This window comes from Kitasatospora sp. NPDC058965 (genome assembly GCF_042741245.1).
GTDB lineage: Bacteria > Actinomycetota > Actinomycetes > Streptomycetales > Streptomycetaceae > Kitasatospora.
In genome coordinates, this window is record NZ_JBHYKG010000018.1 from 1 (window position 1) to 51,225 (window position 51,225).

Genomic DNA, 51,225 nt, shown 5'->3' on the forward strand with positions numbered 1-51,225 from the left:
CGGCGGGGCCCCCCGGGGACGGCGCCCCCGGGGCGCCCCGCCGCCCACTACCGGCCCCGCGCTCAGCGGCGCCCGGCCGGCTCCGCCTCCACCGCGGCGGCGGAACCCGCGACCACGTGGCTCGCGTCGTGGTCGGCCAGCCCCTGGTGCCCCGGCCACCAGGCCTTGCGGCCCAGCAGCGCGGTCAGCGCCGGGGTGAAGAACATCGCCATCACGAAGGCCGAGACGGCGATGCCGAAGGCCACCGAGAAGCCGATCTCGCTGAACAGCGTGTTCCCGGCGAAGCACATGGTGGCGAAGGTCGCCGCCAGGATGCCGCCGGCCGCCGCGACGGTCGGACCGCCGTGCCGCAGCGCCATGCTGGCCGCCGCGCGCGGGCTGCGGCCCTCCTGGGCCTCCTCCCGCAGTCGGGCGATCATCAGGATGTTGTAGTCGGTGCCGATCGCGACCACGAACAGGTAGATGAACATCGGCAGCATGAACATCAGGCCGGGCTCACCCTTCATGTTCTGGAACACGAGGGTGGTGGCGCCGACGGTGGCGCCGAAGCCGAGGCCGACCGCCGCCATCAGGTACCACGGGGCCACCACGCTGCGCAGCAGCAGGCCGAGGATCAGCATGATCAGCAGCGCGGCGATCGGGAAGACCAGCGAGTAGTCGTGCGCCATCGCGGTGTCGATGTCCTTGTAGATGGCGCTCTGGCCACCCACGTAGACCTGGCTGCCCTGCGGCGCCTGGGCGTGCGCGACGGTGCGCAGCTTGCCCACGGTGTCGATCGCCCGGTTCGAGGCCGGGTCGTCCTTGAGCATCACCGTGAAGTTGGCGGTGGTGCCGTCACTGCTGAGCTTGGGCTGCGGCACCACCTGGCCGACGCCGGGGACCTGGCCCAGCGCCGCGACGTAGGCCGGGAAGCCCGCCTTGTCCAGCGCGGCACCGTCGGCGGAGCTGACGTACACGCTGGTCGGCGAGGCGGCGCCGGCCGAGAAGGCGCTCGTCATGGTGGTCTGGACGACCATCGACTCCTTGGTCTTCGGCATGGAGCTCGAGGCCAGGTCGAAGGTGCCCTTGTAACCGGTGGCACCCAGCGCCAGGGCCACCAGGATCAGGCCGGAGACCGCGGCCACCAGGCCCGGCCGGCGCTGCACGGTGGCGCCGAACCTCGCGAAGGTCGCGCCGGTCGGCTCCAGCCGCCACTTGGTGCGCGGCGTCGGCTGCTTGCGCAGGACCACCTTGCGGAACGCGTAGACGAGGCCCTTCTCCCAGAACAGCACCCGCTCCGGGATCTTCGAGAGCACGGCCGGGACCAGGGTGACCGAGGCCAGCGCCGTGACGGCGACCGCGATGGCCAGCGAGGGGCCCATCGCCTTGAACATGCCGAGGCTGGACAGGACCAGGACGCTGAAGGCCACGATGACGGCGCCGGCGGCCGAGGAGATCGCCTCGCCGACCCGGCCGACCGCGTTGACCATGGCCGTCTGGCGGTCCTCACCGGCTCGCAGCCGCTCGCGGTAGCGGAAGATCAGGAAGAGGAAGTAGTCGGTGCCGACACCGAAGAGCACCACGATCAGGATCGCCTGGACCGAGGAGTCCGCCTGCAGGCCGAAGAGCTTGCTGGCGTCCGCGATCAGCCCGTTCGCCACCATGGAGAAGACGCCGATCAGGGCCACCGGCAGGAACGCGATCAGCGGGCTGCGGAAGATCAGGAAGAGCGTCAGCAGGATGATGACGACGGTGCCGACGCCGATCAGCGCGTTGGCCAGCTTCGAGGAGTCCTGCTGGTCGAGGTTCTGCGCGGCCTGCCCGCCGACCTGCACCTTGAGGTTGGTGCCCTGGGTCAGCGTCTTGCCGTCGTCGCGCAGCTTCTTGGCGGTGTCGGCGGTCTCGGGGCCCTGCTTCGGCGCGCTCTTGTCGAAGCCGATCAGGGACAGCCCGTACTTGCCGTCCTTGGAGATGTGCTGCGCGTCGACCGGCTGGATCTGGTCGACGTACTTGATGTGCTCGGCGGTGAGCCCGTCGGTGACCTTCTGGATCGCCGCCTTGTCGGCGTCGGTGAACTGGCCGCCGTCGGTGCGCTCGAAGAGCAGCATCGCGCTGGGGGTGAAGTTCTCCGGGAAGGCCTTCTGCTGCACGTCCATCGCACGGATGGACTCGTAGCTCTTCGGCAGGAAGGCGCTCTCGTCCGTCTGTGCCGTCAGGGTCGGCGCCGTGGCGACGATGGCGATCGCGGCGATCACCCAGCCGGCGATCACCCACCACGCCCTCTTGACAACGAATTGTCCGATTCGGTGGAACATGCTCGTTTTGCCTCCTGGCATGGTTCACCGCAGCCCTAGGGGGACGGGACGCTGGGCGACGGCTGACGGCTTCGGCCGAGGGCCTTAGCCGGTCGGCAGGTAAGTAAAAGTGTCGGAGGGAGCATCATACGAGAACTTACTGGCCGACCGGCAAGTGACCTCCACGGCCGCTCCGCCGGGGTCGCGAAGACCCGCGCGACGATCCCCTAAGGGGCCTTCCTACTGCCCTGAACCATCCTGACCTGCCGAGGGGCGCAGGAGCCTCGTCCCCCGGGTGGAGATCTCTCCGCCTCAGGGTGGATCCGACCCGGTACCCAAGGTGGAGCCCACGGTAGGGATAACCCCACCCCGCACCTGGGGGCAGACCCAGGGTGCACTCACCCGCTGGCCGGATTACTCGTCAACTGCGCTTTTCCTAGGCTCTTTTACGAGCCCGGGGCGCAGCACCGGGCCGCCGCCGACCACCGCGACCCGCACCGTCGCGTCCTCAGGGGGAGACTTCCCGTGCCATCCACTCCAGGGTCACCGAAGCTTGGCCTGGCCGCCACGATGGGCGCCTGGAGCGCCCGCCACCGCAAGACCGCCGTCTTCGGCTGGCTCCTCTTCGTCGTCCTCGCCGTCTTCCTAGGCGGCGCCGCCGGCAGCCACCAGATCACCGACTCCGAGCAGCAACCCGGCGAGGTCTCCCGGGCCGCGACCATCCTCGACCAGGCCGGGATCAAGACCCCGGCCGGCGAGACCGTCCTGGTCCAGAGCGGCACCCTCACCGCCGACGACCCCGCCTTCCAGCAGGCGGTGACCCAGGTGGTGGCCGCGATCAACGGCACCGGCCAGGCCGCCGACGTCCGCTCGCCCTACGACACCAAGGCGATCTCCGCCGACCGGCACTCCGCCCTGGTCCAGTTCAACCTGCCCGGCGCCAAGGACGACGCCACCACCAAGGTCACCAAGACCCTGGACGCGGTCGCCGGGGTGCAGAAGGCCAACCCCTCCCTGACCGTCGAGGAGTTCGGCGAGGCCACCGCCGGCAAGTGGATCCAGGACCAGTTCAAGAACGACTTCGCCAGCGCCGAGTGGACCGCCGTCCCGCTCGCCCTGGGCATCCTGCTGATCGCCTTCGGCGCCGTGGTCGCCGCCGTGCTGCCGGTAGGTCTGGCGCTCACCGCGTTCATGGCGGCCGGTGGCCTGGTCGCACTGAGCAGCTCCTTCCTGCACACCAGCAACGACGCCAGCTCGGTGATGCTGCTGGTGGGCCTGGCGGTCGGCGTCGACTACTGCCTCTTCTACCTGCGCCGCGAGCGCGAGGAGCGGGCTGCCGGACGGGACGCCGCCACCGCGCTCCAGCTGGCCGCCGCCACCTCCGGCCGGGCGGTGCTGGTCTCCGGGGTCACCGTGGTGGTCGCCATGGCCGGCATGTTCCTCACCGGGATCGCCGACTTCCAGGCGATGAGCTACGCCACCATCGTCGTGGTGGTCACCGCGGTGCTCGGCTCGCTCACCGTGCTGCCCGCGCTGCTGTCGATGCTCGGCGACCGGGTGGACAAGGGCCGGGTGCCGTTCCTGCACAAGCTCAAGGCCAAGGACCCCGCCGCCGGCAGCCGGGTCTGGAACGCCGTGCTCACCCCGGTGCTGCGCCGCCCGCTGGCGGCCACCGTGCTGGCCGGCGGCCTGCTGCTGGCGCTGTCCGCCCCGCTGCTCACCATGCACACCGCCAACCTGACCTTCAACCAGACCCTGCCCAAGGGCAACGCGCTGGTGCAGACCTCGGAGCGGATCGAGGCCGCGTTCCCCGGCAGCCCCGCCCCCGCGGTCGTGGTGGTCAGGACCGGCGACCTCGGCTCCCCCGCGATGAAGCAGGCGATCACCGACTTCCAGACCCGGGCACTGGCCACCGGCCGGATGCACGGCCCGATCGAGGTCACCCCCTACCCGCAGGCCAACGTCGCCACCATCGCCGTCCCGCTCAACGGCAGCGGCAACGACGCCACCAGCGTGGCCGCACTCGACGCGCTGCGCCACGACGTGATCCCGAACACCCTGCTCAAGGTCCCCGGCACCGAGGCGCCGGTGACCGGCAACACGGCCGGCTCGCACGACTTCAACGCGAAGATGACCTCCAGCATGCTGCCGGTCTTCGCCTTCGTGGTGGTCTTCGCCTTCGTCCTGATGCTCGCCTCGTTCCGCTCGCTGGGCATCGCGGCCACCGCGGTGGTGCTCAACCTGCTCTCGGTGGGCGCGGCCTACGGCGTGCTGACCCTGGTCTTCCAGCACGGGGTGGGCGCCTCGCTGCTGGGCACCGCCGGGGTGGGCGCGGTGGAGTCCTGGGTGCCGCTCTTCCTCTTCGTGATCCTCTTCGGCCTGAGCATGGACTACCACGTGTTCGTGGTCTCCCGGATCAAGGAGGCGCACGACCGGGGCCTGCCCACCCGGGCCGCGGTGGCCCACGGGATCCGCTCCACCGCCGGGGTGGTGACCAGCGCGGCGATCATCATGGTGGCGGTCTTCGCGGTCTTCGGCACCCTGTCGATGCAGTCCATGAAGCAGATGGGCGTGGGCCTGGCGGTCGCGGTGCTGATCGACGCCACGATCATCCGCGGCGTGCTGCTGCCCTCGGCGATGAGCCTGCTGGGCGAGCGCAACTGGTACCTGCCGCGCTGGCTGAACTGGCTGCCGAGGCTGGAGCACGAGGTGCCGGTGCCGCCGATCACCCCGGCGGCCACCGAGCCGACCGCGACCGACCTCCCGCTGGCCGGCCCGCGCCACCGCCGGGTCGAGGCCTGACCCCGGCCCCGGTCGCCGGGGCCCGCTGACACGGCGTCACGTCCGTACCGGCCGTCCCCCGGATTCCCGGGGGGCGGCCGGTACGTTCGTCGGCATGCAGATCTTCGACGAGGCGAGGGCGCGGCAGCTGCTCGCCCTGGCCTGTGCCCGCGCCGCGCTGCCCGAGCCCGCCCGTGCCCGGCTGCTGGCGCTGGGCGAGAACGCGGTCTTCGACCTCGCCGACCCGGCCCTGGTGGTCAAGGTCGGCCGCGACCCGGCGCTGGCCGACCGCGCGTCCCGCGAACTGCGGGTGGCCCGCTGGCTGGACGCCTCCGGCATCCCGGTGGTCCGCCCGGCCGACGGGGTGACCGACCAGCCCGACTCCGCCCTGGTGCTGGCCCAGGGGCACCCGGTCAGCTTCTGGCACCGCCTCGCGCCGCCCGTGCGCCCGGCCACCGCCCGCGACCTCGGCCCGCTGCTGCGCGCCCTGCACCTGCTGCCCGCCCCGCCGACCGCGCTGCCCGCCCGCGACCTGCTGGCCCCGGTGCCGCGCTGGCTGCGGGCCGCCGAGGGCCACCTGGACCCGGCCGACGCCGACTACCTGCGGCGGCTGGCGGCCGAGCAGTCCGCGGCCGTCGCCGCCCTGGTGCCGGTGCTGCCTCCCGGGGTGATCCACGGCGACGCACTGCCGCGCAACGTCCACCTCGGCCCGCACGGCCCGATCCTGCTGGACCTGGAGACGGTGGCGGACGACCTGCGCGAGCACGACCTGGTGGTGCTGGCGCTCTCCCACCACCGCTACGGGGTGCCGGAGGAGGAGTACCGGGCCTTCGTCCGCGGCTACGGCTGGGACGTGCGCGAGTGGGCCGGCTGGGCGGTGCTGCGCGCGGCCCGGGAGACCGCGGCCACCGCCTGGGTCGCCCAGCAGGTGCCGGGCAGCGCGGCGGCGCTGGCCGAGTTCCGGCGCCGGGTGGCCGACCTGCGCGAACCGGGCCGGCCGGGCCGGTGGCACGCACTCTGACCCGGGCTCCTGAGAGCCGGGTGAGAAAGGTCTCAAGATACTTTCATCGTTTCGGAACTGTCGGCCGAACGGCCATCGTCGTAGGGAGCAGCCGCGACCACTCCGGGCGGCTGGTACCACGTGAGGAGCTGCCGCATGTCGACTGCCGGCAACCGCCGCACCCTGCGCCGCGCCGTCGCCGGCTGCGCGGCCGTGCTCTCGCTGGCCCTCGCCTGCGCCTGCGGCGCCGCCCAGGGCGCCCAGCCCACGGCACAGGCCGGCGCCGGCACGACGGCCGGCAGCAGCGCGAGCACCGGTTCGAGCACCGACCCGGGACACGGCCCGAGCAGCAGTCCCAGCAGCGGTCCGAGCAGTAGTCCGAGCAGTAGTCCGAGCAGCAGCGGCACCCACCCCGGTCCGCCCGCACCGAGCCGCGGTCCGACGACCGCCGGCACCCCCGCGCCGGGCCCGAGCCGCACCCCGTCCTCCCCCGCCACCACGGCGGCGGCCCCGATCCCGGCCCCCGACCAGCCCGGCACCTCGATCGTCTACTCCACCGCGGCCGGACCGGCCGACGGCAGGACCGTGGCGCTCACCTTCGACGACGGCCCGGGCCCGGCGACCGGTCAGATCCTCGACCTGCTGGCGCAGTACGGCGCCAAGGCCACCTTCTGCGAGATCGGCCCGCAGGCCGCCGCCAACCCGGCGCTGGTGCAGCGGATCCTGGCCGACGGCCACCGCCTGTGCGACCACACCGTGCACCACCCGCAGCCGATGCACACGCTGCCGCACGACCGGCAGGTCTACGAGGTCACCGCGGCCAAGGACATGATCGTGCAGGCCGGCGGCCCGGGCACCCAGGTCAGCTGGTTCCGCGCGCCCGGCGGTGACTTCAGTGCCGACAACCGGCAGATCGCCGTGCAGGACGGGATGCGCCCGCTGGGCTGGACCGTGGACACCCGCGACTGGTCCCGGCCCGGCGCGGACCGGATCCTGGCCACCGCCAAGCAGGAGCTGCACCCCGGCGGCATCATCCTGATGCACGACGGCGGCGGCGACCGCAGCCAGACCGTGGCCGCGCTCGCGCAGCTGCTGCCCTGGCTGGTGCAGCAGGGCTACACCTTCGCCTTCCCCGCGGTCTGAGCCCGGGCCGGACCCGGTCCGCCCCGGCGGGGCGTCCGTCTGACGGCGGGTCAGGCCGCGGCGAACGGGATCACCGGCCAGGCCGGCGTCACCTCGGCCCCCGGGTCGTAGGTGCGGCGCAGGTACCGCTCGAAGGAGGCCGCCTGCTCGGCCGCGGCCCGCACCTGCAGCTCGTGCAGCTCGGCCGGCGAGACCGCGCCGGCCAGCGGGAAGAGCTCGCCCAGCCGGCGCGCCACCCCGGCGGCGGCCACCGCGTCCGCCGCGGCCTCGTGCGCGTGGTCCAGCGGCACCCCGTAGTGCTCGCAGAGCGCCCGCAGGTTGCGCTTGCCCTTGCGGTAGCGGTCCAGGTTCTTGTCCAGCACCAGCGGGTCGATCACCGGCGAGGGCACCCCGCCCAGCCGCGCCGACAGCGGACTGACGCCGTGTCGGCGGCACTCGCGGTCCAGCAGCGACAGGTCGTACCGGGCGTTCATGATCACCAGTGGGACGCCGGCGGCCAGCGTGCCGGCCACCGCCGCGGTGATCTCGGCCACCCCCGCGGCGGCCGGGGCGCCCTGGGCCCGGGCCTGCTCGGTGGAGATGCCGTGGATCGCGGCGGCCGCCTCGGGTATCGCCACCCCCGGGTCCAGCAGCCAGCCGCGGCTGCGCGGCGCGGCGCCCGGGTGGTCGATCACGACCAGGGCGGCCGTGACGATCCGGTCCCGCTCGACGTCCGTCCCGGTGGTCTCCAGGTCGAACGCCGCCAGCGGTCCGCTGGCCCAGCTCGCCTCACTCATCACCGGCGCCTTCCGTTCGCAGCTCGCTCGGTCGGGACCCATCATCGCGGCTGCCTGTGACAACGCCGCCCCCGGGCCCCCGACCAGGGCCCCGGAGCGGCGTGCTACCGGCCGGCCGCACCGGCCCGACGCGGCCTCAGGCGGCGGCGAACAGCGAGCGGCCGAGCCAGTCGTTCGCGTCCCGCACGCCCGGCAGCACGAAGAAGTAGCCGCCGCCGGTCGGCGAGATGTAGTCCACCAGCGGCTCGTCGATGAGCCGGGTCTGGGTGGCCTCGAACTGCCGGGTGACGTCCTGCTGGTAGCAGCAGAAGGCCAGGCCCATGTCCAGGTTGCCGACCTTGTCGACGCCCCGGTCGTAGTTGTAGCCGCGGCGCAGGATCCGCGAGTCGTCGGTCTTGGCGTCGCGCGGGTTGGCCAGCCGGATGTGCGCGTCCAGCGGGATCGCCTTGCCGTCCGGGTCCTTGGCGTAGTCCGGCGCGTCGTTCTCGTTGGCGCCGTCCAGCGGGGCCCCGGTGTCCTTGCGGCGGCCGAACATCTTCTCCTGCTCGGCCAGCGAGACCCGGTCCCAGAACTCCACCAGCATCCGGATGATCCGGATCACCTGGTAGCTGCCGCCGGTGGCCCAGGCCGGCTCGCCCGCCCCGTCCTTGACCCAGACCAGCCGGTCCATCTCCCGGCCGGACTTGACGTCGGGGTTGACGATGCCGTCCTTGAAGCCGAGCAGGTTGCGCTGCGCGCCGGCCGGGCGCGGGGCGCTCTGGAAGCCGTCGATGCGCCACTTGACCTGCATCGCGCCGCGGGTGTGCCGGGCGATGTCGCGCAGCGCGTGCAGCACGGTGTCCTGGCTGTTGGCGCAGATCTGCAGCGACAGGTCGCCGTGCAGCTCGTCGGCCTGCAGGTTGTCGTTGGGGAAGGTCTTCATCGGGCCGAGCTTGACCGGCTTGGCCTTGGCCAGCCCGTAGCGCTCGTCGAAGAGCGAGGCCCCGACGCCGACCGTCACGGTCAGGTTGTCGCTGGGCACGGTCGGGCCGAGGATCCCGTTGTCGGCCGGCGGGGCGCCCACGCCCAGGTCCGGCGGGGTGCCGCCGGCGGTGAGGAACCGGATCCGCTCGGTCAGCGTGTGGAAGAGCTGCTCCAGCGCCGGGCGGTCGGGGGCGATCACGTCGAAGGAGACGAACATCGCGGACATCTGCTGCGGGGTCAGGATCCCGGCCTGGTGCTCGCCGTGGAACGGGACCACCGCGTCGGCGCCCTTCGCGTCCGCCGCGGCGGCCGGCTGCGGGCCGCCGCCGAGGGCGAAGGCACCGCCGGCCAGCGCGGCGCCGGCCGCACCGACCCCGAGGGCGGTGCCGAGGAAGCTGCGCCGGGCGGGCGCGGCCGGGCAGCCGGCCGCCTCGGCCGCGGCGGCCGCCGCCCGGTGCGGGAAGGGGCAGGAGCCGGCGGCGGCGTCGCGCGTCACGGGAGTGGTGTTCTCGGTCATCAGGCGGACTTCCGGATCTCAAGCAGGTCGGGGATCGGGGCGAGGTCTTCCAGCAGCTGCCCGGTGGTGCCGTTGAGCTGCATCCGGGTCCTGGCGTCCAGCTGCTGCACCGGGGTCCAGCTGCCGTCCGCCCGGTGGGCGGCCGCGAGCAGGTCGCCCAGGCGCTTCATCCCGGCGTTCACGGTGGCCAGCAGCTCGGGGCTGCGCTGCTCGATCAGCGGCTGGAGCACCGTCAGCAGCTCGCGGGTGCCGGCCGTGTTGGCCTGCGCGGTGGCCAGGTTGGTGCCGCTGCCCTCGTCGGTGTCGCCGGTGAGCTCGAACTGGAGGGTGTTCTCCAGGATCTCGTGGGTGCGCAGCGGCAGGTCGGTCGGGTCGAAGTCCTGGCCGGGGAACTTCTGCACCAGGTCGGCCACGTCGGCGGTCAGCTGGTCGGCGGCCGGGGTCAGGTCGGCGGCGCCCTGACCGTGCCACAGGCCGTACTCGACCCGGTGGAACCCGGTGAAGTCCTTGTCGGCGACGCCGTCCGGCAGGCCGTCGGCCCGGCCGTTGATCTTCTTGTCCAGGTCGGCGAAGGTGCCGTAGGCGGCGCCCAGCGAGGAGTACTTGAGGTGGGCGGTGAGCCAGTCGGCCCGGGCCGCGGCCAGGTCGCCGCCGTGCACGTCGGCCTGCAGCTTCTGGGTCAGCGTCAGCAGCTCGGCCAGGCCGCCGTTCACGTACGCCTTGTACTGGTCGAGCGGGCCCTTCAGGTCGTCCTCGGAGACCGGGAGCACCGCCTTGACCGCCTGCCCGCCGCTGACGTGCACGCTGGCCGAGGTGACCGCGTCGCCGCCGGTGGGCACGCAGCGCCAGGCCAGGTCGCCGCTGCCGATGGTGGCGGTGAGCGGGCGGGTGGTGCCGGGGGCCAGGCCCTCGATCTCGCCGTAGACCGCGTTGGTGGCCGGGTTGACCAGGTACACCTCGGAGGTCTTGCTGCCGGCGTTGTGCATCTGGAAGGTCTGCCGGCCCGGCTGCGGGGTGTTGAAGCCCTTGCCGCAGTCGGCCTGGGCGTCCGAGACCGTGACGGTGCCGGCGGCGGCCCGCTTGCCGTCGCTCACCGCGATCACCGCGGTGGCCAGCACCGCCGGGACGGCGACCAGGGCGGCGGGCAGCAGCCAGCGGTTGCGGCGCGGCGCGGCGCCGACGGCCTCCTCGGCCGCGGTGCCCTCCTCGGCGCCCTCGGCCGCCGCGACCTCGGCGGCCGGGGCCGGCTTCGGCGCCGCGACCCGCAGGCCCCGCACGAACAGGGTCATCACCACGGCCAGGTAGCCGACGTAGCCCACCACCTGCAGCCAGGTCATGGTGACGGTCAGGTTGAACACGCCCTGCACCAGCGTCGCGTACCAGGAGCCGGCGTCCAGCGACCCGCTCAGGTCGAAGGCGTAGGTGTGCGCCCCGGGCAGCACGCCGCCCTCCTGCAGGTCGCGCAGCCCGTAGCTGAGCACCCCGGCGGCGATCACGACCAGCACGATGCCGGTGGCGGTGAAGAACTTCGTCAGGTTGATCCTCAGCACCCGGCGGTACAGGCCCCAGCAGAGCCCGGAGGCCAGCACCAGGCCGACCGCGGCGCCGATCGCCGGACCGGTGGCCTCACCCGCCGAGCGGGCGGTGGTCCACAGGAAGAGCGAGGTCTCCAGGCCCTCCCGACCCACCGCCAGGAAGCTGGTGACGACCAGCATCCCGCTGCCCATGGCCAGCGCCGCGGTGACCTTCTCCCGGATCTCCGAGGAGAGGTGGCGGGCCGAGCGGCGCATCCAGAAGACCATGCCGGTGACGAAGGCCACCGCGATCACGCTGAGCGTGCCGCCGAAGGCCTCCTGCGCGGTGCCGGACAGGTTCGCGGCGGTGAAGGTGAGCACGGCGCCGAAGCTGAGCGCCAGCGCGATCGCGGCCAGCACCCCCGTCCAGACCTGCGGGAGCCGGCCCTTCTGGTCCGAGCGGACCAGGGTGGCGACCAGGATCGAGACGATGAGTCCGGCCTCCAGGCCCTCCCTGAGCCCGATCAGAAAGCTTGGAAAAGCGTCGTCCCACATGGGTGCTGAACTCCCCTAGGCGTGCGTGATCGCTAGCGCGATCGCGCTTAGCTTAGGCATACCTTACCTAGGGCCGGAAAACGCCGTCCACGGGGGGTCGGTCACAAGTTAGCCAAGCCTTAGCTAACCCCAGAGGATGTGTCAGCTGACGGACCGCGAATCGGCCCAGACCCCCTCGAACTCCTCGCGGTAGACCTCCAGCAGACCCGGCTCGCCGTCCTCCGGACCGATCGGCGCGGCCCGCAGCACCAGCGCCGGGGACTCGATCCCGCGTGCCCGGCGCAGGTAGGGCTGCACCACCCCGAGGTCGCCGGTGCGCCGGCGGGAGCCCGGCAGCCGGGCCCCCTCGACCAGGTAGGCGGTGAACCGCGGGGTCTCGTCGAAGACCCGGATCTCGAAGCCGCCCTGGTCGCGCAGCCGGGCCCGGACCCGGCGCACGTGCATGATGTTCATCTCGATCGAGCGGGACAGCTCGCCGCGCCCCAGCCCCAGCTCGCGCTCGCGCCGACGGACCGCGCTGCTGGCCGGGTTGAGGAAGAGCAGCCGGACCCGGCAGCCCTCGGTCGCCAGCCGCACCAGCCGCTTGCCGGTGAAGTTCTGGCAGAGCATGCCCAGCCCGATGCCGAGCGCGTCCAGCCGGCGGGCCCCCTCCAGCAGGTCCTCGACCGGCAGGTCGCGCTGCAGCCGGACCCGGTCGGCGTGCACCGCGGCCACGTCCGCGTACCGGCCGGCCACCAGCTCCTCGATGACGTCGGCGGGCAGGCCGACGGCCTGGGCCGGACGGCCGTCCAGCAGGCCGAGCACCCGGGCGGCGGCCCGCTCGGTCTGCGCCAGCACGGTGGCCGACAGGCTCCGGTTGCGGGAGACCACGTGCCGGGCGACCTCCAGCTCGTCGAGCGCCAGCTCGATCTCCCGGCGGTCGTCCAGGTACGGCTCGAAGCAGGGCCAGTGCTGCACCATCAGTTCGCGCAGCTGGGGCAGGGTCAGGAAGACCAGCGGGTCGTCGTCGTCCGGGTCCAGCAGGTACCCCTTGCGCCGGCTCACCTCGCGCACCGCGGCGGCCCGGCGCACCCACTCCTCGCCGACCGGGCCGGCCGCCGCCGTCACCCAGTCCGCGCCGTGCGCGGGGGCGTAGACCGGTCGCAGCAGTTCGTCCAGCAGGGAGCGCAGGCGCTGCTCGACCAGGTTGAGCCAGACGTAGGCCCGCCCGGTGAGCCGGACCCGCTGGTAGGCCTGCTGCCACTGCTCGGGGCTCCAGCCGGGGGTGCCCGGGTCGCCGCCGGACTGGGCCGGGATCAGCCGGCCGCCGCCGGGCGGGCCGAGCACCACGGTGGGCGCTTCGGTGCGGGCCGCCGGGCCGGACCCCTGGGGCCACTCGTCGGCGGGGCCGCCACCGACAAAGATGCCCATCCGCTACCTCACCTCTCGGCCGCCCCTCCCCGAACGGAGGCGACGTGACGATCAAGGGTACTGCCTGACCACAACGGAAGTCAGAAGTGTTCCACTGGACACCCGTTCGGGCGAATGCGGCCCGATTGGGCATCAGATCGGCGGGGAAGCGGCAACGATGCCACTTGACAGAGTGTCGACCGGCAGTGCGCCGCGCGTCACCACGAGGCCCGGATCAGACATGCTCCGCGTCTCTCCGGGCATACCGCAGCCAGCGGTGCGCCAACGTTTCCCCGAAGGAGCATCAGCTCCTCGCGACACCAGGGAAGTTGAGGCTATATGCAGGTCTGGCCAGGGCAGCCGTACCCGTTGGGTGCCACCTACGACGGGGTGGGCACCAACTTCGCGGTGTTCTCCGAGAGCGCCGACCGGATCGAGCTGTGCCTGCTCGGACCGGACGGCGTCGAACGCGCGGTCGAGCTGCGCGAGACCGACGCGTTCGTCCGCCACGCCTACCTGCCGGGCATCCAGCCAGGTCAGCGGTACGGCTTCCGGGTGCACGGCCCGTACGATCCGGCGCGCGGCCAGCGCCACAACAGCGCCAAGCTGCTGCTGGACCCCTACGCCAAGGCGATGAGCGGCACCATCGACTGGGACGAGTCGGTGTACGGCTACCACTTCGGCGCGCCCGAGCGCCGGAACGACCTCGACTCCGGCCCGCACACCATGCACTCGGTGGTCATCAACCCGTACTTCGACTGGGGCAACGACCGGCCGCCGCGCACCGACTACCACCGGTCGGTGATCTACGAGGCGCACGTCAAGGGCCTCACCCGGCGCCACCCGGGCATCCCGGAGGAGATCCGCGGCACCTACGCGGCGCTCGCCCACCCGGCGCTGATCGAGCACCTGGCCAAGCTCGGCATCACCGCGATCGAGCTGATGCCGGTGCACCAGTTCGTCCGCGACCACCGGCTGCGCGACCTGGGGCTGTCGAACTACTGGGGCTACAACACCGTCGGCTTCTTCGCCCCGCACGGCTCCTTCTCCTCGGTCGGCGACCGCGGGCAGCAGGTGCAGGAGTTCAAGTCCATGGTGAAGGCGCTGCACGCGGCCGGGATCGAGGTGATCCTGGACGTGGTCTACAACCACACCGCCGAGGGCAACCACCTGGGCCCCACGCTCTCCATGCGCGGGCTGGACAACGCCTCGTACTACCGGCTGGCGGCCGACCGGCGATACTACATGGACACCACCGGCACCGGCAACAGCCTGCTGATGCGCTCCCCGCACGTGCTGCAGCTGATCATGGACTCGCTGCGCTACTGGGTCACCGAGATGCACGTGGACGGCTTCCGGTTCGACCTGGCGGCCACCCTGGCCCGCCAGTTCCACGAGGTGGACCGGCTGTCCTCGTTCTTCGACCTGGTCCAGCAGGACCCGGTGGTCTCCCAGGCCAAGCTGATCGCCGAGCCGTGGGACGTCGGCGAGGGCGGCTACCAGGTGGGCAACTTCCCGCCGCTGTGGACGGAGTGGAACGGCAAGTACCGCGACACCGTGCGCGACCTGTGGCGCGGCGAGAACGCCACGCTGGCCGAGTTCGGCTCCCGGCTGACCGGCTCCTCCGACCTCTACCAGCACGACGGCCGGCGCCCGATCGCCTCGATCAACTTCGTCACCTGCCACGACGGCTTCACCCTGCGCGACCTGGTCTCCTACAACGACAAGCACAACGAGGCCAACGGCGAGCAGAGCCGCGACGGCGAGTCCTTCAACCGCTCCTGGAACTGCGGCACCGAGGGCCCCACCCGGGACCCGGAGGTGCTCGCCCTGCGCCGCCGCCAGCAGCGCAACTTCATCGCCACCCTGCTGCTCTCCCAGGGCGTGCCGATGCTCTCCCACGGGGACGAGCTGGGCCGCACCCAGCTGGGCAACAACAACGCCTACTGCCAGGACAACGAGCTCTCCTGGCTGGACTGGGCCGGCGGCGACGCCGACCTGCTGGAGTTCACCCAGGGCATGGTCTGGCTGCGGCGCAACCACCCGGTCTTCCGCCGCCGCCGCTTCTTCCGCGGCCGCCCGGTGGCCACCGCCCAGGACGAGCTGACCGACATCGCCTGGTTCACCCCGGCCGGCGGGGAGATGACCGAGCAGGACTGGAGCACCAGTTACGCGAAGTCGCTGACGGTCTTCCTGAACGGCGCGGCCATCTCCGAGCCGGACCGGCGCGGCGGGCGGATCACCGACGACTCCTTCCTGCTGATGTTCAACGCGCACTACGAGACGTTGCAGTTCACCGTCCCCAAGGACCACGGCGAGCAGTGGCAGGTGGTGGTCGACACCACGCTTGCGACACTCCCGACCCCGGGGACCGGACAGCGGGTCAAGGAGGGGGACGGGATCTGGCTCGCCGACCGCGCTCTGCTGGTGCTCCAGCGGCCCGCGTGAGCCGGCGGGCGAAGGTGCAGAAGCCACAGTCCTGCGCCGTCCGATCGAATCGGGTCGTAGTGGCCCGGCCGACCGGGTAGGCATGGCATGTGATCTCTCCACCTACGGCGAGCTACCGGCTGCAACTCCAGCCCTCGTTCACGCTCGCAGACGCCGAAGCCGCCGTCCCGTACCTGGCCGGACTCGGGGTGTCCCACCTGCACCTGTCCCCGCTGCTGGAGGCGACGCCGGGCTCGACCCACGGGTACGACACCGTCGACCACACCAGGATCAGCGAACAGCTGGGCGGCGAGCGGGCCTTGCGCTCGCTCGCCGCCACCGCCCAGCGGCACGGGCTGCGCCTGCTCGCCGACGTGGTGCCCAACCACATGGCGGTGCCGGTCCCCGAACGGCTCAACACCCCGCTCTGGGACGTGCTCCGGCACGGCCGCCACTCGCGCTACGCGCACTGGTTCGACATCGACTGGGCCGCCCAGGGCGGGCGGATCCTGCTCCCGGTGCTGGGCGACCGACTCGGCGCCGTGCTGGACCAGTTGAAGGTCGACCAGGACACCCTGCGGTACTACGACCACGTCTTCCCGCTCCGCCCGGGCACCGAGCACCTGCCGCTGCCGGAGCTGTTGACCCGTCAGCACTACCGGCTGGCCTGGTGGCGGCTGGCCGACACCGAGCTCAACTACCGCCGCTTCTTCACCATCAACGACCTGATCGCGCTGCGGGTGGAGGACCCGGAGGTGTTCCGGGCCACCCACGGGGTGCTGCTGCGGCTGCACGCCGAGGGGGTGCTCGACGGGTTCCGGGTGGACCACCCGGACGGCCTGGCCGACCCGCGCGGCTACCTGCGCTGCCTGGCCGAGGCGAGCGGTGACGCCTACGTGGTGGTGGAGAAGATCCTGGCCGGCCTGGAACGGCTGCCCGCCGACTGGCCGTGCGCCGGCACCACCGGGTACGACGCCCTGCGCCACATCGGCGCGGTGCTCACCGACGGCGCCGGGGTGCACCGGCTCACCGAGCTCTACGGCGAGTACACCGGGACGGACACCACCGCCACCGAGGCGGCCCGGCAGGGCCGGGCCGAGATGACCGCCCCGCACGGCGAGCTGGCCGCCGAGCTGAACCGGCTGGTCCGGATCGCCGAGCGGATCGGCGCCGAGGAGCCGGAGCTGGCCGACCACGAGCCGCAGGCGGTGCGCGCCGCGCTCTGCGACCTCTTCACCCACTACACGGTCTACCGGCCCTACCCCTTCCCGGCCGAGCGGACCATAGTGACCCCGGAGTCGACCCGGCAGTTCGTCGAACTGCTCACCCAGGGCCACCTGGGCGCCAGCCGCGCCAAGGACGAGTTCCGCACCCGGTTCGCCCAGACCGCCTCGGCGGTGGCCGCCAAGGGCGTGGAGGACACCGCCTTCTACCGCTGGCACCCGCTGCTGAGCGTCAACGAGGTGGGTGGCGACCCGGCCCACCCGGGCATCTCGGTGGTGGACTTCCACTGCTGGTGCGAGTCGATGCAGCGGGACTGGCCGCTGACCATGACCGCGCTCTCCACCCACGACACCAAGCGCAGCGCGGACGCCCGGGCCCGGCTGGCGGTGCTGGCCGAGCTGCCGGAGCTGTGGGCGGCCGAGTGCACCGCCTGGTCCGAGCGGGCCGGCGGCCTGCCGGACCGCAACGCCGAGTGGCTGCTCTGGCAGACCCTGGTGGCGGCCTGGCCGATCGAGCCGGAGCGGCTGGTCGGGGTGCTGCTGAAGTCGGTGCGCGAGGCGAAGCTGGCCACCAACTGGACCTCCCCCGACCAGGTCTACGAGGCGCAGCTGGCCGACTACGCCCGTGCGGTCCTGGCCGATGCCGAGCTGCACCGGCGGATCGAACGGTTCGTCGCCTTCCTGGAGCCGTTCGCGCAGTCCAACAGCCTGGCCGCCACCCTGCTGCACCTGACCATGCCCGGGGTGCCGGACCTCTACCAGGGCGGCGAGAAGCCGCTGTACACGCTGGTCGACCCGGACAACCGGGCGCCGGTGGACTTCGCCGTGCCGGAGTCCGGGCTCGCGCCGTTCGCCCGCCGCAAGCTCGACCTGACCCGCACCGCGCTGCGCCTGCCGCGCCCGCTCGGCGAGTACCAGCAGCTGCCCGCCGAGGAGCACCTGGTGGCGTTCCGGCGCGGCCCCGACCTGGCCGTCGCGGTGACCAGACTGCCCTACGCCCTCGCCCGGCGCGGCACCCCGGCCACCCTCGACCTGCCGGGCCGCTGGCGCGACCTGCTGACCGGCCGTCAGTTCACCGGTGTGGTGGACACGGTCGCCCTACTGCTCCGGGAGGACGGATGACGTACGAGGTCTGGGCACCGCACGCGCGCGAGCTCGTCGAGGTCGAGGTGGACGGGGTGCGCCACCCGCTGACCGCCGGGGCCGGCGGCTGGTGGCGCGGCGAGGCCCCCGCCGGGCAGGACTACGCCTTCCGGCTGGACAGCGGGCCGCCGCTGCCCGATCCGCGCTCGGCCCGGCAGCCGCACGGTCCCGACGGCGCGAGCCGGCTGGTCGACCATGCCGCCTTCCGCTGGTCCGAGACCGGCTGGAGCGGCCGCGCGCTGCCGGGCTCGGTGGTCTACGAGCTGCACGTGGGCACCTTCACCCCGGCCGGCACCTTCGAGGGGGCGATCGAGCGCCTGGACCACCTGGTCGAGCTCGGCGTCGACTTCGTCGAGCTGCTGCCGGTCTGCCCGTTCCCCGGCCGGCACGGCTGGGGCTACGACGGCGTCTCGCTGTGGGCGGTGCACGAGCCCTACGGCGGCCCCGACGGGCTCAAGCGCTTCGTGGACGCGGCGCACCGCAAGGGCCTGGGCGTGATCCTGGACGTGGTGCACAACCACCTGGGCCCCGCCGGCAACTACCTGCCGCAGTTCGGCCCCTACTTCACCGACCGGCACCACACCCCGTGGGGCTCGGCGGTGAACCTGGACGCGCCCGGCTCGGACGAGGTGCGCGCCTACCTGATCGGCAGCGCGCTGGCCTGGCTGCGCGACTACCGGATCGACGGCCTGCGGCTGGACGCGGTGCACGCGCTGGCGGACGACCGGGCCGTGCACGTCCTGGAGGAGCTCAGCCGGTCGGTGGCCTCCCTGGCCGCCGCCACCGGCCGCCCGCTCTTCCTGATCGGCGAGTCGGACCTGAACAACCCCCGCCACACCGATCCGGTGCAGGCCGGCGGCTACGGACTGACCGCGCAGTGGAGCGACGACTTCCACCACGCGCTGCACGCCGCCGTCACCGGCGAGGCACAGGGGTACTACGCGGACTTCGGGGCCGACCCGACCGCCGCGCTGGCCCGCACGCTGACCCGGGGCTGGTTCCACGACGGCACCTGGTCCTCGTTCCGCGGCCGCCACCACGGCCGCCCGTTCCCGCCGGTGCCGGCGCACCGGCTGCTCGGCTACGCCCAGACCCACGACCAGGTCGGCAACCGGGCGATCGGCGACCGGCTCACCCTGGAGCAGCTGGCGCTGACCGCGCCGCTGGTGCTCACCTCGCCGTTCACCCCGATGCTCTTCATGGGCGAGGAGTGGGGCGCGTCCACGCCTTGGCAGTACTTCACCGACCACACCGACCCCGGCCTGGCGGAGGCGGTCCGCCAGGGGCGGCGCCGCGAGTTCGCCGCCTACGGCTGGACGGCCGAGGAGGTGCCCGACCCGCAGGCGCCGGCCACCGTGCTCGCCTCCACGCTGGACTGGACCGAGCCGCGGTCCGGCCGGCACGCCGAGCTGCTGGCCTGGTACCGCACCTTGATCCGGCTGCGGCGCGAGCACCCGGAGCTGACCGACGGCGACCTGGGCGCGGTCCGGGTGGACGCCGGCCCGTCCGAGGTCACCGTGCACCGCGGGCGGTTCCGGATCACGGTGAACTTCGCCGACAAGCCCACCGAGCTGCCACCGGGCCGGCCGGTGGCGCACTGGGGCGTGCTGACGGCCCGGGAGCTGGGCGCGCGGTCCTGCGCCGTCATGACGGACTGACGGGTCACTGCGGGACGAAGGCGGTGATCCGGGCCCGCAGGCCGGCCGCGTCCAGGCCGTAGGCCCGCAGGTGGTCGTCCATGGTCCCGTAGTGGCGGTGCTCGGCGCGGGGGACGCCGAGCCCGAGCACCCGGTGCGGCAGGTCGGCCAGCGCCTGGTGGGCCTCGTCGTTGGAGGTGCCGGCCAGGTAGGGCTCGACCAGCACCACGTCGGTGTGGCCGGCGGCGCGCAGCGCGGCGGCGTCGAAGGGGCGCACCGAGGCGGCGTAGAGCACGGTCAGGTCGAGCCCCTCGGTGGCGGCCAGCACCGCGTCCAGCATCGGGCCGACCGCCAGCACGGTGCCCCGGCCGCCCTGGCGCAGGGTCAGGAACCGGCCCGGCTCGACCGGCTGGGCCGCGCCGTTCCGGTGCGCCGACAGCCGCACGTACACCAGGCTGTCGCCGTCGGCCACCGCGTGCCGCAGCAGCGTCTCGGCCTCGTCGGGGTGGCCCGGCACGTGCACCGTCCAGTCGGGCAGGGTGTCCAGCAGTGCCACGTCGCCCGGGGACATGTGGGTGCGTCCGCCGGTCGGCCAGTCGTACGAGCCCAGCGCGCTGACCAGGACGGCGCCGACCCCCTGGTGGCCGAGGTCGAGCTTGATCTGCTCGAACGGGCGCTCGATCAGGAAGCTGGCGAAGGTGTGCGCGATCGGGCGCAGGCCGGCCAGTGCGAGGCCGCCGGTGACGCCGATCATCAGCTGCTCGCGGATGCCCACGTTGAGCACCCGGTCGGGGTGGCGGCGCTGCGCCTCCTCGAACGGGGTGGCGCCGATGTCCGCGAGCACCAGGGCGGTGCGCGGGTCCTGGTCGAGCAGTTCGGCGGTGACGGTGCTGAAGCGTTCGCGCATGGTGTCCACGGTGGGTGTCCCCCTGTTGGTTTCGCGGTGTCAGTTCTTGGGCTCGACGCGGGCGACGACGGCGTGCGGCCGGCCCGGGTGCACGGCGGTGTACGCCTCGTACAGCGCCCGGTGGTCGTGGCCGTCCACGGTCGCGGTGGACCAGTTGTGCGCGGCGAACCGGGCCGCGATGCCGCCGGTCCAGGCGTGGGTGGCGGAGGTGTTGTCGATCACGATGGCGTGCAGGCTGTCCAGGCCCAGGGCGCCGGCGTAGGCGAGCGCCTCGTGGTTGGAGCCCTCGTCGAACTCGGCGTCGCCGATCAGCGTCCAGACGGCGGCGGCGGTGCCGGTGGCCCGCAGGCCGAGCGCGGTGCCGACGGCCAGCGGCAGGCCGTGGCCCAGCGAGCCGGAGCCGATCTCGGCCGCCGGGATCAGCGTCCGGTCCGGGTGGTGGCCCAGCGGCGAGTCGTAGCCGCCGAAGCCGTCCAGCCACTCCTCGGGCAGCAGGCCCTTGGCCGCCAGCACCGCGTAGTAGGCCATCGGGCCGTGGCCCTTGGAGAGCAGGAAGCGGTCCCGGTCCGGGTCCTGCGGGGTGCCGCGCAGCACCCGGTCGTAGAGCACCCAGAGCGCGTCCAGGGTGGAGAGCGCGGCCGGGCCGTGCTTCTCGGCGCCGGTCATCCGGCTCATCAGTGCGGGCAGGTCCGCGTAGCTCGTGGTCATGGGCAGTAGCGTGCAACTTCAAGTCGACTTGAAGTCAACCGTAGGATCGGACCATGCTCTCCGCCGTCCTGACCATCGGTGAACTCGCCGCCCGCAGCGGGGTGGCCGCCTCCGCCCTGCGCTACTACGAGGAGCTGGGGCTGATCCACGCCGAACGCACCGCCGGCGGGCAACGCCGCTACCAGCGGCACGCGCTGCGCCGGATCGCCTTCGTCCGGGCGGCCCAGACCGTGGGCCTCTCGCTGGACGAGGTGGCGGCCACGCTGGCCGCGCTGCCGCCGGACCGCGCGCCCACCCAGGCCGAGTGGCGGCCGGTGGCGGCCACCTGGCAGGACCGGATCGACGAGCAGATCGCCGACCTGCAGCGGCTGCGCAACCGCCTGGACGGGTGCGTCGGCTGCGGCTGCCTCTCGCTGGAGCGGTGCGGCCTGTACAACCCGCAGGACGTGCAGGGCGCCGAGGGCCCGGGCGCGCGCAAACTGCTTCCCCGCCGGGCCCGCTGACGGTCCGTCAGGACCGCGTCAGCCGCTCCCACAGCTCCTCGACCCGCTGCTCCAGCTCCGCGCGGGTCCCGTTGTTCTCCACCACCAGGTCGGCCACGGCCAGCCGCTGCTCCCGGGTGGCCTGGGCGGCCATCCGGGAGCGGGCCTCGGCCTCGGTCATGCCGCGCAGCCGGGTCAGCCGCTCCAGCCGGACCGGCTCGCTCGCGTCGACCACGACCACCCGGTCGTACAGCGGCGCCAGCCCGTTCTCGGCCAGCAGCGGCACGTCGTGCACCACCACCGCGTCCGGCGCCGCGGCCGCCTCCAGCTCCGCCGAACGGGCCCGGACCAGCGGGTGCACGATCGCGTTCAGCGCCTGCAGCCGCTCGGGGTCGGCGAAGACCACCGCGCCCAGGGCCGGCCGGTCCAGGCTGCCGTCCGCCGCCAGCACGCCCGGACCGAACTCGGCCACCACGGCCGCCAGTCCCGGCGTGCCGGGCGCGACCACCTCGCGCGCGATCCGGTCCGAGTCCACCAGCACCGCGCCGTGCGCCACCAGCAACTCGGAGACCGCGCTCTTGCCGGCCCCGATGCCACCCGTCAGTCCGATCTTCCGCATGGCGGCAGGATGGCTGGCCCGCTACTCGCCGGTCAACTCCAGCGACTCGCCGGCCGCCAGGTACCCGTAGTCCGTCCCGGTGCCCGGCCCGTTGGCGCCCAACCAGTTCTCCCCGACGAGCTTCAGCCCGATCTCGCTCAGCATCGCCTCGTGCATGCCCAGCGCCCGGGCCGGCCGCACCTCGCGCAGGTAGTCGACCAGGTCGCCGGTCCTGGTCCACGGCCCGGCCAGCGGCACCATCAGGGTGTCCACCGGCTGCTCCGGCAGGGTCAGTGCGTCGCCCGGGTGGAAGAGCGTCCCGTCCACCAGGAAGCCCACGTTGGTCACCCGGGGCACGTCCGGGTGGATCGGCGCGTGCCACTCGCCGTGCACCGATACCCCGATGCCGCCCACCTCGAAGGCGTCCCCGTCGCCGACCGCGGCGACCCGCGGCCCGAAGCCGATCAGCTGCTCGGCCACCGCCCGGTTGGTCCAGACCCGCAGCGCCGGGTCGGCCTGCAGGGCGACCCGCACCCGCTCCTCGGCGAAGTGGTCCCAGTGCTCGTGGGTGATCAGCAGCGCGTCGGCCCCCCGCACCGACTCCTGGTCCGTGAACAGCCCCGGGTCGATCACCAGGGCCGTGCCGTTCTTCTCGATCCGCACGCAGGCGTGCCCGTACTTGGTCAGTCGCATGGGAAGACTGTACAGCCAAACTGCACAGTTTGGCTGCATGACTAGAATGAGGACCATGAGCAGCAGTGAGATCGACCCGCACCAGCTCGCCGCCGACCTGCGCGGCGCACTGGGCAACCTGGTGCGCCACCTGCGGACCGAGGAGTCGGTACTGCCGCAGCCGCAGGCCGGCGCGCTGGGCTGGCTGGTCCGCGAGGGGCCGCACACCACCGCCGAGCTGGCGGACCGTCAGAACGTGCGCCACCAGTCGATGGCCCGCACCGTCTCCCAGCTGCTCCAGGCCGGCCTGATCACCCAGGAGCCGCACCCCACCGACGGGCGCAAACTGGTCCTGCACGCCACCCCGGCCGGCATCGCCACCCTGCACGACCAGCGCACCCGCCGCGAGGCCCGGCTGGCCACCGCCATCGCCGAGCAGCTCACCCCCGAGGAGCAGCGCACCCTGGGCGAGGCGCTGACCCTGGTGCGCCGGATCACCCCGCCGCCCCGGCGGCTGTGAGCCAGTCACCTCCGGGCCGCTCGCGCGTTGAGCAGGGCATCGACTCCCCTGCGAACGAAGGACCCCTCCCGATGACCTCGCTGCGCACCTCGCTGCTGCTCACCGCCGCCCTGGTCGGCCTGATCCTCACCGGCGCGGGCGCGGCCGCGGCCTGCACCACGGACAACCTGGTCGGCGCGCTCGGCTCCGACTTCGGCAACGCCTGCGTCAACGGGCACTGACGGGCGCGGTCTTGGTCCGGGCGAAGCGCCGCCGCGGTCCCGGCACCAGCGGCGCCTTCGCCCCGACCGGCACCGGGCGGGCCGCCGGCACCCCGGTCGGCGGCAGCTCCACGTGCTCGCGCAGCCCGTAGCGCCGGTACAGCCGCTTCAGCGGGGCCGGCGCCCACCAGTTGAACTCGCCGAAGAAGGTCATGGTGGCCGGCACCAGCAGGCAGCGGACCAGCGTGGCGTCCACCGCGACCGCCACCGCCAGCGCGATCCCCATCTCCTTGACCATCAGCATCTGCCCGGCCGCGAACCCGGCGAAGACGATCACCATCAGCAGCGCCGCCGAGGTGATGATCCGACCGCTGCGCTGCAGCCCCAGCTGCACCGCCTGCCGGCAGCCGTAGCCCTGGTCGGTCAACTCCTTGATCCGGGCCAGCAGGAAGACCTCGTAGTCCATCGACAGCCCGAACGCGAAGGCGAAGACCAGCACCGGGATGAAGGTCTCCAGCCCGCCGGTGGGCGTGAAGCCGAGCCAGCCGGCGAACCAGCCGTGCTGGAAGACCAGGGTCAGCGCGCCGAGCGAGGCGCCCAGCGACAGCAGGTTCATCGCCAGCGCCTTGATCGGCATCACCACCGAGCCGGTCATCAGGAAGAGCAGCACCAGGGTGCCGACCGCCACCAGCCCGAGCGCCCACGGACCCCGGTCGGCCAGCTCGTGCTGGAAGTCCACCACCCCCGCCGCGTCCCCGGTCACGTAGGTGGTCAGCCCGCCGCGGTGGTCCCGCAGCTCGTTGACCACGTGCTTGGCCTGGCCGCCCTGCGGGTCGCCGGGCACCAGCACCTCCACGGTGCTCAGCCGGTCGGTCACCGGCTGCACGGCGCGCACCCCGGACACCCCCGGCAGCCCGGCCACCACGGTGTCCGCGTACTGCTGGGCCGCCTGCGCACCGGCCTCGACCACCACGGTCACCGGCGCCGGCGCGACCTGCGGGTACTGGTGCTGAATCGTTTCGGCAACCTGGCGCCCGCTGGAGCCGGTGGGCAGTGCGGCCGCGCCGGTGCTGCGCATCTCGGCGCTCAGGAACGGCGCACCGGCCGCCATCAGCAGCGCGACGCAGACCAGCGCCACCGGGACCGCCCGGCGCTGCACCCGGCGCACCGTGCGGGCGAAGAAGCCCTCGTCCGGCTCGCGGTGCTTGGGCGGCTTGATCCGGTGGCCGACGAAGCCGAGCAGCGCGGGCACCAGGGTGAGCGCCGCCAGCACCGCGATCACCACCACGCTCACGCCGGCGGCGGCCACCGCCCGGAAGACCGGGCTGGTGAAGACGAACAGGCCGCTGAGCGCGACCGCCACGGTCAGCCCGGAGAACGCCACCGTGCGCCCCGCGGTGGCCGCGGTCCGCTCGATCGCGGCCACCAGCGCCACCCCGGCACCGCGCTCCTCGCGGAACCGGTTGACCATCAGCAGCGCGTAGTCGATCGACAGTCCCAGGCCCAGCACGGTGGCGATCGGCAGCACCGAGGTGTCCAGGTCCATGATCCGGCTGAAGCCGAACATCGCCAGCAGCGCGCCGCCCACCGAGCCGACCGCGCCGATCACCGGCAGGCCGGCCGCGGCCAGCCCGCCGAAGACCAGCACCATGACGACCAGGGTGAGCGGCAGCGTGACCACCTCGCCGAAGGTGGTGTCGGACTGGGTCTGCGCCTTGACCTGCTGCTGGACCACCAGGTCGCCGCCGACGGCGACCTTGGTGCCCGGCGCGGACACCGCGCCCAGCCGCTTGGCCACCGCGTCCTGCTCCTTGGCGGTGGAGCCGTCCGCCATCCGCACGGTGACCAGGCTGCCGTTGCCGTCCTGGGCCTTCAGCGCCCCCGCCTGCGGGCCGCCCTGGTAGTAGTCGGCCACCGAGAGGACCCCGGGCATCCCGGCGACGTCCTGGGCCGCGGCGGTGACCGCCTGGCGCACCTCGGGGGTGTCCACGGGGCGGCCGCCGACCACGGCGGTGATGTCACCGGCCGCCGGGTCGGCGGCCGTGACCACCGCGGCGCCGCGGGCCGATTCGGCCCCGCCGGAGGCGGTGTGGGCGACCGAGCTCTCGAAGACCCGACCCCCGATCAGGACCCCGAGGGCGAGCACGACCAGCCAGAACGCCAGCACCCAGCGCCGGTGGCGACGGCAGAACCGACCGAGGGCGGCGAGCCGGCCGGGTGCGGCGGCGGGGAGGGCGGAGGAAGCAGCATGAAGACGCATCAAGCGGAAACTGCCTAGCGTGCGGGGCGGGTGGGCCCGTGGGCAACTCCGTCCACGCTAGGTGTTCTGTCCTAAAAGACCCATAAAAATGGGATGAGCCCCTGATCACACCACTTTCCGCAGTTGAACCCGCACTCGAACAGGGCCGCCGGGCCGCCGCCGCTACTCCCTAAGACGCACCCGCACACCGGCCCGGGCGCCCCCGGAAAACGCGAACGGGCCCCACCCGGAGATCCGGGTGGGGCCCGACCGACTAGCAGTCAGCCACCGACTGCTGCGCGGTTCAGCTCTGGCCGCCGGCCAGCTTCTCGCGCAGGGCGGCGAGCGCCTCGTCCGAGGCGAGAGCGCCGGAGCCCTCGTCGCTGGAGGACGAGTAGGAGCCACCGGCGGAGGCGGCAACCGCGTCACCGGACTCGGCAGCGGCCTCGGCGTCGGCCTCGCGGCTCTTGATGACCTGGGCCTGGTGCTGCTCGAAGCGGGCCTGCGCCTCGGCGTACTGGCGCTCCCACTCCTCGCGCTGCTTCTCGAAGCCGGGCAGCCAGTCGTTCGCCTCGGGGTCGAAGCCCTCCGGGTAGATGTAGTTGCCCTGGTCGTCGTACGAGGCAGCCATGCCGTACAGGGTCGGGTCGAACTCGACCGACGCCGGGTCGGCACCGAGGGACTCGTTGGCCTGCTTCAGCGAGAGGCTGATGCGACGACGCTCGAGGTCGATGTCGATGACCTTGACGAAGATCTCGTCGCCGACCTGGACGACCTGCTCCGGGATCTCCACGTGGCGCTCGGCCAGCTCGGAGATGTGGACCAGACCCTCGATGCCCTCGTCCACGCGGACGAACGCACCGAACGGAACCAGCTTGGTGACCTTGCCGGGGACGACCTGGCCGATCTGGTGGGTCCGGGCGAACTGCTGCCACGGGTCCTCCTGGGTCGCCTTCAGCGACAGGGAGACGCGCTCGCGGTCCATGTCCACGTCGAGAACCTCGACGGTGACCTCCTGGCCGACCTCGACAACCTCGGACGGGTGGTCGATGTGCTTCCAGGACAGCTCGGAGACGTGCACCAGGCCGTCGACGCCACCCAGGTCCACGAAGGCACCGAAGTTGACGATCGAGGAGACGACGCCGGAGCGCACCTGGCCCTTCTGCAGGGTGGTGAGGAAGGTCTGGCGGACCTCGCTCTGGGTCTGCTCCAGCCAGGCACGGCGGGACAGGACCACGTTGTTGCGGTTCTTGTCCAGCTCGATGATCTTGGCCTCGAGCTCCTTGCCCACGTAGGGCTGCAGGTCGCGCACGCGGCGCATCTCGACCAGCGACGCCGGGAGGAAGCCACGGAGGCCGATGTCGAGGATGAGACCACCCTTGACGACCTCGATGACGGTACCGGTGACGATGCCGTCCTCTTCCTTGATCTTCTCGATCGTGCCCCAGGCGCGCTCGTACTGCGCGCGCTTCTTGGACAGGATCAGACGACCCTCCTTGTCCTCCTTCTGGAGAACAAGGGCCTCGATCTCGTCACCGACGGAGACGACCTCGTGCGGGTCGACGTCGTGCTTGATCGACAGCTCGCGGGAGGGGATGACACCCTCGGTCTTGTAACCGATGTCGAGGAGCACCTCGTCACGGTCGACCTTCACGATGATGCCCTCGACGATGTCGCCATCGTTGAAGTACTTGATGGTCTCGTCGATCGCGGCGAGGAAGGCTTCCGCGTCGCCGATGTCGTTGACCGCGACCTGCGGGGTGGTGCTGACAGAGGTGTCGGTGGGGCTCGTCATTAGGAAAAGGGCTCCGGTACGGACATGAAGTCGTAGGTAATGCCACGCGGGGGCCCGTATTCGCTCCCACCGAAAAGCCCGTGGGGTCTTCGACAGATGCGAGCGCGACCTGCTCCGTCCGAGGCGCGCAGGCCCGCAGCGCAACTTGTAGCATACGGGGACAGCCAGGCACGGTCAACGTCGAAGCTGACGAGACCGTCCAGGCCGGGATGGATCAGGCCATATCCTCGCAACTGCGCAGCACGCCCGACCGCTGGTCGGTGTGTGGAGTGGCAGCCCTCGGGACCCGTTTCCCCGGATGCCACCGCCTGGTCCCGACCCCGCCGGAGTCGGTGCCACGCAGCGGCGCTTTCCGCACCCCCTACCCTACGCGAGGCGCAGCATGACCCTGGACACCGCCCCTGGCCCTGCCGGGCACGAGGACGACGACGAGGACGTGGCGGTGCGCCGCCCGGCCGCGGTCGAGGAGAGCTCCCGGGCCAGCCGCCAGTGGTGGGACCGCAACGCGGACGAGTACCAGGAGGAGCACGGCTCCTTCCTCGGCGACGACCGGTTCACCTGGTGCCCTGAGGGCCTGGACGAGGAGCGGGCCCGGCTGCTCGGCCCGGCCGGCTCGCTGACCGGCCTGGACGTGCTGGAGATCGGCGCCGGCGCCGCCCAGTGCTCGCGCTGGCTGGCCGGCCAGGGCGCCCGCCCGGTCGCCCTCGACCTGTCCTACCGTCAGCTGCAGCACGCCCGCCGGATCGACCTGGGCCGCGCGGGCGTCCCCGTCGCGCTGGTGCAGGCGGACGCCGCGGCGCTGCCGTTCGCCGACGGCTCCTTCGACCTGGCCTGCTCGGCCTACGGCGCGGTGCCGTTCAGCGCCGACACCGCGGGCCTGATGCGCGAGGTGCACCGGGTGCTGCGCCCCGGCGGGCGCTGGGTCTTCTCCACCACCCACCCGATCCGCTGGGCCTTCCCGGACGACGGCGGCGAGGAGGGGCTGACCGCCAGCGGCTCCTACTTCGACCGCACCCCGTACGTCGAGCAGGACGACCGGGGGCGGGCCAGCTACGTCGAGCACCACCGCACCATGGGCGACCGGGTCCGCGAGCTGGTCGCGGCCGGGTTCACCCTGCTCGACCTGGTCGAGCCGGAGTGGCCCGAGGAGCTGACCGACGCCTGGGAGGGCTGGAGCCCGCTGCGCGGCAAGTACCTGCCGGGCACCGCGATCTTCGTCTCCCGCCGGAACTGATACTTGCCCCTGTGACCGCCGACCCCCTCGCCCCCTGGGCCGACCTGCCGGTGCGGGCCGCCCTGCCCGAGCTGACCCGCGCGCTGGAGACCGCCGGCACGGCCGTGCTGGCCGCGCCGCCCGGCACCGGCAAGACCACCCTGGTGCCGCTCGCGCTGGCCGGACTGCTGGACGCGCCCGGCAGCCCGGTGCGCCGGGTGCTGGTCGCCGAGCCGCGCCGGCTCGCGGTGCGGGCGGCGGCCCGGCGGATGGCCTGGCTGCTGGGCGAGCGGGTGGGTGCGCGGGTGGGGCACACCGTGCGCGGCGACCGCAGGGTCGGCCCGGACACCGTGGTCGAGGTGGTGACCACCGGCGTGCTGCTGCAGCGCCTGCAGCGCGACCCCGAACTGCCGGGCGTGGACGTGGTGCTGCTGGACGAGTGCCACGAGCGGCACCTGGACGCGGACACCGCGCTGGCCTTCCTGCTGGACGTGCGCGCGGCGCTGCGGCCCGAGCTGCGGCTGCTGGTCGCCTCGGCCACCTCGGACACCGACGCCTGGTCCGCGCTGCTCGGCGGCGCACCGGTGGTGACGGCCCACGGCACGGCGCACCCGGTCCGGGTGGTGTGGGCGCCGCCGCCGCGCGCGGTGCGCCCGCCGCAGGGCACCCGGGTGGACCCGGCCCTGCTGGAGCACGTCGCGGCCACCGTCCGCCGGGCGCTGCAGGAGCAACCGGGCGACCTGCTCTGCTTCCTGCCCGGGGTCGGCGAGATCGCCCGGGTGGCTGGGATGATCGGCCCGGTCGACGCCGAGGTGCTGCAGCTGCACGGGCAGGCCCCGCAGGCGGTGCAGGACGCGGCGCTGGCCGTCGGCGAGCGCCGCCGGGTGATCCTCTCCACCTCGGTCGCCGAGTCCTCGCTGACCGTGCCCGGGGTGCGCACGGTGGTGGACTGCGGGCTGGCCCGCGAGCCGCGCACCGACCACGCCCGCGGGCTGTCCGGACTGGTCACCGTGCGCGCCTCGCTGGCCGCCGGGCGACAGCGGGCAGGCCGGGCCGGCCGTGAGGCGCCCGGAGTGGTCTACCGCTGCTGGGCCGAGGTGGAGGACGCCCGGGCGCCGCGCTTCCCGCGCCCCGAGATCACGCTCGCCGACCTCGCGCCGTTCGCCCTGCAGGCCGCCTGCTGGGGCGACCCGCAGGCGGCCTCGCTGGCCCTGCTCGACCCGCCGCCGGCAGGCGCGCTGGCCGCCGCCCGGCAGGTGCTGCTGGCGCTCGGCGCGGTGGACGGGAGCGGCCGGGCCACCGACCGCGGGCGGCTGTTCGCCCGCACCGGCCTGCACCCGCGGCTGGCCCGCGCCCTGCACGACGGCGCACCGCTGGTGGGCGCCCGCCGCGCCGCCGAGCTGGTGGCGCTGCTCTCCGAGGAGCCGCCCCGGGCCCTGGGCGACGAGCTGACGCAGATCTGGCGCTCGGTGCGGGCCGAGGGCGCGCAGGGCTACGGCGGGCGCTGGCGCCAGGAGAGCCGGCGACTGCTCGGGCAGCTGGACGGCGCCGGCCCGGGCCGGGAGGCGGACGAGCGGCGGGCCGCCGGGCTGGTGGTCGCGCTGGCCCACCCCGAGCGGGTGGCCCGGGCCCGCGGCGGCGCCTTCCTGATGGCCTCCGGCACGGCGGCCGAGACCACACCCGGCTCGGCGCTGGCCGAGGCCGACTGGCTGGCCGTGGCGGTGGCCGACCGGCCGACCGGCGCGGCCTCGGCCCGGATCCGGCGGGCCGCCGTGATCGACGAGGCGACCGCGCGCACCGCCGCCGCGCACCTGCTCGACCGGCGGGACGAGGTGCACTGGGCCACCCCGCCGGGCAGCCGGCGCGGCGACCTGACGGCCCGTCGGCTCACCGCGCTCGGAGCGCTGGAGCTCGGCAGCGAGCCGCTCGGCGCCCCCGACCCGGCCCTGGTGCGCAGTGCGCTGCTGGCGGGGCTGGCCAAGGAGGGGGTGGGCGAGCTGCTGCGCTGGACCGAGGGCGGGCGGTCGCTGCGCGAGCGGCTGGCCTTCCTGCACCGCGCACTGGGCGAGCCGTGGCCGGACGTGAGTGAGTCGGCGCTGCTCGCGGCGGCCGGGCAGTGGCTGGAGCCGGAGCTCTCCCGGGCCCGGCGCCGCGCCGACCTGGAGCGGCTGGACACCGCCGGTGCCCTGCAGCGCCTGCTGCCGTGGAGCACCGGCGAGGCGGGCCGGCTGGACGAGTTGGCGCCGGAGCGGATCACCGTGCCCAGCGGCTCGCGGATCCGGGTGGACTACACGGGCGAGCGGCCGGTGCTCTCCGTGAAGTTGCAGGAGCTGTTCGGCTGGCAGGCGGCCCCGGCGCTGGCCGGCGGCCTGGTCCCGCTGACCGTGCAGCTGCTCTCCCCCGCGGGGCGGCCGGCCGCGGTCACCGGGGACCTGGCCTCGTTCTGGCGCGAGGGCTACCGCGCGGTGCGGGCCGAGCTGCGCGGGCGCTACCCGCGCCACCCCTGGCCGGAGGACCCGACCACGGCCGAGCCCACCCGGCGCGCCAATCCGCGCCGCTGACGCCCGGTCAGTCCTCGGCGAGGTGGGTGAAGCCGACCTCGAACCGCTCCACCGACAGGGTCGCGGTCCGCTCCCGGAGGTCGCTCTCCTTGCGGATCCGGGTCGCGGTCCCCTCGCTGTCCCGCAACGCCGCCTCGTCCGCCCACAGGGTCAGCGTCAGCGTCCGCCCCGAGGCCCGGTCGGCGAGGAAGTACACCCCCCGGAACCCCTCGTTCTGCTGCAACTGCTCGATCGGCAGCGCACTGCCGGCCCCCAGATCGATCTCCGCCTCGATCGGCTCCCCCTGGTGGGTGCTCAAGCGTGCGAACATCGCCCTCATCTCCTCGCCGACGGCAGGGTCCTACCTCAGTTGTAACGCGAACGCCGGTGCCCCGCCGAGGTGGCCGGGGCCCCTGCCGCCGCCCGCCCTCAGTGCGCCGCCGCCTCCCAGTTCGCGCCGACGCCGACCGAGACGTCCAGCGGGGCGCGCAGCGCGTAGGCGCCGGCCATCTGCTCGCGGACCAGGGCCTCGACCTGCTCGCGCTCGCCGGGGGCCAGCTCCAGCACGATTTCGTCGTGCACCTGGAGCAGCATCCGGGAGGCGAGCCGAGCCTTCGTCAACTCCTCGTCCACCCGCAGCATCGCGATCTTCACGATGTCCGCCGCCGAGCCCTGGACCGGGGCGTTGAGCGCCATCCGCTCGGCCATCTCGCGGCGCTGGCGGTTGTCGCTGGTCAGGTCGGGCAGGTAGCGGCGGCGGCCGAGCAGGGTCTCGGTGTACCCGGTGGCCCGGGCCTCCTCGACCACCCGGTGCAGGTAGTCGCGCACCCCGCCGAACCGCTCGAAGTAGGTGTCCATCAGGCCCTGCGCCTCGGCCGGCTTGATGCCCAGCTGCTGGGAGAGGCCGTAGGCGGACAGCCCGTAGGCCAGGCCGTAGGACATCGCCTTGATCTTGCGCCGCATCTCGGCGTCCACCGCGGCCGGGGCCACCGAGAAGACCGAGGAGGCGACCGTGGTGTGCAGGTCCTCGCCGCTGGCGAAGGCCTCGATCAGCGCCTCGTCCTCGGACAGGTGGGCCATGATCCGCAGCTCGATCTGCGAGTAGTCCGCGGTCAGCAGCGACTCGTAGCCCTCGCCGACCACGAAGGCGCGGCGGATCAGCCGGCCCTCCTCGGTGCGCACGGGGATGTTCTGCAGGTTCGGGTCCTGCGAGGAGAGCCGGCCGGTGGCGGCCACCATCTGGTTGAAGGTGGTGTGGATCCGGCCCTGCGGCGAGACCGTCTTGAGCAGGCCCTCCACCGTGGTGCGCAGCTTGGCCTGGTCGCGGTGGCGCAGCAGGACCACCGGCAGCTCGTTGTCGGTCTGGGTGGCCAGCCAGGTCAGCGCGTCCGCGTCGGTGGTGTAGCCGGTCTTGATCTTCTTGGTCTTGGGCAGGTTGAGCTCGCCGAACAGGATCTCCTGCAGCTGCTTGGGCGAGCCGAGGTTGAACGGGTGCCCGGCGGCGGCGTGCGCCTCCTCGACCACCCGCTGGATCTCGGCGGCGAACTGCTGCTCCAGCGACTCCAGCCAGGCCCGGTCGGCCGCGATGCCGGTGCGCTCCATCCGGGCCAGCAGTGCGGCGATCGGCAGCTCCATGTCGTGCATCAGCTCGACCGCGCCGACCTCGGCCAGCCGGACGTCGAAGTGCGCGGCCAGGTCCAGCACGGCACGGGCCTGGACCATCAGCGCGCGGGCGCCGGCGGCCGGGTCCTCCTCCGGGGCGTCGAAGGTGAGCTGGCCGGTCTCGGCGGCCGCGGCCGGGGCGAGCGAGCGGCCCAGGTACTCCTCGGCCAGCGCGTCCAGGGTGAAGGTGCGCCGACCGGGCTTGTCCAGGTAGGCGGCGAGCGCGGTGTCGGCGCTCACCCCGGCCACCGTCCAGCCGTGCTCGGCGAAGGCGCGGATCACCTGCTTGGCGATGTGCAGCGCCTTGGGCCGCTCCGGGTCGGCCAGGAACGCGGCGAAGGCGCGCTCGTCCTGCTCGGCCAGCGCGGTCGGGTCGAACCAGGCGGCCGCCTCGGTGGTGGCCAGCGCCACCTCCTGGACCGATCCGCTGCCCAGCGCCCACTGGTGCAGCGCGGCCAGCGCCACCGGCCGGTCGGCGTTCGCCGCCAGCCAGGCGGCCAGCTCGCCCTGCTCCGAGAGCAGGTCGCCGGCCACCTCGATGCCGGGGGCGGCGGCGACCGGCTCCTCGGCGGCGCCGACGTCCAGGCCGAACACCCGCTCGCGGAAGTTGGGGTTGCGGAACTCCAGCGACTCCATCAGCTGGCCGACCGCCTCGCGGTCGAACGGCACGCGGGCCAGGTCCTCGACACCGAGCGGGAGTTCGACGTCGCGGACCAGCTCGGTGAGGATCCGGTTGCGCTTGACCGAGTCCAGGTTCTCGCGCAGCTTCTCGCCGATCTTGCCCTTGACCTCGTCGGCCCGGGCCACCAGCTCCTCGAAGGAGCCGAACTGGTTGACCCACTTGGCGGCGGTCTTCTCGCCGACGCCGGGGATGCCGGGCAGGTTGTCCGACGGGTCGCCGCGCAGCGCGGCCAGGTCCGGGTACTGACTGGGCGTCACCCCGTACTTCTCGGCGACCTTCTCGGGGGTGTAGCGGGTCAGCTCGGAGACGCCCTTGGTGGGGTAGAGCACCGTGGTGTGCTCGGTGACCAGCTGCAGCGAGTCCCGGTCGCCGGTGACGATCAGCACGTCGAAGCCGGCCGCCTCGGCGGCGGTGGCCAGGGTGGCGATGATGTCGTCCGCCTCGAAGCCCTCCAGCGACATCCGCGGCACGTGCATCGCGTCCAGCAGCTCGCCGATCAGGCCGACCTGACTGCGGAACTCGTCCGGGGTCTTGGCCCGGTTGGCCTTGTAGTCGGGGAACTCGGCGGAGCGGAAGGTCTGGCGGGAGACGTCGAAGGCGACCGCGAGGTGGCTGGGCGCCTCGTCCCGGACCGTGTTGGCGACCATCGAGGCGAAGCCGTAGACCGCGTTGGTCGGCTGCCCGGTGGAGGTGTTGAAGTTCTCCACCGGCAGGGCGTAGAAGGCCCGGTAGGCCAGCGAGTGCCCGTCGAGCAGCATCAGCCGGGGCCGGCCGGCCCCGTCGCCGCTGTGCTGCGTGCCCTGCTTCGCGCCCTGCGTCGCCACGTCCACGTCCGTTCCTGCCGACTCCAACTGCCGCCCCCGATCCTAGGGCGCCGCACCGACATCGCCCGCCACCGACAGCCCCGACCGGCACCGGCGCGGACCGGCGGTCGTACGATCACGAAAGGGCCGCCCCCGCGGCCCACCCTCGACCGGCAGGAGAGACCACGGATGACCGAGCTGCCCGCTTCCGGCACCGCCCCCGTCAAGCTCGACGTCCCGCAGGACGTGCTCGACCACTTCGCCAAGCTCGGGGTGGACCCGGGCACCTTCTCCGGCGGCACCCTCGGGGACCGGATGGGCATCCGGATCGTCGAGGCCTCGGCGGACCGCGTGGTGGGCACCATGCCGGTGGAGGGCAACCAGCAGCCCTACGGCCTGCTGCACGGGGGCGCCTCGGCGGCGCTGGCGGAGACGCTCGGCTCGATCGGGTCGATGCTGCACGCCGGGCCGGGCCGCTACGCGGTCGGCGTGGACCTCAACGTCACCCACCACCGCTCGGCCACCTCGGGCCTGGTGACCGGCGTCGCGACCGCCGTGTTCAAGGGGCGCACCGCCGCCACCTTCGAGATCGCGATCACCGACGACACCGGCCGCCGGCTGACCAGTTGCCGGCTCACCTGCGCGCTGCGCGACCTGTAACCGGAACGCACGCCCCCGGCACCCCTGCTCGTCGAGGCCCCCTCGTTTGGCCACCGCCCGTACTGGGCAGGTCTGGCCGCGCGAGGGGGCCTCGGCGCGTCCGGCGACGGTTCCCCTGGCTGTAACGCTGCGTAACATGCGGGCAATCTGCACCTGACCCGCTCCGCAACCCCGTCCGACTGCGCCACGAAGGGCGTTCAACTGCGTCAAGTCCGGATATCGGACGCGTGCGACCGGTCGATCTGCTCCGGACACTTGCGTCCGAAAAACGGACGGATTGTCCCCCAGCTGTTCCCTTTAAGGCTCTACTCAGGCTTCGCTGCTGTCACGGCGCCGTCGACCCGGGCCGGGCGAGGGCCGAAAGTCCAGCATGCGAGACGGAAACATGCGGTGCTCATAACAGAAGAATCACAGCAGGCGCACACCCCTGCCCCCGTCGGCCGCCGCACTCTAGAGTCACCGCCAGTCACCGCGCCACCGGACCGGGTCAAGCACATCGGGCTGCCCCAGCGCGCGACCTGGCGAACGGCCGATCTCGGCCCGCAGCCTTCACACCAGAAGGGGACCCTCGTGCGTCATCGTTCTCTGCTCGTCCTGAGCATCGCCCTCACCGGCGCCCTCACCGTCACCGCCTGCGGCTCGCGCGGCGGCGACAAGGCCGGCGACAGCTCCTCGGGCGGCACCGTCGTCACGATCGGCGTGGACGCGCCGCTGTCCGGCCAGAACTCGGCCACCGGCCTCGGCATCCAGGGCGGCGTGCAGATCGCCGTCGACGACGCCAACAAGAACCACACCGTCCCCGGCGTCACCTTCAAGGTCAAGGCCCTGGACGACCAGGCCCAGCCCGCCACCGGCCAGCAGAACGCCACAGCGCTGGTCTCCGACAACACCGTCCTCGGCGTCGTCGGCCCGCTCAACTCCGGTGTGGCCGCCTCGATGCAGCAGGTCTTCGCGACCGCCAACCTGGTCGAGATCTCGCCCTCCAACACCAACCCGAAGCTCACCCAGGGCCCGGACTGGGGCACCGGCAAGAAGGTCCGCGGCTTCAAGACCTACTTCCGCACCGCCACCACCGACGCGCTGCAGGGCGCCTTCGCCGCCCAGTACGCCAGCGGCATCGGCAAGAAGAAGGCCTTCGTCGTCGACGACAAGCAGACCTACGGCGCCGGCCTGGCCGCGATCTTCCAGGACTCCTTCACCAAGGACGGCGGCACCATCGCCGGCACCGACCACGTCTCCACCGGTGACAAGGACTTCTCCACCCTGGTCACCAAGATCAAGGACTCCGGCGCCGACCTGCTCTACTACGGCGGCCAGTACGACGAGTCCTCGCTGCTGACCAAGCAGCTCAAGGCGGCCGGTGCCAACATCCCGCTGTTCGGCGGCGACGGCATGTTCTCCGACACCTACATCTCCACCGCCGGCTCCGGCTCCGAGGGCGACCTCGCCACCTCGGTCGGCGTGCCGATCGACACCCTGGACAGCGCCAAGGACTTCATCGCCAAGTACAAGGCCTCCGGCCTCAAGGGCGACTACGGCACCTACGGCGGTTACTCCTACGACGCCGCCACCGCCATCATCAAGGCCGTCGGCAGCGTGATGTCCGCCAACGGCGGCAAGCTCCCCACGGACGCCCGCTCCAAGATCGTCGACGCGGTGCAGAAGTCCGACTTCGACGGCATCGCCGGCCACGTCTCCTTCGACGAGTACGGCGACACCAACAACAAGCAGCTGACCGTCTACCAGGTCAAGGACGGCAAGTGGGCCTCGGTCAAGACCGGTACCTACACCAGCTGACCTGACCCACCGCCAGCACAACCCCCGGGGCCGCCCGCGCCACCCGCGCGAGCGGCCCCGCGTCCCCTAACCCCGAGACGCCAGCACAGCGACATGGAGGCTGCGGTGCACACCCTGCCGCAACAACTCGCCAACGGCCTGTTCCTAGGCTCGACCTACGGGCTCATCGCCATTGGCTACACGATGGTCTACGGCATCGTGCAGCTCATCAACTTCGCCCACGGCGAGATCTTCATGACCGGCGGCTTCGGCGCGCTCACCGTCTACCTGATGCTGCCGCACGGCACCAGCATGTGGCTGGCGCTGCCGCTGATGCTGATCGGCGGCGCCCTGGTCGCCGTCCTGATCGCCCTCGGCGCCGAACGGTTCGCCTACCGGCCGCTGCGCACCGCCCCGCGCCTCGCACCGCTGATCGCGGCCATCGGCCTGTCGCTCGCCCTGCAGCAGGCCGTGCACAACCTCTACCCCAAGGCCACCAGCCCCCGGGTCTTCCCGCAGATCCAGAGCGGCCCCTGGCACCTCGCCGGCATCGACATCCAGTCCGGCGACCTGTTCACCCTGCTCGCCGCCCCGCTCTGCATGGTGATCCTCGCCTTCTTCGTCCAGAAGTCCCGCACCGGCCGCGCCATGCAGGCCACCGCCCAGGACCCGGACACCGCCCAGCTGATGGGCATCGACACCAACCGGATCATCGCCACCGCGTTCGGCATCGGCGCCCTCTTCGCCGCCGTCGCCGCCGTCTGCTACGGCCTGCGCTACGGCCAGGTCAGCTTCGACATGGGCTTCCAGGCCGGCCTCAAGGCCTTCACCGCGGCCGTCCTCGGCGGCATCGGCAACATCTACGGCGCCATGCTCGGCGGCTTGGTCCTCGGCCTCGCCGAGGCGCTCGCCACCGCCTACATCGCCGACGTGCCGGGCCTGCACCAGCTCGGCGGCCAGGCCTGGGCCCCCGTCTGGGCCTTCGTCATGCTGATCCTGGTCCTGCTGCTGCGGCCACAAGGACTGCTCGGCGAACGCGTCGCGGACCGGGCCTGAGGAAGGAGGAGACCAAGATGACCATCACCCTCGCCCAGGTGCGGCAGCAGTTCGCCGCCCTGCTGCGCCGGCTCGAAGGCACCGTACCCGCCCACGTCGCCCGGGCCCTGACCGCCGCCGGCGCCGTCCTCACCATCGCCTCCTGCTTCCTCTCCTGGACCTGGACCTCCGCCTTCCCCGGTGACCTCACCGTCGCCGGCTACCCCGGCGGCCTGCAGGTCCTGACCCTCACCGCCGGCGTGCTGCTCCTGCTCCAGGTGCTCTCCGCCTACCAGCTGCGCGGCCTGCGCTGGCTGGCCCCCAGCGGCCAGACCCGCACCCTGCGCCTGCTCGCGGTCGGCGCCTTCGCCGTCACCTGGTACACCCTGGGCGCCATCGCCTACGAGCTCAACGGCCTGGTCAACCTCACCACCGGCGGCTGGATCGCCGGCGTCGCGGTGCTGCCCGCCCTCTACGGCGCGCTCGCCCTGCCCGCCGACCACCGCTCCACCGGCCCCGCCGCGCCCGCGCCGCTCTGGCAGGAACTGCTGGTGATCGTCGCCATCGCGGCCGGCGGCCTGTTCGTCTTCACCTACGGCATCGAGACCGAGTACGGCGAGCTCTTCGTCGGCTTCCTGCTGATGATCGGCTTCGGCGCCGCCGCCTACGCCCAGGGCGGGCTGCTCGCCCGCGCCGCCGCGCTGCTCGCCCGGCGCCGCCCCTGGGCCACCGCCGCCGCCTTCGCCGCCGCAGCAGCCTTCCCGCTCACCCAGAGCGACGAGCACAACGCCAACCTCGGCGTCAACATCCTGATCTTCGCCACCGTCGCGCTCGGCCTCAACATCGTCGTCGGCCTCACCGGCCTGCTCGACCTGGGCTACGTCGCCTTCCTCGGCGTCGGCGCCTACACCGCCGCGCTGATCTCCGGCTCCCAGTTCTCCCCGTTCAAGGAGGCCCACGTCCCGTTCGTGCTCGCCGCCCTGATCGGGGCCGGTGTCTCGGTCGTCTTCGGCGTGCTGATCGGCGCCCCCACCCTGCGGCTGCGCGGCGACTACCTGGCCATCGTCACCATCGGCTTCGGCGAGATCTTCCACATCGCCGTCAACAACCTCGACGGCACCTCCGGACCGAAGATCACCAACGGCCCCGACGGCATCCCGCAGATCCCCGACATCAGCTTCTTCGGGTTCAACCTCGGCGCCGCCCACCAGTTCGGCTCCTTCACCATCGGGCGCTTCTCCAACTACTTCTTCCTGATGCTGATCGTCACCCTGATCGTGGTCGCCGTCTTCAGCCGGGCCGGCAACTCCCGCATCGGACGCGCCTGGATCGCCCTGCGCGAGGACGAGACCGCCGCCGAGGCCATGGGCATCAACGGCTTCCGCACCAAGCTGGTCGCCTTCGCCCTCGGCGCCTCGCTGGCCGGCCTGGCCGGCACCGTCAGCGCCCACGTCACCTACAACGTGGTCCCCACCCCCTACGTCTTCGCCGGCTCCACCGCCCCCAACTCCGCCTTCCTGCTCGCCGCGGTCGTGCTCGGCGGCATGGGCACCGTCAGCGGCCCGCTGCTCGGCGCCGCGCTCCTCTACCTCATCCCCGAGAAGCTCACCTTCCTGAAGGACTACCAGCTGCTCGCCTTCGGCGTCGCACTGATCCTGCTGATGCGCTTCCGCCCCGAGGGCATCGTGGCCAACCGCCGCCGCCAGGCCGAGTTCCACCAGAGCGACATCCCGGCCCAGGCCGCCGGCCCCGAAGACTCCGTCCCCCTCAGCCAGGCAGGAGCGTGACCATGAGCACCACCACCGACGCTCCGCTGCTGGACGTCCGCGGCGTCACCATGCGCTTCGGCGGCCTCACCGCCGTCAACAACGTCGACCTGACGGTCGGCCAGGGCGAGATCATCGGCCTGATCGGCCCCAACGGCGCCGGCAAGACCACCTTCTTCAACTGCCTCACCGGCCTGTACGTGCCCACCGAAGGGACCGTCAGCTACCGCGGCCAGGTGCTGCCGCCCAAGCCCCACCTGGTCACCCAGGCCGGCATCGCCCGCACCTTCCAGAACATCCGGCTGTTCGCCAACATGACCGTGCTGGAGAACGTCCTCGTCGGCCGCCACAGCCGCACCCGCGAAGGCCTCTTCTCCGCCCTCGTCCGCGGCCCCGGCTACCGCCGGGCCGAAGCCGACAGCCGCGCCAAGGCCATGGAACTGCTCGAGTTCGTCGGCCTGGCCGGCAAGGCCGAGCACCTGGCCCGCAACCTGCCCTACGGCGAGCAGCGCAAGCTGGAGATCGCCCGCGCGCTGGCCAGCGAACCCGGCCTGCTGCTGCTCGACGAGCCCACCGCCGGCATGAACCCCCAGGAGACCCGGGCCGCCGAGGAACTCGTCTTCGCCATCCGCGACCGCGGCATCGCCATCCTGGTCATCGAGCACGACATGCGGTTCATCTTCAACCTCTGCGACCGCACCGCCGTGCTGGTCCAGGGCCAGAAGATCGTCGAGGGGGACCGGGAGACCGTGCAGAACGACGAGCGCGTCATCACCGCCTACCTCGGCACCCCCCTTGAGCAGCCCACGGAGACGTCCGAATGACCACCGCACTCCTCGAGGTCACCGACCTCCGCGTCGCCTACGGCAAGATCGAGGCCGTCAAGGGCATCAGCTTCAGCGTCGACGCCGGCTCCGTCACCACCCTGATCGGCACCAACGGCGCCGGCAAGACCACCACCCTGCGCACCCTGTCCGGACTGCTCCGCCCCACCGCCGGCACCATCACCTTCGACGGGCAGCCGCTCGCCGCGGTCCCGGCCCACAAGATCGTCTCGCTCGGCCTGGCCCACTCCCCCGAGGGCCGGCACATCTTCCCGCGCATGACGATCGAGGAGAACCTGCTGCTCGGCGCCTTCCTGCGGCGCGACGCCGCCGGCATCACCGAGGACGTGGAGCGCGCCTACACGCTCTTCCCGATCCTCGGCGAACGCCGCAAGCAGGCCGCCGGCACCCTGTCCGGCGGCGAGCAGCAGATGCTCGCCATGGGCCGCGCCCTGATGTCCCGCCCCAAGCTGCTCATGCTCGACGAGCCCTCCATGGGCCTGTCCCCCATCATGATGCAGAAGATCATGGCCACCATCGTCGAGCTCAAGGCCGCCGGCACCACCATCCTGCTCGTCGAGCAGAACGCCCAGGCCGCGCTCTCCCTCTCCGACCGCGGCTACGTCATGCAGACCGGCGCCATCGTGCTCACCGGCAGCGGCGCGGAACTGCTGCGCGACGAGTCGGTCCGCAAGTCGTACCTCGGCGAGGACTGAGCAGCACCCCGCCCCGAGCCCGAGGGCCGGTCACGCGTCGCGTGACCGGCCCTCAGCTGCTCCTGCGCCCGACCGGGAGGCCTACTGGCCCTCCTCCGCCTTCTTGCGGTCCTGCGCCTCGCCCTCCTCGATCACGGCCTCGGCCACGGCCGCCATCGTCATCCGACGGTCCATCGAGGTCTTCTGGATCCAGCGGAACGCGGCCGGCTCGGTCAGCCCGAACTTCGTCTGCAGCACGCTCTTCGCCCGGTCCACCAGCTTGCGGGTCTCCAACCGCTGGGTCAGATCGGCGATCTCCCCCTCCAGCGCCCGCATCTCGGTGTACCGCGACACCGCCATCTCGATCGCCGGCACCAGGTCGGACTTGGAGAACGGCTTCACGATGTACGCCATCGCCCCCGCGTCCCGCGCCCGGTCCACCAACTCCCGCTGCGAGAACGCCGTCAGCATCAGCACCGGCGCCAGGTGCGCCTCGTGGATCCGCTCGGCCGCCGAGAGACCGTCCAGGATCGGCATCTTGACGTCCATGATGGCCAGGTCCGGCTTCAGCTCCTCGACCAGCTTCACCGCCGTCTCGCCGTCCCCGGCCTCGCCGACGACGGTGTACCCCTCCTCCTCCAGCATCTCCTTGAGGTCGAGACGAATGAGTGCCTCGTCCTCCGCAATCACAATTCGGGTGATCTGGGGCGAGTCGGTCTCAAGCGCCTGGGGCTGCTCGTCGGCGGTGCTCACGTGACTCCTCGTTCCGGCGGGGGCTGCATGCATGAGGGTACCTAGCTGCACGCAGAGGCAAGCACAGGGTATCCTTCACGAACGCAGCCTCGCCGGGTTGATGGAAGGGCAGACATGATCGCCTCAAAAGCGATTGTCCGAAAGGGCGTGTGGGTTCGAATCCCACACCCGGCACCAGATTTTTCCTTCAAATCTTAAATCGCAAATAATCTGGGCGATTTCATTACTTTGAGTGATCCGATAGATCATCATTCCGCCATCTGAGATTACTCGCGGCAATCTGGGCGACGTGACTCGATCGGTGCGCGAACAGGCTGTCCTCCTGCTCCGGGACGGCGCTCCCAACGCGGACGTGGCCAGGAGGCTCGGCGTCCCCACCGGCACGGTCTCGTGGTGGAAGTACCAGGACCGCGCCAAGCGCGGCGAGAACCCCGGCCGCAAGCGTTCCACCTGCCCCGACTGCCACGGCGACGACCTCAACGCACCCGCCTACTCCCACCTGCTCGGGCTCTACCTCGGCGACGGGCACATCCTCCGGGTCAAGCTGCGCAACTACTACCAGCTGACCGTGACCTGCGACGACAAGTGGCCCGGCCACATGGACTCCGTCGAGCAGGCCATGCGCGACGTCCTGCCGACCAACAGCCCGTGCCGCGTCCGCCGGACCGGCTGCCACGACGTCAAGGTCTACTCCCAGCACCTCCCCTGCCTCTTCCCCCAGCACGGCCCCGGCAAGAAGCACGAACGGCTGATCGCCCTCGAACCCTGGCAGCAGGCCGTCGTCGACGCCCACCCCTGGGAACTCCTGCGCGGCCTGCTCCACTCCGACGGCTGCCGGATCGTCAACTGGACCACTCGGACGACCAACGGGACCACGAAGCGCTACGAGTACCCACGGTACTTCTTCACCAACAGGTCCACCGACATCATCGGCATCTTCACCCGCACCCTCGACGCCGTCGGCGTGCACTGGAAGGCCGCCAGGCACTCCAGTGGAGGCACCAACGTCTCCGTCGCCCGTCGCCCCGACGTCGCCCTGCTCGACCGGTACGTCGGCCCCAAGTCCTGATCTCCGGTGAACGGCCAGGTCACGGACGGGTGAGGATCTGGTGACCCTTCGCCAAGTTCACCCCGATACACCCCTTTTGCCCCCGTCGCGAGGGTTGCCATGACCACGCCCCCGACCTACCTTCTGGCCCATGCCCCAGCCGCTCATCTCCGTCATCGTCCCTGCCTATGACCAGCAGAGACAGCTCCTCGACTGCCTGGAGTCGATCCTGGACCAGTCGTTCGGCGGGTTCGAGGTGATCGTGGTGGCGGACCGGTCGCCGGAGTGTCCGGCGGAGGTGCCGCAGGCGGGGTCGGACCCGCGGGTGTCGGTGCTGCGGCTGAACGCGGCGGTGGGGGTCGGCCGGGCCCGGAACGCGGGCGCGGCGCGGGCGACCGGGAGCTACCTGCTCTTCCTGGACGCCGACCACCTGCTCGCCCCGGGGTCGTTCCTGGCGCTGGCGGACCGGCTGCGCGAGTTCGACGACACCGCCCAGCCCGACCTGCTGTTCTTCGGGCACACCCGGCTGCACGCGGGGCGGGTCTGGCCGGGGGCCGCGCAGGGGGTGCTGGCGCGGACCGGGCCGGGGGCGGTGCGGGCGGTGGACCAGCCGGAGCTGTTCGGCGTGCCGGCCTTCGTGTGGGACAAGCTGATCAGCCGTCGGCTGTGGACCAGGGCGGGGCTGGCGTTCCCGGACGGGCGGTACGAGGAGGTCCCGACCGTGCACGAGGCGCTGCTGCGGGCCGAGCGGGTGGCGGTGCTGGAGCGGGAGCTGGTGCAGCTGCGGCGGCGGCAGACGGTGCACCCGGCCAGTTCGCCGGGGGCCCGGGAGTTCGACCTGTTCGACCAGTACCGGCGCAGCTTCGAGCTGCTGGACGCGGCGCAGGCGCCGGCGGCGGTGCGGGAGCAGCTGTTCGAGCGGATGGTGCGGCACTACCTGTTCGTGCTGGACCTGGCGGGGTGCGTCAGCCGGGCGGAGCGGCCGCAGTTCTTCCACCGGGCGGCGGAGCACTACCAGCAGTTCGTGCCGGCGGGCTTCCGGCGTCCGGGCGGTCGGGCGGGGGTGAAGTTCTCGCTGTTGGCGGGCGGGGTGTACAGCGCGTTCGAGGTGGCGAAGCTGACCCAGATCGCCCGCACGGCGGTGACCAACCGGCTCGGGTAGGGCGGCCCGCCCGGCGGTGACCAACCGGCTCGGGTAGGGCGGCCCGCCCGGCGGGGGCGGGCCGCCCGGCGGGGGCGGGCCGCCGGTCCGTCAGTTGTCCAACTCGCCGACGTGGTGCACCCGCACCAGGTTGGTGGAGCCGGAGAGGCCGGGCGGGGAGCCGGCGGTGATGATCACGATGTCGCCGCGCCGGCACCGGCCGAGGCTGAGCAGTTGGGCGTCCACCTGGGCCACCATCTCGTCGGTGGTGGGCACGAAGGGGCCGAGGAAGGTCTCGACGCCCCAGGTGAGGGCGAGCCGGCTGCGGACGGCCTGCTCGTAGGTGAAGGCGAGCACCGGGATCGGCGAGCGGTACCGGGTGAGCCGGCGCGCGGTGTCGCCGGACTGGGTGAAGGCGATGAGGTACTTGGCGCCCAGGAAGTCGCCGATCTCGGCGGCGGCGCGGGCGACGGCGCCGCCCTGGGTGCGGGGCTTGTTGGTGGGGGTCAGCGGCGGCAGGCCGGCGGCCAGCACGTCGGTCTCCACGGCCTCGATGATGCGGCCCATGGTCTTGACCGTCTCGACGGGGTACTTGCCGACCGAGGTCTCGCCGGAGAGCATCACGGCGTCGGTGCCGTCGAGCACGGCGTTGGCGACGTCGGAGGCCTCGGCGCGGGTGGGCCGGGAGGCGTTGATCATCGAGTCGAGCATCTGGGTGGCGACGATGACCGGCTTGGCGTTGCGCTTGGCCAGCTTGATGGCGCGCTTCTGGACCAGCGGGACCTGTTCCAGGGGCATTTCGACGCCGAGGTCGCCGCGGGCGACCATGATGCCGTCGAAGGCGTCGACGATGGAGTCGAGGGCCTCCACCGCCTGCGGCTTCTCGACCTTGGCGATGACGGGGACGAAGCGCCCCTCCTCGGCCATGATGCTGTGCACGTCCTCGATGTCCTTGCCGCTGCGGACGAAGGAGAGGGCGATCAGGTCGGCGCCGGTCCGCAGGGCCCAGCGCAGGTCGGCGACGTCCTTGTCGCTGAGCGCGGGCACGGAGACGGCGACTCCGGGCAGGTTGAGGCCCTTGTGGTCGGAGACCAGGCCTCCTTCGATGACGAGGCAGTGGACGCGTGGGCCGTCCACCTGGGTGACTTCGAGGCAGACCCGGCCGTCGTCGACCAGGATCCGCTCGCCGCGCGCGACGTCGCCGGCGAGGCCCTTGTAGGTGGTGCCGCAGATGTCCCGGCCGCCCGGGACGTCCTCGACGGTGATGGTGAACTCGTCGCCGCGTTCGAGGAGTACCGGTCCTTCGGCGAAGGTGTCCAGGCGGATCTTCGGGCCTTGAAGATCGACCAGGATGCCGACGCTGCGGCCGGTCTCGTCCGCGGCCTTGCGGACGCGGCGGTAGCGCTCCTCGTGCTCGGCGTGCGAGCCGTGGCTCAGGTTGAGGCGGGCGATGTCCATGCCGGCGTCGACCAGGGCCTTGATCTGGTCGTACGAGTCGGCGGCGGGCCCGAGAGTACAGACGATTTTTGCTCGGCGCATGAGTCCGAGGGTATGCATTACCCGCGCGTAACAACGACGTTCCGACGGACGGTCACATGACCACTGCCGGAAGCTTCGTTGAACTCTCTGACGCATGATGACTTCTCTTGTCCGCTATGCGAGTTGACCCATCCTTCTCGCACCTGTTGCCGATCCGTGAAAGCCTGTTCACGCCCGGTTCGCCGGGGCGCAGGGTCCCGCTCGGGCCAGGGCGGGATCGTGGTGGGCACACGGACCTGACCAAGGTTTTTTGGGGGGAATGCGGAGATGAAGCGCCTGCTCGGCGCCGTGCTGGCGGTGGGTCTGATCGCCGGCGTGGTGGTGCTGGTGCAGCAGAACTGCTGCCACGGCTCGGGACCACAGGGGGGAACCGTCGCGGTCAGCGGGTTGATCGGGTCGGAGAAGACCAGTTTCTTCGACGATCCGCAGGTCGCGAAGGCCTTCGCGGACAAGCAGTTGACCGTCCGGACCGATCACGCCGGGTCCTGGCAGATGGCCGGGCTGGTGGGCCGGGGGAAGTACGACTTCGCCATCCCGGCGGCCGACGTGATCGGCAAGGAGATCCCCGACCAGGTCACCACGGTGCCGGTGCGCCCGTTCTACTCGCCGCTGGTGGTGGTGGCCCGGCAGGCCACCGTGGCGGCGCTGGAGACGGCGGGCCTGGTCAAGAGCTCGGACGACGGCAGGTTCGAGGTCTTCAAGACGGCCGACTACCTGGCGGCGGTCAAGCAGCGGAAGACCTGGAACGACCCGAACCACCCCGAACTGCGCGGGCAGATCTACCTCTCGACCACCGACCCGCAGTCCTCCGCCTCGGCGGCGCTCTACCTGGCCGCGATGGCCTACCTCGACAACAACAACAGCGTGGTCGCGGACCAGGGCCAGGCCGTCAAGGAGGGCCAGGCGCTGAAGGTGCTGATGCAGCCCCAGGGTGCGCTGCTGGCCAGCAGCGACCAGTTGATGCGCGATTTCCTCGCCAATGCCGGCCACCCGCTGATCTGGACGTACGAGTCGGAGGTGGCCGAACGGGCGCACGACGGCACGCTGCCGGACGACGTCAGAGTGCTGTATCCGGACATCACCATTCAGAGTGACCACACAGTGGTCGAGTTGACTCCGGCGGCGCACAAGCTCGCCCTCGCGCTGCAGGACGACCCGAAGCTGGTGAAGCTGGAGGCCGACCACGGCTTCCGGCCGGAGAGCGACCCGGACGCGTTCGCCCGGGAGATGGGCGACAAGGTGGTCACCACCAACCACTTCGCGCCCAACGTGGCCGACCTGAAGACCGCCCAGGCGGTCTCGCCCTCCAGCGACCTGCTCAAGGACCTGATCACCGCCGCCACCGGGGGGACCGGCTGATGCCCCGCACCACTCCGCGCCGCGCCGCCCTCGGCGCGCTCGCCCTGCTGCTGGCGGCGGTCGCCGGCTGCACCGGCGGCTCGCCGGTCCGGCCCGGTCCCGGCGCCTCCGGCAGCAGCGGCCAGGCGCTGTCGCCGACCAGCACCCCGGGCACCCTGCGGATCCTGGCCGGCAGCGAACTCCAGGATCTGCAGCCGGTGTTGGACGATGCCCAGAAGGCCACCGGGGTGAGCGTGAAGTTCACCTTCACCGGCACTCTGGACGGCGCCGACACGGTGGCCGGCGGCAAGGCCGACGGTGCGTACGACGCGCTCTGGTTCGCCTCCGACCACTATCTGCGGCTGGACCCGAGGTCCGGCGGCAAGCTGCTCTCCGAGACGCCGGTGATGGTCTCGCCGGTGGCCGTCGGGGTGCGCACCTCGCTGCTGCCGACGCTGGGGTGGGACCCGGCGAAGGTGACCTGGTCGCAGATCGGCGACGCGGTGCAGCAGGGCCGGCTGACCTTCGGGATGACCGACCCGTCCCGCTCCAACTCCGGCCTGTCCGCGCTGGTCGGGCTGGCCTCGGCGTTCTCGGGGGCGCAGGCCGCGCTGACCGAGGCGGACGTGGCCAAGGCCTCCCCCGCGCTGCGCGCCTTCTTCGGCGGCCAGAAGCTCACCTCGGGCTCCTCCGGCTGGCTGGCCCAGGCCTACCAGCGCAGCGCCCAGGGCGGTTCGGGCACCGCGGTGGGCGCGCTGGTGAACTACGAGTCGGTGCTGCTCTCGCTGAACCGGACGCTGCCCGGCGACGCGCAGCTGACCGTGATCCGGCCCACCGACGGGCTGGTCACCGCGGACTACCCGCTGAGCCTGCTCAGTTCGGCCCCGCAGTCGGCCAAGGACGACTTCGCCCGGCTGACCGCCTACCTGCTGCGCCCGGAGGTGCAGCGCAAGATCTCCGACACCACCGAGCGCCGCCCGGTCACCACGGGGGTGGCCCCCGGGCCCGGCCTGGCCACCGATCCCCGACCCGAACTGCCTTTCCCCGGCAGCCAGTCGGTGGCCGACGCGCTGCTGGCCGCGTACCAGAACGAGCTGCGCCGCCCGTCCCGCACGGTGTACGTGCTGGACACCTCGGGGTCGATGGCGGGTGACCGGCTGACGGCGCTGAAGGCGGCGCTGGGCATCCTCACCGGCTCCGGCGACACCCGGGCGGTGAACCGGTTCCGCGACCGCGAGGAGGTCACGCTGATCTCCTTCGCCGACGACGTGAAGTGGGAGAAGGTGCACCAGGTCCCGGCGACCGCGCCGGAGGCGGAGCTGGCGTCGATCGCCGCCGACGTGCAGAGCCTGAGCGCGCAGGGCGGCACGGCGATCTACTCGACGCTGGAGGCGGCCTACCGCGAGGTGGCCAAGCAACAGGCGGCGGCCAACGACGACCGGTTCACCTCGATCGTGCTGATGACCGACGGCGAGAGCAACGAGGGGGCCGGCGCCAAGGACTTCGCCGACTTCTACCAGGCGCTGCCGGCCTCCGGGAAGGCGGTGCCGGTCTTCCCGATCCTGTTCGGCGAGGGGGCCAAGGACCAGTTGCAGGGCATCGCGGACACCACCGGCGGCAAGCTGTTCGACGGCATGTCGGGGTCGCTGACCGGCGTCTTCGAGGAGATCCGTGGGTACCAGTGAGTCGGCGCCGGCGGACCGGTCGGCCGTCGGGCGGTGGTTCGGCTCGGTGCCGCACTACGCGGGCAGCGCGGCGGGGCTGGCCGGGCTGACCGCCTCGCTGGCGGTGGGCGCGGGGCTCTGGTCGGTGGCCGCGGTGGGCGGGCTGTACGGAGCGGGGGCCCTGATCGGCTGGCTGGTCGAGGACCTGCGGGACCGCGGTCCCGGCCCGGGCCCCGGGCCGGGACCTGGACCGGGACCGGTGGTGGACCCCGAGCTGCTGCGCGCGCTGGAGCGGGAGTTGAACCGCCGGGCGGAGCACGTGGCCGCGGCCGACTGGCCGGACCCGGCGGCCCGGCAGGCGGGGCTGCTGCTGGCCGCGGCGGGCGACCTGCTGCGGCGCGCGGGCGAGCCGGGGCGGCCGGATCCGGCGGCGGCGGTGCGCGAGCTCGTCCCGGGTCCGCTCGACTGGTACGAGCGGGCCCGCAGTTGGTGGCGGCTCGACCCGCACGGCGAGGAGCCGACGGCCGAGTTCGTCTCCCGGGTGGACCGCGCGCTGGCCGCACTGGCGGCGGCCTAGGTCGCGTGCCGCGGCGCGGAGCTGAGGCACCGTCACCCCGCCATCGGCGGTCACGCTCCGGGGCTTCCCCGGGCGTGACCGGCAGGGCAGAATTCTACGCGCGTATCCACGTGGGCCGGGGCTGATCACGAGTCAACCGGGCCGCGCCGACACCGCTTCCGACCCCTGGAGTGACCGCATGCCCCTGAACCGCCGCGACTTCGTCACCCGTTCCGCCGCCACCGCGGCCGGCGCCGCCCTGGTCGGTGGTCTGTCGACGGCCGCCGCGACCCCGGCGGCGGCGGCCGGGGCCGCCCCGCAGGACCACCACGACCCGCACCGCGCGAAGTTCACCGTCTGCGGCACCACCGACGTGCACGGCCACGTGGTCAACTGGGACTACTTCACCGACGCCGTCTACACCGACAAGCAGCACAACGCGGTCGGCCTGGCGAAGATCTCCACCCTGGTCAACCAGGTCCGCGACGAGGTGGGCTGGGACCGCACGCTGCTGATCGACGCCGGCGACATCATCCAGGGCACCCAGCTCAGCTACTACTTCGCCCGGGTCGAGCCGATCGCCTCGGACGCCGACGAGGTGCCCGAGCACCCGATGGCCACCGCGATGAACACCATGGGCTACGACGCCGCGGCGCTCGGCAACCACGAGTTCAACTACGGCATCCCGACCGTGCGCGCCTTCGAGGAGCAGCTGGACTTCCCGCTGCTGGGCGCCAACGCGCTGCACGCCAAGAACGAGAAGCCGGCCTTTCAGCCCTACCTGATCAAGACCCTGCACCTGGGCGGCGGCCGCCCGCTGAAGGTGGGCATCCTGGGCCTGACCAACCCGGGCATCGCGATCTGGGACAAGGCCAACGTGCAGGGGCGGATGACCTTCGCCGGCATCGTCGAGATGGCCCGGGTCTACGTGCCGAAGATGCGGGCGGCCGGCGCCGACATCGTCGTGGTCTCGGCCCACTCGGGCATCGACGAGCCCTCCTCCTACGGCGACCAGCTGCCCTTCCCCGAGGACGCCTCCGGCCAGATGGCCGCCGAGGTGCCGGGCATCGACGCGGTGCTGGTCGGCCACACCCACAAGGAGGTGCCGCAGCGGCTGATCGTCAACAAGGAGACCGGCCGGACCGTGGTGCTCTCCGAACCGCTGTGCTGGGGGCAGCGGTTGACCCGCTTCGACTTCGAGGTGGAGTTCGCCCGGGGCGAGTGGCACGTCTCCTCGCTGACCGCCTCGGTGCTCAACTCCAACACCGCGCAGGAGGACCAGGAGGTCGTCTCGCTGGTCAAGGCGCAGCACGACAAGGTGGTCGCCTACGTCAACCAGGTGATCGGCACCAGCAAGGTGGACCTGTCGATCGCCGAGGCGCGGTTCAAGGACACCCCGATCATCGACCTGATCGGCCGGGTGCAGCAGGACACCGTCAAGGCGGCGCTGGCGGGCACCGCCCACGCGAACCTGCCGGTGCTGGCGCAGGCGGCGCCGTTCAACCGGACCGCGGACATCCCCGCCGGCACCCTGAAGCTGCGCGACGTGGCGGGGCTGTACATCTACGAGAACACCCTGGAGGCCCGGCTGATGACGGGCGCCCAGATCAAGGACTACCTGGAGTTCTCGATGACGTACTTCGCCCAGCTGGCACCGGGCGCGCCGGTGAACCCGGACGCGCTGACCAACCAGCACGACATCCCGGACTACAACTTCGACTCGGTGTACGGGGTGGAGTACGACGTCGACATCGCGCAGCCGGTCGGCTCGCGGATCGTCAACCTGAGCTGCGCGGGCAAGCCGGTGGACCCGGCCGCGCAGTTCGTGCTGGCGGTCAACAACTACCGGGCCAACGGCGGCGGCAACTTCCCGCACGTGGCGGCGGCGCAGCAGGTGTGGACGAACTCGGACGAGATCCGCAACACCATGATCGCCTGGGTCAAGGCCAAGGGCGTGATCGATCCGGCCGACTTCGCCGCCGTCTCGTGGCGGCTGGTGCGCGCGGGGGTGCCGGTCTTCTAGGCCGCCGGACCGGCGCGCGGACGGGCCCGCGCACCCTCCGGGGTG

38 protein-coding genes and 1 tRNA gene are annotated in these 51,225 nt (G+C 72.4%); 24 read left to right on the forward strand and 15 right to left on the reverse strand.

Annotated features, from left to right (window positions below):
• Nucleotides 1-62 precede the first annotated feature (62 nt).
• Nucleotides 63-2,294, reverse strand: a complete 2,232-nt coding sequence (locus ACFW1A_RS05465) for an MMPL family transporter (protein WP_380404558.1) — start codon at nucleotides 2,292-2,294, stop codon at nucleotides 63-65.
• Between the two features lie 549 nt (nucleotides 2,295-2,843).
• Here ACFW1A_RS05465 and ACFW1A_RS05470 point away from each other — a divergent pair.
• The 3 genes from ACFW1A_RS05470 (at nucleotide 2,844) to ACFW1A_RS05480 (ending at nucleotide 7,197) form a co-directional block, all read left to right on the forward strand.
• On the forward strand, nucleotides 2,844-5,075 hold the full coding sequence (locus tag ACFW1A_RS05470) for an MMPL family transporter (protein WP_380404664.1): 2,232 nt from the start codon (nucleotides 2,844-2,846) through the stop codon (nucleotides 5,073-5,075).
• Between the two features lie 94 nt (nucleotides 5,076-5,169).
• The gene (locus ACFW1A_RS05475) at nucleotides 5,170-6,075 is read left to right on the forward strand and encodes a phosphotransferase enzyme family protein (protein ID WP_380404561.1); all 906 of its coding nucleotides are present in this window, start codon (nucleotides 5,170-5,172) and stop codon (nucleotides 6,073-6,075) included.
• Between the two features lie 135 nt (nucleotides 6,076-6,210).
• Nucleotides 6,211-7,197 (forward strand): polysaccharide deacetylase family protein, encoded by a 987-nt coding sequence (locus ACFW1A_RS05480; protein ID WP_380404566.1) that lies wholly within the window; start codon nucleotides 6,211-6,213, stop codon nucleotides 7,195-7,197.
• A 50-nt stretch (nucleotides 7,198-7,247) separates the two neighbouring features.
• On the opposite strand, the gene ACFW1A_RS05485 is transcribed toward ACFW1A_RS05480, so the two are convergent.
• The 4 genes from ACFW1A_RS05485 to ACFW1A_RS05500 all read right to left on the reverse strand — a co-directional run bounded on the left by ACFW1A_RS05485 (nucleotide 7,248) and on the right by ACFW1A_RS05500 (nucleotide 12,932).
• Nucleotides 7,248-7,973 carry an exonuclease domain-containing protein gene (locus tag ACFW1A_RS05485; RefSeq protein ID WP_380404569.1) on the reverse strand — a complete coding sequence of 242 codons (726 nt, stop codon included), beginning with the start codon at nucleotides 7,971-7,973 and terminating at the stop codon, nucleotides 7,248-7,250.
• A 136-nt stretch (nucleotides 7,974-8,109) separates the two neighbouring features.
• The gene (gene efeB, locus ACFW1A_RS05490) at nucleotides 8,110-9,453 is read right to left on the reverse strand and encodes an iron uptake transporter deferrochelatase/peroxidase subunit (protein ID WP_380404572.1); all 1,344 of its coding nucleotides are present in this window, start codon (nucleotides 9,451-9,453) and stop codon (nucleotides 8,110-8,112) included.
• Nucleotides 9,453-11,522: an iron uptake transporter permease EfeU gene (gene efeU, locus ACFW1A_RS05495; protein WP_380404575.1), complete on the reverse strand. Its 2,070-nt coding sequence runs from the start codon at nucleotides 11,520-11,522 to the stop codon at nucleotides 9,453-9,455. Before efeU ends, efeB begins: the two co-directional genes overlap by 1 nt.
• A gap of 141 nt (nucleotides 11,523-11,663) precedes the next feature.
• Entirely contained in the window at nucleotides 11,664-12,932 is a 1,269-nt protein-coding gene (locus ACFW1A_RS05500) for an SAV2148 family HEPN domain-containing protein (RefSeq protein WP_380404578.1), read from the reverse strand.
• 318 nt (nucleotides 12,933-13,250) lie between these two features.
• Between ACFW1A_RS05500 and glgX the strand changes: the two genes are divergently transcribed.
• From glgX to treZ, 3 genes are all read left to right on the forward strand, one after another.
• The gene (gene glgX / locus ACFW1A_RS05505; RefSeq protein ID WP_380404581.1) at nucleotides 13,251-15,359 is read left to right on the forward strand and encodes a glycogen debranching protein GlgX; all 2,109 of its coding nucleotides are present in this window, start codon (nucleotides 13,251-13,253) and stop codon (nucleotides 15,357-15,359) included.
• 89 nt (nucleotides 15,360-15,448) lie between these two features.
• On the forward strand, nucleotides 15,449-17,683 hold the full coding sequence (treY, locus tag ACFW1A_RS05510) for a malto-oligosyltrehalose synthase (protein WP_380404584.1): 2,235 nt from the start codon (nucleotides 15,449-15,451) through the stop codon (nucleotides 17,681-17,683).
• Nucleotides 17,680-19,362, forward strand: a complete 1,683-nt coding sequence (treZ, locus tag ACFW1A_RS05515; RefSeq protein WP_380404587.1) for a malto-oligosyltrehalose trehalohydrolase — start codon at nucleotides 17,680-17,682, stop codon at nucleotides 19,360-19,362. The genes treY and treZ overlap by 4 nt, the downstream gene beginning before the upstream one ends.
• A gap of 4 nt (nucleotides 19,363-19,366) precedes the next feature.
• Here treZ and ACFW1A_RS05520 read toward each other — a convergent pair whose 3' ends face one another.
• Both ACFW1A_RS05520 and ACFW1A_RS05525 read right to left on the reverse strand, forming a co-directional pair.
• Entirely contained in the window at nucleotides 19,367-20,257 is an 891-nt protein-coding gene (locus ACFW1A_RS05520; RefSeq protein WP_380404590.1) for a transketolase family protein, read from the reverse strand.
• Nucleotides 20,258-20,287: 30 nt separating this feature from the next.
• A complete protein-coding gene (locus ACFW1A_RS05525; protein ID WP_380404593.1) occupies nucleotides 20,288-20,956 on the reverse strand; it encodes a transketolase in 669 nt (222 codons plus the stop codon).
• Between the two features lie 53 nt (nucleotides 20,957-21,009).
• Between ACFW1A_RS05525 and soxR the strand changes: the two genes are divergently transcribed.
• Entirely contained in the window at nucleotides 21,010-21,459 is a 450-nt protein-coding gene (gene soxR / locus ACFW1A_RS05530) for a redox-sensitive transcriptional activator SoxR (RefSeq protein WP_380404596.1), read from the forward strand.
• A 7-nt stretch (nucleotides 21,460-21,466) separates the two neighbouring features.
• On the opposite strand, the gene coaE is transcribed toward soxR, so the two are convergent.
• Together coaE and ACFW1A_RS05540 are read right to left on the reverse strand one after the other, a co-directional pair.
• On the reverse strand, nucleotides 21,467-22,057 hold the full coding sequence (gene coaE, locus ACFW1A_RS05535; protein ID WP_380404599.1) for a dephospho-CoA kinase: 591 nt from the start codon (nucleotides 22,055-22,057) through the stop codon (nucleotides 21,467-21,469).
• A 21-nt stretch (nucleotides 22,058-22,078) separates the two neighbouring features.
• A complete protein-coding gene (locus ACFW1A_RS05540) occupies nucleotides 22,079-22,729 on the reverse strand; it encodes an MBL fold metallo-hydrolase (protein ID WP_380404602.1) in 651 nt (216 codons plus the stop codon).
• 55 nt (nucleotides 22,730-22,784) lie between these two features.
• Between ACFW1A_RS05540 and ACFW1A_RS05545 the strand changes: the two genes are divergently transcribed.
• Nucleotides 22,785-23,228 (forward strand): MarR family winged helix-turn-helix transcriptional regulator, encoded by a 444-nt coding sequence (locus tag ACFW1A_RS05545; protein ID WP_380404605.1) that lies wholly within the window; start codon nucleotides 22,785-22,787, stop codon nucleotides 23,226-23,228.
• A gap of 71 nt (nucleotides 23,229-23,299) precedes the next feature.
• Complete coding sequence (locus ACFW1A_RS05550) at nucleotides 23,300-23,449, forward strand: hypothetical protein (protein ID WP_380404608.1); 150 nt, start codon at nucleotides 23,300-23,302, stop codon at nucleotides 23,447-23,449.
• Here the strand turns inward: ACFW1A_RS05550 and ACFW1A_RS05555 are convergent.
• Both ACFW1A_RS05555 and rpsA read right to left on the reverse strand, forming a co-directional pair.
• Nucleotides 23,436-25,688: an MMPL family transporter gene (locus ACFW1A_RS05555; protein ID WP_380404610.1), complete on the reverse strand. Its 2,253-nt coding sequence runs from the start codon at nucleotides 25,686-25,688 to the stop codon at nucleotides 23,436-23,438. The two genes, ACFW1A_RS05550 and ACFW1A_RS05555, sit on opposite strands and share 14 nt — an antisense overlap.
• 283 nt (nucleotides 25,689-25,971) lie before the next feature.
• The gene (gene rpsA, locus ACFW1A_RS05560; RefSeq protein ID WP_380404613.1) at nucleotides 25,972-27,462 is read right to left on the reverse strand and encodes a 30S ribosomal protein S1; all 1,491 of its coding nucleotides are present in this window, start codon (nucleotides 27,460-27,462) and stop codon (nucleotides 25,972-25,974) included.
• A 382-nt stretch (nucleotides 27,463-27,844) separates the two neighbouring features.
• Between rpsA and ACFW1A_RS05565 the strand changes: the two genes are divergently transcribed.
• Both ACFW1A_RS05565 and hrpB read left to right on the forward strand, forming a co-directional pair.
• Nucleotides 27,845-28,696, forward strand: a complete 852-nt coding sequence (locus ACFW1A_RS05565; RefSeq protein WP_380404616.1) for a class I SAM-dependent methyltransferase — start codon at nucleotides 27,845-27,847, stop codon at nucleotides 28,694-28,696.
• 11 nt (nucleotides 28,697-28,707) lie between these two features.
• The gene (hrpB, locus tag ACFW1A_RS05570; RefSeq protein ID WP_380404619.1) at nucleotides 28,708-31,236 is read left to right on the forward strand and encodes an ATP-dependent helicase HrpB; all 2,529 of its coding nucleotides are present in this window, start codon (nucleotides 28,708-28,710) and stop codon (nucleotides 31,234-31,236) included.
• A 7-nt stretch (nucleotides 31,237-31,243) separates the two neighbouring features.
• On the opposite strand, the gene ACFW1A_RS05575 is transcribed toward hrpB, so the two are convergent.
• Together ACFW1A_RS05575 and polA are read right to left on the reverse strand one after the other, a co-directional pair.
• Nucleotides 31,244-31,546, reverse strand: coding sequence for a hypothetical protein (locus ACFW1A_RS05575; RefSeq protein ID WP_380404621.1), 303 nt, complete (start codon nucleotides 31,544-31,546; stop codon nucleotides 31,244-31,246).
• Between the two features lie 98 nt (nucleotides 31,547-31,644).
• Nucleotides 31,645-34,317: a DNA polymerase I gene (polA, locus tag ACFW1A_RS05580; RefSeq protein WP_380404667.1), complete on the reverse strand. Its 2,673-nt coding sequence runs from the start codon at nucleotides 34,315-34,317 to the stop codon at nucleotides 31,645-31,647.
• A gap of 234 nt (nucleotides 34,318-34,551) precedes the next feature.
• On the opposite strand from polA, the gene ACFW1A_RS05585 reads away from it, so the two are divergent.
• From ACFW1A_RS05585 to ACFW1A_RS05610, 6 genes are all read left to right on the forward strand, one after another.
• The gene (locus tag ACFW1A_RS05585; RefSeq protein ID WP_380404624.1) at nucleotides 34,552-35,022 is read left to right on the forward strand and encodes a PaaI family thioesterase; all 471 of its coding nucleotides are present in this window, start codon (nucleotides 34,552-34,554) and stop codon (nucleotides 35,020-35,022) included.
• A gap of 570 nt (nucleotides 35,023-35,592) precedes the next feature.
• Nucleotides 35,593-36,819, forward strand: a complete 1,227-nt coding sequence (locus ACFW1A_RS05590) for an ABC transporter substrate-binding protein (protein ID WP_380404627.1) — start codon at nucleotides 35,593-35,595, stop codon at nucleotides 36,817-36,819.
• Nucleotides 36,820-36,924: 105 nt separating this feature from the next.
• Nucleotides 36,925-37,854 (forward strand): branched-chain amino acid ABC transporter permease, encoded by a 930-nt coding sequence (locus ACFW1A_RS05595; protein ID WP_380404630.1) that lies wholly within the window; start codon nucleotides 36,925-36,927, stop codon nucleotides 37,852-37,854.
• Between the two features lie 17 nt (nucleotides 37,855-37,871).
• Nucleotides 37,872-39,620, forward strand: a complete 1,749-nt coding sequence (locus ACFW1A_RS05600; protein ID WP_380404633.1) for a branched-chain amino acid ABC transporter permease — start codon at nucleotides 37,872-37,874, stop codon at nucleotides 39,618-39,620.
• 2 nt (nucleotides 39,621-39,622) lie between these two features.
• Nucleotides 39,623-40,423, forward strand: coding sequence for an ABC transporter ATP-binding protein (locus ACFW1A_RS05605; RefSeq protein WP_380404636.1), 801 nt, complete (start codon nucleotides 39,623-39,625; stop codon nucleotides 40,421-40,423).
• Nucleotides 40,420-41,139 (forward strand): ABC transporter ATP-binding protein, encoded by a 720-nt coding sequence (locus tag ACFW1A_RS05610; RefSeq protein WP_380404638.1) that lies wholly within the window; start codon nucleotides 40,420-40,422, stop codon nucleotides 41,137-41,139. The genes ACFW1A_RS05605 and ACFW1A_RS05610 overlap by 4 nt, the downstream gene beginning before the upstream one ends.
• 81 nt (nucleotides 41,140-41,220) lie before the next feature.
• Here ACFW1A_RS05610 and ACFW1A_RS05615 read toward each other — a convergent pair whose 3' ends face one another.
• Complete coding sequence (locus ACFW1A_RS05615) at nucleotides 41,221-41,871, reverse strand: ANTAR domain-containing response regulator (RefSeq protein ID WP_380404641.1); 651 nt, start codon at nucleotides 41,869-41,871, stop codon at nucleotides 41,221-41,223.
• Between the two features lie 91 nt (nucleotides 41,872-41,962).
• Between ACFW1A_RS05615 and ACFW1A_RS05620 the strand changes: the two genes are divergently transcribed.
• The 3 genes from ACFW1A_RS05620 to ACFW1A_RS05630 all read left to right on the forward strand — a co-directional run bounded on the left by ACFW1A_RS05620 (nucleotide 41,963) and on the right by ACFW1A_RS05630 (nucleotide 44,081).
• Nucleotides 41,963-42,048, forward strand: a tRNA-Leu gene (locus ACFW1A_RS05620).
• A gap of 103 nt (nucleotides 42,049-42,151) precedes the next feature.
• Nucleotides 42,152-42,940 carry a helix-turn-helix domain-containing protein gene (locus ACFW1A_RS05625; protein WP_380404670.1) on the forward strand — a complete coding sequence of 263 codons (789 nt, stop codon included), beginning with the start codon at nucleotides 42,152-42,154 and terminating at the stop codon, nucleotides 42,938-42,940.
• A 130-nt stretch (nucleotides 42,941-43,070) separates the two neighbouring features.
• Entirely contained in the window at nucleotides 43,071-44,081 is a 1,011-nt protein-coding gene (locus tag ACFW1A_RS05630; protein WP_380404644.1) for a glycosyltransferase family 2 protein, read from the forward strand.
• 90 nt (nucleotides 44,082-44,171) lie between these two features.
• Here ACFW1A_RS05630 and pyk read toward each other — a convergent pair whose 3' ends face one another.
• The gene (gene pyk / locus ACFW1A_RS05635) at nucleotides 44,172-45,617 is read right to left on the reverse strand and encodes a pyruvate kinase (RefSeq protein ID WP_380404648.1); all 1,446 of its coding nucleotides are present in this window, start codon (nucleotides 45,615-45,617) and stop codon (nucleotides 44,172-44,174) included.
• A 249-nt stretch (nucleotides 45,618-45,866) separates the two neighbouring features.
• Between pyk and ACFW1A_RS05640 the strand changes: the two genes are divergently transcribed.
• From ACFW1A_RS05640 to ACFW1A_RS05655, 4 genes are all read left to right on the forward strand, one after another.
• Entirely contained in the window at nucleotides 45,867-46,958 is a 1,092-nt protein-coding gene (locus ACFW1A_RS05640; protein WP_380404652.1) for a hypothetical protein, read from the forward strand.
• On the forward strand, nucleotides 46,958-48,622 hold the full coding sequence (locus ACFW1A_RS05645) for a VWA domain-containing protein (protein WP_380404655.1): 1,665 nt from the start codon (nucleotides 46,958-46,960) through the stop codon (nucleotides 48,620-48,622). Before ACFW1A_RS05640 ends, ACFW1A_RS05645 begins: the two co-directional genes overlap by 1 nt.
• A complete protein-coding gene (locus ACFW1A_RS05650; RefSeq protein ID WP_380404658.1) occupies nucleotides 48,609-49,178 on the forward strand; it encodes a hypothetical protein in 570 nt (189 codons plus the stop codon). Before ACFW1A_RS05645 ends, ACFW1A_RS05650 begins: the two co-directional genes overlap by 14 nt.
• A 178-nt stretch (nucleotides 49,179-49,356) precedes the next feature.
• Nucleotides 49,357-51,180, forward strand: a complete 1,824-nt coding sequence (locus ACFW1A_RS05655) for a bifunctional metallophosphatase/5'-nucleotidase (RefSeq protein ID WP_380404661.1) — start codon at nucleotides 49,357-49,359, stop codon at nucleotides 51,178-51,180.
• Nucleotides 51,181-51,225 lie beyond the last annotated feature (45 nt).

What these genes read in the sequence shown, in the direction of transcription:
- ACFW1A_RS05465 (WP_380404558.1), bottom strand. Translation starts at nt 2,294, where the DNA reads ATGTTCCACCGAATCGGACAATTCGTTGTCAAGAGGGCGTGGTGGGTG.
- ACFW1A_RS05470 (WP_380404664.1), top strand. Translation starts at nt 2,844, where the DNA reads ATGGGCGCCTGGAGCGCCCGCCACCGCAAGACCGCCGTCTTCGGCTGG.
- ACFW1A_RS05475 (WP_380404561.1), top strand. Translation starts at nt 5,170, where the DNA reads ATGCAGATCTTCGACGAGGCGAGGGCGCGGCAGCTGCTCGCCCTGGCC.
- ACFW1A_RS05480 (WP_380404566.1), top strand. Translation starts at nt 6,211, where the DNA reads ATGTCGACTGCCGGCAACCGCCGCACCCTGCGCCGCGCCGTCGCCGGC.
- ACFW1A_RS05485 (WP_380404569.1), bottom strand. Translation starts at nt 7,973, where the DNA reads ATGAGTGAGGCGAGCTGGGCCAGCGGACCGCTGGCGGCGTTCGACCTG.
- efeB (WP_380404572.1), bottom strand. Translation starts at nt 9,453, where the DNA reads ATGACCGAGAACACCACTCCCGTGACGCGCGACGCCGCCGCCGGCTCC.
- efeU (WP_380404575.1), bottom strand. Translation starts at nt 11,522, where the DNA reads ATGTGGGACGACGCTTTTCCAAGCTTTCTGATCGGGCTCAGGGAGGGC.
- ACFW1A_RS05500 (WP_380404578.1), bottom strand. Translation starts at nt 12,932, where the DNA reads ATGGGCATCTTTGTCGGTGGCGGCCCCGCCGACGAGTGGCCCCAGGGG.
- glgX (WP_380404581.1), top strand. Translation starts at nt 13,251, where the DNA reads ATGCAGGTCTGGCCAGGGCAGCCGTACCCGTTGGGTGCCACCTACGAC.
- treZ (WP_380404587.1), top strand. Translation starts at nt 17,680, where the DNA reads ATGACGTACGAGGTCTGGGCACCGCACGCGCGCGAGCTCGTCGAGGTC.
- ACFW1A_RS05525 (WP_380404593.1), bottom strand. Translation starts at nt 20,956, where the DNA reads ATGACCACGAGCTACGCGGACCTGCCCGCACTGATGAGCCGGATGACC.
- soxR (WP_380404596.1), top strand. Translation starts at nt 21,010, where the DNA reads ATGCTCTCCGCCGTCCTGACCATCGGTGAACTCGCCGCCCGCAGCGGG.
- coaE (WP_380404599.1), bottom strand. Translation starts at nt 22,057, where the DNA reads ATGCGGAAGATCGGACTGACGGGTGGCATCGGGGCCGGCAAGAGCGCG.
- ACFW1A_RS05540 (WP_380404602.1), bottom strand. Translation starts at nt 22,729, where the DNA reads ATGCGACTGACCAAGTACGGGCACGCCTGCGTGCGGATCGAGAAGAAC.
- ACFW1A_RS05545 (WP_380404605.1), top strand. Translation starts at nt 22,785, where the DNA reads ATGAGCAGCAGTGAGATCGACCCGCACCAGCTCGCCGCCGACCTGCGC.
- ACFW1A_RS05550 (WP_380404608.1), top strand. Translation starts at nt 23,300, where the DNA reads ATGACCTCGCTGCGCACCTCGCTGCTGCTCACCGCCGCCCTGGTCGGC.
- ACFW1A_RS05555 (WP_380404610.1), bottom strand. Translation starts at nt 25,688, where the DNA reads ATGCGTCTTCATGCTGCTTCCTCCGCCCTCCCCGCCGCCGCACCCGGC.
- rpsA (WP_380404613.1), bottom strand. Translation starts at nt 27,462, where the DNA reads ATGACGAGCCCCACCGACACCTCTGTCAGCACCACCCCGCAGGTCGCG.
- ACFW1A_RS05565 (WP_380404616.1), top strand. Translation starts at nt 27,845, where the DNA reads ATGACCCTGGACACCGCCCCTGGCCCTGCCGGGCACGAGGACGACGAC.
- ACFW1A_RS05575 (WP_380404621.1), bottom strand. Translation starts at nt 31,546, where the DNA reads ATGTTCGCACGCTTGAGCACCCACCAGGGGGAGCCGATCGAGGCGGAG.
- polA (WP_380404667.1), bottom strand. Translation starts at nt 34,317, where the DNA reads ATGCTGCTCGACGGGCACTCGCTGGCCTACCGGGCCTTCTACGCCCTG.
- ACFW1A_RS05585 (WP_380404624.1), top strand. Translation starts at nt 34,552, where the DNA reads ATGACCGAGCTGCCCGCTTCCGGCACCGCCCCCGTCAAGCTCGACGTC.
- ACFW1A_RS05600 (WP_380404633.1), top strand. Translation starts at nt 37,872, where the DNA reads ATGACCATCACCCTCGCCCAGGTGCGGCAGCAGTTCGCCGCCCTGCTG.
- ACFW1A_RS05605 (WP_380404636.1), top strand. Translation starts at nt 39,623, where the DNA reads ATGAGCACCACCACCGACGCTCCGCTGCTGGACGTCCGCGGCGTCACC.
- ACFW1A_RS05610 (WP_380404638.1), top strand. Translation starts at nt 40,420, where the DNA reads ATGACCACCGCACTCCTCGAGGTCACCGACCTCCGCGTCGCCTACGGC.
- ACFW1A_RS05630 (WP_380404644.1), top strand. Translation starts at nt 43,071, where the DNA reads ATGCCCCAGCCGCTCATCTCCGTCATCGTCCCTGCCTATGACCAGCAG.
- pyk (WP_380404648.1), bottom strand. Translation starts at nt 45,617, where the DNA reads ATGCATACCCTCGGACTCATGCGCCGAGCAAAAATCGTCTGTACTCTC.
- ACFW1A_RS05640 (WP_380404652.1), top strand. Translation starts at nt 45,867, where the DNA reads ATGAAGCGCCTGCTCGGCGCCGTGCTGGCGGTGGGTCTGATCGCCGGC.
- ACFW1A_RS05645 (WP_380404655.1), top strand. Translation starts at nt 46,958, where the DNA reads ATGCCCCGCACCACTCCGCGCCGCGCCGCCCTCGGCGCGCTCGCCCTG.
- ACFW1A_RS05655 (WP_380404661.1), top strand. Translation starts at nt 49,357, where the DNA reads ATGCCCCTGAACCGCCGCGACTTCGTCACCCGTTCCGCCGCCACCGCG.